Raw genomic sequence first — 56,101 nt, 5'->3', positions numbered from 1 at the left:
CGTCGGTGTCCATGGCTCCCTCAGGGACTTTTGAAAGACCGGATTCCCGTGACTGAACCGACGACCACCTCCTCTTCCGTTTCCTCTTCTTCCGCCCCCGTGCTGCGCCGGGTGGCGATTGCCGGCGCGTCCGGCCGCATGGGCCACATGCTGATCGAGGCCGTGCGCAACGCGCCCGACTGCCGGCTGGCCGGCGCGCTCGACATCGCGGGCAGCGACGCCATCGGCGCCGATGCCGCGGCCTTCCTGGGCTTCACCAGCGGCGTGCCCATCGTGGCGGACCTGCGCACCGGCCTGCAGGACGCGCAGGTGCTCATCGACTTCACCCGCCCCGAAGGCACGATGGCGCACCTCGCCGTATGCCGCGAACTGGGCGTGCAGGCCGTGATCGGCACCACCGGCTTCAGCGATGCGCAGAAGGCCGAGATCGCCGAGATCGCCAAGGACATCGCCATCATGATGGCGCCCAACATGAGCGTAGGCGTCAACGTCACGCTCAAGCTGCTCGACATGGCTGCCCGCGCGATGTCGACCGGCTACGACATCGAGATCGTCGAGGCCCATCACCGCTTCAAGGTCGATGCTCCCTCAGGCACCGCGCTCAAGATGGGCGAGGTGATCGCCGACGCGTTGGGCCGCGACCTCAAGGACTGCGCCGTGTACGGCCGCGAAGGCATCACGGGCGAGCGCGACCCGTCGACCATCGGCTTCGCCACGATCCGCGGCGGTGACATCGTGGGCGACCACACCGTGCTGTTCGCGGGCATCGGCGAGCGCATCGAGATCTCCCACAAGTCGTCCAGCCGCGTGACCTACGCGCAGGGCGCGCTGCGTGCGGTGCGCTTCCTGAGCGGCCAGCGCAACGGCTTGTTCGACATGTTCGACGTGCTGGGTCTGCGCTAAGCAGGCGCACCACAACCAAGGACGCGAATGAGCGTGCTCGAACTGCTGACCCACGGTGACGGCGTCAGCCGTTCGGTGGCCGCGCTGCTGCTCGCAATGTCGATCGCGAGCTGGGTCGTGATCCTCTGGAAGGCCTGGCTGCTGCGTGGCGGCACGCGCGACGTGCTGCGCAGCATCGCGGCGTTCTGGCAGTCGGCCACCCTGGTCGAGGCCGAGCAGAAGCTCCAGGCCTTCGACCGCGCCGAACTCGTGCGGCCCGCCGTGGCCGCGCTGCGCCATGCCGCCACCGAGGCCCCCGGCGGCACGCTGGGCGCCACGGTCGATCGCAACCAGCGCCTCACGCGCGTGCTGCGCGATGCGCTGCACGGCGCGCTGCGGCGCCTGCAGGCCGGACAGATCCTGCTGGCCACGGTCGGTGCCACCGCGCCCTTCGTCGGGCTGCTCGGCACGGTCTGGGGCATCTACGGCGCGCTGGCGGGCATCGCGGGCCAGACCGGCGGCTTCACCATCGACAAGGTGGCCGGGCCGGTCGGCGAGGCGCTTGTCATGACGGCCTTCGGCCTCGCGGTCGCCATTCCGGCGGTGCTGGCCTACAACGTGTTCGGCCGCGTCGTGGGCCGCGTCGAGGCCGAGCTCGAGGGCTTCGCGCACGACCTGCTCGGCAGCTTCGGCGAAGCGCCGGCGCCCGCCGCACCGCCGCCCGCACGGCCGATGCCCGTCTAGGGCTGCCGCGCGCCGTCGTTTTCCTTTTCACCATGGCATTCGGACGCACTTCCCTCGGCAGCAGCGCCAGCGGCGGCGGGCGGGCCATGGGCGCGGGCGGGCAGCGCCCGCTGTCGGACATCAACGTCACGCCGCTGGTCGACGTGATGCTGGTGCTGCTGGTGATCTTCATCATCACGGCGCCGCTGATGGCCAGCTCGATCAAGCTCGACCTGCCGCAGACCGACGCCGGCCAGCCCAACGACACGCCCAAGTTCGTGAGCCTGTCGGTCGACGCGTCCGGCAAGGTGTTTCTCAACGACCAGCCTGTGACCGACGAAGAGCTGACCGCCCGGCTCGAGAAGGCCGCCGCCGACAGCAAGGACACCGAGGTGCAGCTGCGCGCCGACCAGACCGTGCCCTACGGCAAGGTCGTCGCACTCATGGGCATCGCCAACAAGGCCGGGCTCAGCCGCATCGGCTTCGTCACAGAGGCCGAAGCGGCCGCCAAACCGGGGCGTTGAGGCCTTCCTTTCGGAGCGCACTCGGCTCCGGCCATGCCCGCGCCGCTTTCTTTCGCAAGATGACCACAGACGATTCCGCTTCCTCTTTTTCCGCTTCGCCCATCGGGCTCGCCGTGCTGGAGCGCCGCCTCGCCCAGGACCTCGGCTACCTGGGCTGGCCGGCCAAGTCCTGGATGCCGCCACGCGAAGTCGACGGCGAAACCGTGCTCGACGTGGCCATCGTCGGCGGCGGCCAGGCCGGCCTGGCCGCGGCTGCCGCCCTGGCGCAGCAAGGCATCCGCGCCGTGATCTTCGACCGCGCACCCGCCGGACGCGAAGGCCCCTGGGCCACCACCGCGCGCATGGAGACCCTGCGCTCGCCCAAGGAGCTGACCGGCCCCGCGCTGGGCCTGCCGTCACTGACCTTCCGCGCCTGGTTCGAGGCGCAGTTCGGCACCGAGGCCTGGGCCGCGCTGGACAAGATTCCGCGCCTGCAGTGGATGGACTACCTCGTCTGGTACCGCCGCGTGATGGACGTGGACGTGCGCAACGACACCACCGTGACGGCGCTCGATCCGCTGCCCGACGGAACCGCCGTGCGCCTCGACCTGCGCACGCCTGCGGGCGAACGCCGCGTGCTGGCGCGCCGCGTGGTACTGGCCACCGGCCGCGACGGCCTCGGCGGCCCGGCCGTGCCGGCGTTCGTCGACGGCCTGCCGCGCGCGAAATGGGCGCATTCCTCCGACGACATGGACTACGGGCGGCTCCAGGGCCTGCGCGTGGGCGTCGTCGGCGCGGGCTCCTCGGCCATGGACAGCGCCGCCACCGCGCTCGAAGCCGGCGCGCACAGCGTCGAGCTGCTGATCCGCCGGCCCGACCTGCCGCGCGTCAACAAGGGCAAGGGGGCAGGCGTGCCGGGGCTCACGCAGGGGCACTACGACCTCCCAGACGAGCTGAAATGGCGCATCCGCCACTACATCAACGTGCTGAACGTGCCGCCGCCGCACGGCAGCACGCTGCGGGTGTCGCGGCACGCCAATGCCTTCTTCAACTTCGGCTGCCCCATTCTGGCCGTCGAGCCGCAGGGCGAGGCGCTGCGCGTGGCCACACCCAAGGGCGAGTTCGTGTTCGACTTCCTGATCGTGTCGACCGGCTTCCAGGTCGACTGGGCCGTCCGCCCCGAATTCGCGGGCATCGCCGCCCACATCCGCACCTGGAAAGACCGTTTCACCCCCGCGCCTGGCGACGAAGACCGCGAACTGGCCGATTCGCCTGACCTCGGGCCGGCCTTCGAATTCCAGGAAAACGCGCCCGGCGCCTGCCCGGGCCTGGGGCGCATTCACTGCTTCTGCTACCCGGCGGCGCTGTCGCACGGCACGGTCTCGGGCGACATTCCGGCCATCAGCGACGGCGCGCGGCGCCTGGCGGCGGGGCTGGCCAGCCTGTTCTACCGGGAAGATGCGGCCCATCACTGGGCCAACCTGGAGGCCTACAGCGAGCCGGAACTGTTCGGCGACGAGTGGGTACCCGCACCGCCGCCGCACGAAAGGGGCTGATTCCGGCACGGTACCTGGGGACGTTGCGCTCCGGCGCGATAATCCGCCTTCCCGGCCGCCGTCGAGCCGGGCCCTGCCGAGATGTCATGAACCCCAGCTACAAACCCAGCGACGTCGAGTCCGCTGCCCAGGCGCAATGGCGCGCCGCCGATGTCTACCGCGTCACCGAGGACGCGGGTCGCAAGAAGTACTACGCCTGTTCGATGCTGCCGTACCCCAGCGGCAAGCTGCACATGGGCCACGTGCGCAACTACACGATCAACGACATGCTCACGCGCTACCTGCGCATGAGCGGCTATAACGTGCTGATGCCCATGGGCTGGGACGCCTTCGGCCTGCCGGCCGAGAACGCGGCGCTGAAGAACGGCGTGCCGCCGGCCAAGTGGACCTACGAGAACATCGCCTACATGAAGGGCCAGCTCCAGGCCATGGGCCTGGCGATCGACTGGAGCCGCGAGATCGCCACCTGCGATCCGAGCTACTACAAGTGGAACCAGTGGCTGTTCCTGAAGATGCTTGAAAAGGGCATCGCCTACCGCAAGACCCAGGTCGTGAACTGGGACCCGGTCGACCAGACCGTGCTGGCCAACGAGCAGGTGATCGACGGCAAGGGCTGGCGCACCGGCGCCACGGTCGAGCGCCGCGAGATCCCCGGCTACTACCTGAAGATCAGCGACTACGCCGAAGAGTTGCTCGAGCACACCCAGCACAAGCTGCCGGGCTGGCCCGAGCGCGTCAAGCTGATGCAGGAAAACTGGATCGGCAAGAGCGAGGGCGTGCGCTTCGCCTTCACGCACGACATCCAGGACGCGAGCGGCAAGCTCATTCAGGACGGCCGCATGTACGTGTTCACCACGCGTGCCGACACCATCATGGGCGTCACCTTCTGCGCCGTCGCGCCCGAGCACCCGCTGGCCGCGCATGCCGCCACGCTCGATCCCAAGGTCGCGGCCTTCATCGAGGAGTGCAAGAACGGCGGCACCACCGAAGCCGAACTCGCCACGCAGGAAAAGAAGGGCGTGCCCACGGGCCTGAGCGTCAAGCACCCGATCACCGAAGAACTGGTGCCGGTGTGGGTGGGCAACTACGTGCTCATCGGCTACGGCGACGGCGCCGTGATGGGCGTGCCCGCGCACGACGAACGCGACTTCGCCTTCGCCAACAAGTACGGCATCGAGATCATCCAGGTCGTGCTGGTCGACGACGAACCGCACTTCGACTATCACAAGTGGCAGGACTGGTACGGCGACAAGCAGCGCGGCGTGACCATCAACTCCGACAACTTCAGCGGCATGTCCTACAAGGAGGCCGTGGCCGCCGTGGCGCATGCGCTGGGCCAGAAGGGCCTGGGCGAACTGCAGACCACCTGGCGCCTGCGCGACTGGGGCGTGAGCCGCCAGCGCTACTGGGGCACGCCGATCCCGATCATCCATTGCGAAGAACACGGCGCGGTGCCGGTCCCCGAGAAGGACCTGCCCGTGGTGCTGCCGACCGACTGCGTGCCGGACGGCTCGGGCAACCCGCTGAACAAGCACGAAGGCTTCCACGCCGGCGTGACCTGTCCGGTGTGCGGCAAGACCGCGCGGCGCGAGACCGACACGATGGACACCTTCGTCGATTCGTCGTGGTACTTCATGCGCTATTGCGACCCGGCCAACGACGACGCGATGGTGGCCGGCGGCGCCGACTACTGGATGCCGATGGACCAGTACATCGGCGGCATCGAGCACGCCATTCTTCACCTGCTGTACGCACGCTTCTGGACCAAAGTCATGCGCGACCTGGGCCTGGTGAAGGCCGACGAGCCCTTTGCCAAGCTGCTCACGCAGGGCATGGTGCTCAACCACATCTTCTACAAGCGCAACGAGAAGGGCGGCAAGGACTACTTCCCGCCGCTCGAAGTCACGGCAGTGCTCGACGCGCAGGGCCGCATCACCGGCGGCACGCTGGCCGACGGCACGAAGGTCGAGTACGGCGGCGTCGGCAAGATGGGCAAGAGCGAGCGCAACGGCGTCGACCCGCAGGACCTGATCGAGAAGTACGGCGCCGACACCGCACGCCTGTACACCATGTTCACCGCGCCGCCCGAAGCTACGCTGGAGTGGAACGACGCGGCCGTCGAAGGCAGCTACCGCTTCCTGCGCCGCGTGTGGAACTACGGCGTGGCCCAGGCCGACGTGGCGCCGGTGGCGATCGCCGGCCAGAGCTTCGGTAAGGCCGCCCAGGCGCTGCGGCGCGAGGTGCACACCGTGCTGCGCCAGGTCGACTACGACTACCAGCGCATGCAATACAACACGGTGGTGTCGGGCGCGATGAAGCTGCTCAACGCGCTCGAAGGCTTCAAGCCCGACGGCAGCGCGGGCGACGCGGCCGCCGCGCGCGAGGGCTTCGGCATCCTGCTGCGCTGCCTGTACCCGGCCACGCCGCACATCGCGCACCAGCTCTGGCAGCAACTCGGCTACGACAAGGACCTGGGCGACCTGCTCGATGCGCCCTGGCCCGTGGTCGACGCGGCGGCGCTGGTGCAGGACGAAGTCGAGCTCATGCTGCAGGTCAACGGCAAGCTGCGCGGCAAGCTGCTGGTGCCGGCCGGCGCGTCCAAGGACGAGATCGAGCGGTTGGCGCTCGCCTGCGACGACTTCGTCGCCTTCGCCGAAGGCGCGGCGCCCAAGCGCGTGATCGTGGTGCCCGGGCGCCTGGTCAACGTGGTCATCTGACCCAGACACTGCAGAACGACGGAAACGACAGACGCATGAACATTCGCAATGCCTCGCAGCCGCGCCGCGGCTTTCTCCTGGGCCTCGGTGCCGCGGGGGCTTCGCTGGCCCTGTCCGGCTGCGGCTTCGCGCTGCGCAAGGCGCCGACCTTCGCGTTCAAGACGCTGTCGCTCGAAGGCAATACGCCGCTCATCAACCAGCTGCGGCGCGAGCTGCGCGCGGCCGGCAACGTGACGCTGGTGCCCAAGGACCAGGCCAGCACGGCCGACGCCGTGCTCGTCGTGCTGGGCGAGGACCGCGACCGCTTCGTGATCTCCACCAACTCCGCCGGTCTGCTGCGCGAACTGCAGCTGCGCCTGCGCATCCGCTTCAGCCTGCGCACGCCGGGCGGCAAGGAATTGCTGGCCGCGTCCGAGGTCTCGCAGACGCGCGACCTGAGCTTCAATGAAACCAATGCGCTGGCCAAGGAAGGCGAGGCCGAACTGCTGTTCCGCGACATGCAGGCCGACATCGCGCAGCAGTTGATGCGCCGGCTGGCGGCGGTGCAGTCGCTGTAAGCGTCGTATCCGTTCGCGATTCCGTTCATTTCATGCAACTTGCCAGTGCCCAGCTCGGTGCCCACCTGCAAAAGGGCCTGAAGCCGCTCTACACGATCCACGGCGACGAGCCGCTGCTCGCGCAGGAGGCCGCCGACGCCATCCGCGCCGCCGCGCGTGCGCAGGGCCACACCGAGCGCAGCTCGTACACTGTGGCCGGCGCGCACTTCGACTGGAGTGCGGTGCTCGCGGCCGGGGGCTCGCTCTCGCTGTTCGCCGACAAGCAGATCGTCGAGATCCGCATTCCCTCGGGCAAGCCCGGCAAGGACGGCAGCGTCGCGCTGCAGCAGCTGGCCGAATCGGCGGCCGGCAACGAAGGCACGCTCACCATCGTCATGCTGCCGCGCCTGGACAAGGCCACGCGCACCGGCGCCTGGTTCTCGGCGCTGGAGAACAACGGCGTGAGCATCCAGGTCGATCCCATCGAGCGCGGCGCGCTGCCGCAATGGATCGCCCAGCGCCTCGGGTTGCAGAACCAGCGCGTGATGCCCGGCGACGAAGGCCAGCGCACGCTGCAGTTCTTTGCCGACCGCGTGGAGGGCAACCTGCTCGCCGCGCACCAGGAAATCCAGAAGCTCGCGCTGCTGCACCCCGCCGGCGAACTGAGCTGGGAGCAGGTCGAGGGCGCCGTCAACAACGTGGCGCGCTATGACGTGTTCAAGCTCTCCGAGGCCGTGCTGGCCGGCAACCCGCAGCGCGTGGCGCGCATGCTCGACGGCCTGCAGGCCGAGGGCGAGGCCGAGGTGCTGGTGCACTACACGATCGCCGAGGACATCCGCGCCCTCAAGCGCGTGAAGGACGCGATGGCTGCCGGCCGTCCGCTGCCGATGGCGCTGCGCGAGAACCGCATCTGGGGCCCGCGCGAGCGCGCCTTCGAACGCGTGCTGCCGCGCCTGGATGACCGCATGCTGACCCGGCTGCTGCGCGCGGCCCATCTGGTCGACGGCATCTGCAAGGGCCTGAAGCAGCCCGACTGGCCGGCCAGCGGCTGGCAGGCACTGCAGCGGCTGGCGCTGATGCTGTGCCGCGCGTGCAGCACAGCTTCCGCCGCACCGCGCCGGGCCTGATCCGTCACCCAAAGGCCCGCGTCAGCCGGGCCGAAGGTCCGCGTGGGAAAATGTTGGCATGAACGCGTTCAACGTCAACGAACACATGCAGACCCTGGGTCTGCAAGCCAAAACCGCCGCATTCCTCATGGCCCGTGCGGATGCAGCTACCAAAAACAGAGCGCTGAAGGCGCTGGCCCGTCGCCTGCGCGAAGCCGGCCCCACGCTGGCCGTCGCCAACGAGAAAGACCTGGCGCGTGCCACCGCCGCCGGCCTGTCGGCCCCGATGGTCGACCGGCTCAAGCTCACGCCCAAGGTCCTGGAGACCGTGGCCGAGGGCTGTGAGCAGCTGGCCGGTATGGCCGACGTGATCGGCGAGATCATCGGCATGAAGCAGCAGCCCAGCGGCATCCGCGTGGGCCAGATGCGCGTGCCGATCGGCGTCTTCGGCATGATCTACGAGAGCCGCCCCAACGTGACCATCGAGGCCGCGAGCCTGGCCATCAAGTCGGGCAACGCGGCCATCCTGCGCGGTGGCTCGGAAGCGATCGAGTCGAACAAGGCGCTGGCGCTGCTGGTGTCCGAGGCGCTGGCCGAAGCCGGCCTGCCGGTCGAGGCGGTGCAGTTGGTGCAGACCACCGACCGCGAAGCCGTGGGCCAGCTCATCGCCATGCCCGAGTTCGTCGACGTGATCATTCCGCGCGGCGGCAAGGGCCTGATCGAGCGCATCAGCCGCGACGCCAAGGTGCCCGTCATCAAGCACCTGGACGGCAACTGCCACGTGTACGTGGACGACACGGCCGAGTTCGACATGGCGCTGCGCATCGTCGACAACGCCAAGACCCAGAAGTACAGCCCCTGCAACGCCGCCGAAGGCCTGCTGGTGGCGGCTTCGGTGGCCGATCACTTCCTGCCCGAAATCGCCGCCATCTTCGCGGCCAAGGGCGTGGAAATGCGCTGCGACCCGGCCGCCGCCGCGATCCTGCGCGCCAGCGAGGCGCACCATCCGCAGGCGAAGGTGCTCGATGCCGTCGAGTCCGACTGGTCCGAGGAATACCTGGCCGCCGTCATCAGCATCAAGGTGGTGGCGGGGGTCGATGAGGCCATTGCGCACATCAACCGCTATTCGAGCCACCATACCGACGCGATCGTCACGCGCGACCACATCAACGCCCAGCGCTTCCTGCGCGAGGTCGATTCGGCCAGCGTGATGGTGAATGCGAGCACACGCTTCGCGGATGGCTTCGAGTACGGACTGGGCGCCGAAATCGGCATCAGCACCGACAAGTTCCACGCACGCGGCCCGGTCGGCATCGAAGGCCTGACCTCGCTCAAGTACGTGGTGCTCGGGCAGGGCGAAACCCGCAGCTGACGCTGGCGGCACCGTGGCGGGTGCCGCGCCATCTGCCGTGTCGCTTCGCCGAGGGCGAAGGCAGGCAGGTCCTGCACGACGGTGGGCGAAAACAGGGCCGTTGAAGGAATCGCAGTGTTTCCGCTTGTCATCCGCGCGGGCAGCCCCAAATCCTACAATCCCGCTCAGCTTTTCCCGTACAAGTCCAAGAAGGCCGCCGCATGGTTCCGCATCTCGTCACCGCCCTGACCGGCCCGATCAACGAACTGGAGCAGCGGGTGCTCGACTCGATGCCCGCCATCGAGCGCTGGTTCCGCCTCGAGTGGATGGAGCACACGCCGCCGTTCTACAGCGCCGTCGACATCCGCAATGCCGGCTTCAAGCTGGCCCCGGTCGATACCAACCTGTTCCCCGGTGGCTGGAACAACCTCACCAAGGAAATGCTGCCGCTGGCGGTGCAGGCCGCGCAGGCGGCCATCGAGAAGATCTGCCCGGAGGCGCGCAACCTGCTCGTCATTCCTGAAAATCACTCGAAAAACACCTTTTATCTCGCCAACGTCGCGCAACTTGTGCGCATCTTCCATATGGCGGGCCTCAATGTGCGCATCGGGTCGATCGATCCGGCCATCAAGTCGCCCAAGAAGATCGAACTGCCCAACGGGGAGACCGTGACGCTCGAGCCGGTAGTGCGTTCCAAGCGTCGCCTGGGTCTGAAGAACTTCGATCCCTGCACAATTCTCCTGAACAACGAGCTTTCTGCAGGAACGCCCGGCATCCTCGAAGACCTGCACGAGCAGTACCTGCTGCCGCCGCTGCATGCGGGCTGGTCGGTGCGCCGCAAGAGCAACCACCTGCACAGCTACGAAGAGCTGTGCAAGCGCTTCGGCAAGCTGCTGGGCATCGACCCCTGGCTGATCAACCCGATCTACGCGCGCGCCGAAGGCGTCGACGTGGCCGAGGGCCGCGGCATCGACGTGCTGACCAGCCATGTGGACGCGGTGCTGACCAAGGTGCGCCGCAAGTACAAGGAATACGGCATCAACGAGAAGCCCTTCGTGGTCGTCAAGGGCGGCCACAGCGGCAGCGGCAGTCCCGGCGTGGTGACCGTGCGCGATGCCAAGGAGGTCGAGGCGCTGATCGGCAAGTCGCGCACCGCCACCTCGTCGCCGGCCAGGACCAGCACCGGCCGCGACCTGCGCGAGCCCACCGAGCTGATCGTCCAGGAAGGCGTGCTGACCAACGAGCGCGTGCACAACGGCGTGGCCGAGCCGGTGGTCTACATGATGGACCGCTACGTGGTGGGCGGCTTCTACCGCGTGCACGCCGAGCGCGCCGCCGACGAGAACCTGAAGCAGCCGGGCGCCAGCTACGTGCCGCTGGCCTTCTCGGAAAGCGCGCAGCTGCCGCAGCCGGGCGCCAAGCCCGGCGCCAGCGCGCCCAACCGCTTTTACATGTATGGCGTGGTGGGCCGCCTGGCCATGGTCGCGGCCAGCTACGAGATGGAAGCGACCGACCCGGACGCCGAAATCTACGAATGAGCGACAGGGCCGGCTTGCGGCCCGGGCGGGCAACGGCAAAATAGCGGCCCCACAGCAACGGAACCAAAAGGGCGGAGGGATGCGCGGCGCGGCCGCGGCACCCCGGCGTGACTGACGCGTCGATCATTGCGAGCCAACCTTTTCCATCGACTTCGTGTCAGCCCCCAAAACCATCTCTGCCGGCCTGATCGTCGGCGCCATCGGCGTCGTCTACGGCGACATCGGCACCAGCGTCCTCTATGCGGTCAAGGAAGTCTTCGGTCACGGCCATGTGCCGTTCACCGTCGAGAACGTCTACGGCATCCTGTCGATGTTCTTCTGGACCCTCACGGTCATCGTGTCGATCAAGTACGTCGTGCTCGTGCTGCGCGCCGACAACGAAGGCGAGGGCGGCCTGGTCGCGATGCTCGCGCTGGCCTCCCAGGCCGTGGCCGACAAGCCGAGGCTGCGCCAGCTGCTGCTGATCGTCGGCATCTTCGGCACTTCGCTGTTCTACGGCGACGGCGTGATCACGCCGGCCATTTCGGTGCTGTCGGCGGTCGAGGGCCTGGAGGTGGTGTCGCCGCACTTCAAGCACTACGTGATCCCGATCACGCTGGTCGTGCTGTTCTGCCTGTTCGCGGTGCAAAAGCGCGGCACGGCGGGCATCGGCAAGTTCTTCGGCCCGATCACGCTGGCGTGGTTCGCGGCGATCGCCGTGCTGGGCGTGTGGCAGGTGTTGCACCACCCCGAGATCATCAAGGCGCTGAACCCCTGGTATGCGCTGAAGTTCATCTGGGACAACCCGGGCACCAGCTTCATCCTGCTGGGCGCCATGGTGCTGTGCGTGACCGGCGCCGAGGCGCTGTACGCCGACCTGGGCCACTTCGGCAAGAAGCCGATCCGCATCGCGTGGTTCTCGGTCGTCATGCCGGCGCTCACGCTCAACTACCTGGGCCAGGGCGCACTGCTGCTGGAGAACCCCGAGGCCGTGAAGAACCCATTCTTCATGATGGCGCCCGAATGGGCCCTCATTCCGCTGGTGCTGCTGGCCACGCTGTCCACGGTGATCGCCTCGCAGGCGCTCATCACCGGCGCCTTCAGCGTCACGCGCCAGGTGATCCAGCTGGGCTACCTGCCGCGCCTGAACATCGAGCACACGAGCGTGCGCACCGCGGGCCAGATCTACATCCCGCTGGTCAACTGGGGCCTGTTCGTCGCCATCGTGATGGCGGTCGTGATGTTCCGCACCTCCAGCAGCCTGGCCGCGGCCTACGGCATCGCCGTGACCACCGACATGCTGATCACCACGATCCTGACCTTCTTCGTGATCCGCTACGCCTGGAAGCTGCCGCTGCTGCTGTGCATCGGAGCGACCGCGATCTTCTTCGTGGTCGACTTCCTGTTCTTCGCGTCCAACCTGCTCAAGCTGTTCGAAGGCGGCTGGTTCCCGCTGCTGATCGGCGGCGCTGTGTTCACGCTGATGGTCACCTGGAAGGAAGGCCGCCGCCTCATGGGCGAGGCGCAGCACGCCGATGCGATCGACCTGAAGTCCTTCCTCGATTCGGTGTTCATGAGCCCGCCCGCGCGCGTCGACGGCACGGCCGTGTTCCTCACCGCCGAGCCGGGCGTGGTGCCCAACGCGCTGCTGCACAACCTCAAGCACAACAAGGTGCTGCACGAGCAGAACATGTTCGTCACCGTGCGCAACCACGAGGTGCCCTGGATCCCGATGGACAAGCGTATCGAGATCGATGCGCTGGGCAACCACTGCTGGCAGGTGATCGTGCACTACGGCTTCAAGAACGACATCGACCTGCCGCGCGCGCTCGACAATGCCCGCATGCGCGGCTGCCAGCTCGAGCCGATGACGACCAGCTACTTCCTCTCGCGCGACGTCGTGATCCCCACGCTGGGCAGCGGCATGGCGCCCTGGCGCGAGAAGCTGTTCGCGCAGATGCACCACAACGCGAGCGGTGCGGCGGCCTTCCTGGGCCTGCCGAACAACGCGGTGGTCGAACTGGGTTCGAAGATCGAGATCTAGGCGCCCGGCGCCGAATCGCATGCCCCGGCAAAATCGCGGCATGCGATTTTTCAAGGACCTGAGCCTTTCGGCCTTCACCGCCGGCTTCGTCGCCGTGCTCGTGGGCTTCACGAGCTCGGTGGCCATCGTGTTCCAGGCCGCACAGGCTTTCGGCGCCACACCGGAGATGGCGGCCTCGTGGATGTGGGCGCTGGGCATCGGCATGGGACTGGCCTCGGCGCTGCCCTCGCTGTGGTGGCGCAAGCCCGTCATGATTGCCTGGAGCACCCCCGGTGCGGCGGTGCTGGCCGTGGCTGGCGCGGGCTACGGCATGGGCGAGGCGGTGGGCGCTTTCATCGTCTGCGCGGTGTTGATCGTGATCGCAGGCGCCACCGGCTGGTTCGAGCGCGTGATGAACAGGATTCCGATGGCCATCGCCTCGGCGCTGCTGGCCGGCGTGCTCGCGCGCTTCGGCCTCTCGGCCTTCACGGCGGCGCAGACCGCGCTGCCGCTGGTGCTGCTGATGCTTGGCACCTACCTCGTGGGCAAGCGCCTGCTGCCGCGTTACGCGGTGCCGCTCACGCTGGTGGTGGCCATCGCCTTCGCGGCCGCGCGCGGCGAGCTGGCGTGGTCCTCGGTGCATTTCTCGCTCACCTGGCCGGTGTTCACGGCGCCGGTCTTCACCTGGCAGGCGATCGTGAGCCTGGCGCTGCCGCTGTTCGTCGTGACCATGGCATCGCAGAACCTGCCCGGCGTGGCGGCGATCCGCGCCAGTGGCTACAGCGATCTGCCGGTCAGCAAGCTCATCACCATCAGCGGCGTTGCCACGCTGGTGCTCGCGCCCTTCGGTGCGTTCGCGCTCAACCTGAGTGCCATCACCGCCGCCATGTGCATGGGCCGGGAGGCGCACGAAGACCCGGCGCGGCGCTACACGGCGGCCGTGAGTTGCGGTGCCATCTATGTGGTGATCGGCCTGTTCGGCGCGGCCGTCACGGGGCTGCTCACGGCCTTCCCCAAGGAGCTGGTCGCGGCCATCGCCGGGCTGGCGCTGCTGGGCACCATCGGCGGCGGGCTCGCAGCAGCGGTCAAGGACGAGGCGCACCGCGAGGCCGCGCTCATCACCTTCTTGGTCACGCTCTCGGGCGTGACGATTGCCGGGATCGGTTCCGCCTTCTGGGGCGTGGTGGCCGGTGCCGTGGCGCTGGCCGTGCAGCAGATCGGCCGTCGGCAAAAAGCCCCGGCCGACAAGGACATCGCCGCTTCCGGCAACATGCCGCCAGAAACTCCCTCCACAGCCGCCGTTCCCGGCGCCGGAAAGAACGCCTGATGAAAAACATCCTCTTCGTCGCCGACCCGCTCGATCACTTCAAGATCTACAAGGACACGACCTTCTCGATGATGCGCGAGGCCCAGCGCCGCGGGCATCGCATCGCCGCCTGCCTGCCGCAGGACATCCAGTGGACCTCGGGCGGCCGCGTCTCGGCCGTGGTGCAGCAGATCACGCTGACCGGCGATGCGAAGGACTGGTATCGCGTCGACATCCTCGAGTCGAAGGCGCTGGCCGACTTCGACGCCGTGCTGATGCGCAAGGACCCGCCCTTCGACGCCGAGTACATCTACTCGACGCACCTGCTGCAGCAGGCCGAGCGCGAGGGCGCGAAGGTGGTCAACTCGCCGCGCGCGCTGCGCGACCATCCCGAGAAGCTCGCGATCATGGAGTTTCCGCAGTTCGTCACGCCCACGCTGGTCACGCGCAGCGCGCAGGCCGTGCGCGACTTCCACGCGGAGCACGGCGACATCATCCTCAAGCCGCTCGACGGCATGGGTGGCATGGGCATCTTCCGCGTGAAGCAGGATGCGCTGAACCTCGGCTCCATCGTCGAGACGCTCAACAAGGACGGCGCCGAAACCATCATGGTGCAGCGCTTCGTGCCCGAGGTGACGCAGGGCGACAAGCGCATCCTGATCATCGCGGGCGAGCCCGCACCTTTCGTGCTGGCGCGCATTCCGCAGGGCACCGAGGTGCGCGGCAACCTCGCGGCCGGCGGCAAGGGCGTGGCCCAGCCGCTCACGGCGCGCAACCGCGAGATCGCCGAAGCCATCGGCAAGGTGCTGGCGCCGCGCGGCCTGCTGCTGATCGGCCTGGACGTGATCGGCGACTCGGTCACCGAGATCAACGTGACCAGCCCGACCTGCTTCCAGGAGATCACCGAACAGACCGGCTTCGATGTGCCGAAGATGTTCGTCGATGCGCTCGAGGCGCATCTGTCGAAGGCCGCAGCCTGATCAGAAGTCGACCGATGCCGACACCGTGACGGTGCGCGGCGCGCCGAGCACCAGGTAGCCGTTGTTCGGGTAGCCGCCCACCGAGGCCCAGTAGTTGCGGTTGGTGAGGTTGTCGATGCGCGCACGCACCGTCACCAGCTTGCCGGCCACCTCGGTGAGGTAGCGCGCGCCGATGTCGAAGCGCGTCCAGCCGGGCACGCGCAGCGTGTTGGCGGCGTCGGCGTAGCTCGGGCCGGTGGACACCGCGCGGGCGTCGAGCGACAGGCCACGCACGCCCGGCACGTCCCATTCCAGGCCGAGCGTGCCTTGCGTCTTCGCGATGCCGATGACGCGGCGGCCGTCGGTCGAGGCGTCGCCCGTGGCGCGTTGCTTGGCATCGAGGAAGGTGATGCCGCCCATCACGCGCAGGCCCTTGGTCGCTTCGCCGAAGGCGGTCAGCTCCAGGCCCTGGTGACGGTCCTTGCCCTCGGCCACGTAGTAGCCGGCGCTGTTGATGAGGGCGCGCGGCTTGTCGGTCGTGAAGAAGGCCAGGCCGCCGCCGATGCGGCCGCCGTCGTACTTGATGCCGATTTCCTTCTGCTTCGACACATAGGGCGAGAGCTGCGTGCCCGCGTTGCGCACGGCGCCGCTGGTCGACACCGTGGGTGCGGTGTCGCCCTTGCTCAGGCCTTCGATGTAGTTCGCGTACAGCGACACCTGCGGCTGCAGCTTGAACACGAAGCCGACCATCGGGCTGGTGCGGCTCTTCTCGTACGTGGTCGGCTTGCCGCTGTCGTAGGCGAAGTCGGTGCTCTCCAGCTTCTGGCGCCGCACGCCGAGCGTGAGCTGCGCGCGGTCGTCCATGAACGACAGCGTGTCGCCGATCGCCAGGCTGCTCAGGCGCGTCTGCGTGAGCAGCGCGGGGTTGTCCATGTCGTTGCCGCGGAACGCGCTCGCCGTGTAGGCGGGAATCGGGTAGCCGATGGGCGCGTAGAGGTTGCTCTTGAGGTTGTTGAAGAAGTCCCACTTGTAGGCGTTCTTCTCCTTGAGCTGGTAGTACGAGTACGAGGCCACCACCGTGTGGTTCACCGGGCCGGTCGTGAACTTGCCGCGCACGCCGGCTTCGGCGGTGCGCGTGTTGTCCTGGCGCTGGTTCTCGAAGCGCGACATGTTGCCCGCGCCGAGGTTGTTGGTCACCGTGAGGCCGGCCAGCGAATTGCCTTCGTGGCTCTTGCGCGCGCCGCCGGCGATCCAGGCGGTGACGTTGTCGGTGATGTCGTACTCGCCGCGCACCGAGCCGAAGGTGTCGCGCTCGTTCGAGTAGGTCCAGGGCTGCGCGTAGTTGAGCTGGTTGTCCGGCGCCGACGGCACGCGCGTCACGCCCGCGCCGAGCGTGACGTTCGGGCGCGTGCGCGAGAGCCGGTGTTCCTGGTGGCCGATGTCCGCCGAGATGCGCGCGTTGCGGCTGCGCCAGTCGAAGCCGACCGAGGCCACGTCGAGCTTGACCTGCTCCGCGTTCACGCCGGTGCCGCCGTCGCGGTGTGCTGCGTTCAGGCGGATGCCGACGCTCTGGTCGGGGCCGAAGCGGCGTGCGATGTCGGTCGACACATAGCTCTGCGAGCCGCTGGCCGTGCCCAGGCTGACCTGCGTGAGCGGCTCGTTCGGCGCGCGCTTGGGCAACAGGTTGATGTTGCCGCCGATGCCTCCGCCCGTGGGCGTCGCGCCGTTGAGGAAGGCGCTCGCGCCGCGCAGCACCTCGACGCGCTCGAACAGCTCCGACGAGATGTACTGGCGCGGCAGCAGGCCGTACAGGCCGTTGTAGGCGATGTCGTCCGAATTCACCACGAAGCCGCGGATGAAGTACGACTCCTGGAAGTTGCCGAAGCCGCGCGCCACGCGCACCGACGGGTCGTTCTGCAGCACGTCGGCCACGCTCCTGGCCTGCTGGTTCTGGATCAGTTCGTGCGTGTAGCTGGTGCTGGAGAAGGGCGAATCCATCATGTCCTGGTTGCCCAGGATGCCCACGCGACCACCGCGCGCCACCTGCCCGCCCGCGAAGGGCTTGGTCAGGCCTTCGGCGGAGGCGTCGGCACTGGCCTCGACGGTCACGGTGCTCAGCGTGCCGCTGGACGCCGGCTCGGCCGGCGGGGTCTGGGCCAGGGCCGTCAGAGCGTGAAGGGCCAGCAGCGAGGCGGCCACGGTCGGGCGAAGGAAGAAGCGAGGAGCGGGCATGAAAGATCGACCGTTTGCAAATGAGAACAGTTATTGTTCATTGTTTGCACTCACTCATCGATACTTTCTTGCGCTGTTGCAAAAAAGTGTCAGTCAAAAGGCTGAATCTTCAGCCCCTGCACGGCCCAGAACGGGTTCAGCGCGGCATCCGTTGCCCGTCCACGAACACATGCAGTTCGCCGGAGGCGAAGGGTGTCCAGGTCTCGTTGGTGGTGAGCGGCGCGGTCACCACCACGGCCACGCGGTCGGTGGGCGTGGTGTGCTGGGCGAAGTCGATCGCCAGGTCCTCGTCCGAGAGCTGCGCCGTCACGAACGGGTGGCGGCGTTCCACGTACCAGAGGTTGGTCGAGGCATGCGCCCACAGCGCCTGGCCGTTGGACAGCATGAAGTTGAAGGTGCCGTGGCCCGCGAGTTGCGGCGCCAGTTCGCGCAGCGTGAGCGTGAGCTCCTCCACGCTGGGCACGCCCGCGTGCGACTTGGCCAGCTCCTGCATGATCCAGCAGAAGGCGTGCTCGCTGTCGGTGTTGCCCACCGGGTGGAAGTTGCCGTGCAGGCGCGGGCGGAAGTCCTTCAGGTCGCCGTTGTGGGCGAACACCCAGTAGCGGCCCCACAGCTCGCGCACGAAGGGGTGGCAGTTCTGCAGGTTGATCTCGCCCTGCGTCGCCTTGCGGATGTGAGCGATGACGTTGCGGCTTTGAATGGGGTAGCGCCGGATCAGCTCCGCCACCGGCGACTCGCAGGCCGGCTGGTGGTCGACGAAGTGGCGCAGCCCGCGGTCTTCGAAGAACGCGATGCCCCAGCCGTCGGCATGGTGGTCGGTGCGGCCACCGCGCTGCGCGAACCCCGTGAAGCTGAAGGTCACGTCGGTCGGCGTGTTGCAGTTCATCCCTAGCAATTGGCACATGGCTGTGATTAGACCGCGATTCAGGATTTCGAGGAGGAGGAGGCGATGGCAGTGGCTGCGGCAGGCAGTCGCAGCCAGCCCAGCACGCGTTCGGTGCCCAGGTTCACGCGCCCTTCGGCCAGCGACAGCGGCAGGCGCTCGCGCGAGGTGCCGAAAGGCCCGGGGTTCTGCTGCACGATCTCGACCGCGTCGGCGTCCACCCGCGACACGATCGCCACGTGGCCGTAGGGATTGAAGAGCCACGGCGCGAACACGACGATGTCGCCCACGGCGGGCGCACTCGCGCCGCCATTGCGGTGCTGGACCAGGTTACGTGCCGTGTTCAGCGCGCCGTCCGCCACGGCCGCGTCGAAGAAGGCCTTGGCGTGCCCGCGCGCCTCGGGCATGCGGTGCTGGTGCCGCTCGTAGTAGTAGCGCTTGACGAACTCCACGCACTGCCAGCGCAGGCCGATGTTGTAGCCGTCGGGCGCGAGGCTGCGGCCGTCGACGTGGTTGATGGCGCCGTTGTAGTACACCGGCACGCCCTCGAACTGGTCGATCACCTCGCCGGGCGCGTGCGTCGGGTTGACGTTGAACCGGCTCGCGCCCCACAGGCCGAGCAGGGCGAGGAGAACGAGCGAGGCGAGGACGACGACGGCGCGGCGGGTCATGAAGCGGGGCATGGACTCTGAAGCAGGAGGCGCGGCCCCACACGGGCCGTCGCCGACGAGCTTAGTCCATGAAAGACGCGTCTCGGCTCAGAGCCCGTGCAACACCGCCATCTCGTCGATCAGTTCACGCTGGAACGCATCGAAGCGTGCCGAGGGCTGCTGCAGCCCGAAGAACTCGCTGAAAGGGTCTTCCACTTCGGTGCGGTGGCCCGACAGTTCTTCCACCACCGCCAGCCCGCAGAAGGGCACGCAGGCTTCCGAGTAGCCGCCTTCGTGCACCACCACCACGCGCCCGTCGCAGTGCTTCGCGGCCAGTGCGTTGACCTGCCGCATCATCTGGCGGAACGACTCGGGGTGCAGCTGCATGCGTGCCAGCGGATCGACGCCGTTGGCGTCCAGCCCGCTGGCCACCACGATCAGCTCGGGCTGGTAGCGGTCGATCACCGGCGTCACGATGCGCTCGAAGGCGTGCATGTACGCCACGTGCCCGCCACCGGGCTGCAGCGGGATGTTGACGTTGAAGCCCCGCCCCGCGCCCGTGCCGCGGTCTTCGGCGCCGCTGTAGCCGGGCGGGAAGCAGTGCTCCTGGTGCAGTGAGAGCGTGAGCACGTCGGCGCGGTCGTAGAAGATTTCCTGCGTGCCGTTGCCGTGGTGCACGTCCCAGTCGATCACCGCCACGCGGCCCAGGCCGTGGCGCGCCTTCATGGTCTCGATGGCCACCGCGATATTGTTGAACAGGCAGAAGCCCATGCTGTGCTCGCGCAGGCAGTGATGGCCCGGCGGGCGCGTGAGCGCGAAGGCGTTGCGGTGACGGCCCTGCAGCACGCTGTCCATCGCGGCGATGGCCAGGCCGGTCGAGAGCTTCGCGATCTCGTAGCTGCCCGGCCCGAAGGGCGCGACCTCGCCCAGGTCGCCGCCGCCGGCGTCGCTGGCGGCCTTGAACTTCTGCAGGTAGCTGGCGGGGTGCACGCGCTGCAGGTCTTCCTCGCTGGCCATCGGTGCGCTCAGCACATCGAGCTGCGCGCTCAGGCCCGACACGTCCATCAGCGACTTGATGCGGCGCTTGGAGTCGGGCGACTCGGCCATGCCGCTGCCCGCCATGGGCTGCACCCAGCCGCCCACCGGCAGGAACAGGGCATGCAGTCCGCCGGGCACATGCCAGAAGGTGCGTTCGTCGTGAAAGAAGGCGGTGGTCTTCATGCGGTGCGTCCTTGCGTGGAGGGAGGAAGGGGAGAAGGATGTGCGGTTTCGTCGCGTGGCGGCGGATGGCGCTGCACGCTCAGGCCGCGCCAGCCCCAGCGTTCGCGCGCCAGGCCCCACAGCCCGCGCGGTGCCAGCAGCATGACAGCGATCGCGATGCAGCCCATCGCGATCAGGTACCAGCCGCCCGACATCGCGAACCAGGTGTTGAACAGCTCGCGCAGCGCGAAGTAGATGACGGTGCCGATCAGCGGCCCCTCGATGGTGCCGATGCCGCCGATGATCACGATGAACATCGCCGTCACCACCCAGTTGATGTCGAAGGCCGAGTCGGGCGAGACGAACATCGTGCCCATGAAGTGCGCCGCGCCGGCCAGCCCGAAGCCGAAGCCCGACAGCACGAAGGCGATGAAGCGATTGCGCCACACGTTCACGCCGATGCTGGTGGCGGCCAGCTCGTTGTCGCGCACCGCCATCAGCCCCAGGCCGAAGGGCGAGCGCATCAGCAGGTACACGCCCGCCACTGCAGCCAGGCCGATGACGCCCGAGATCCAGAACGTGTTCTGCTGGAAGTGCTCGGCCTCCACCAGCCGCACCGCCTGCAGCGGCACGCCCGACTCGCCGCCGAACAGCGGGAACTTGGCGACCAGGAGCCGCACGATTTCGGCCAGCACCCACATGCCGATCGAGAAGTAGGCGTCGCGCAGGCGGAACATCAGCGGCGCCACCACGGCGGCCAGCAGCGCGCCGCCCAGGCCCGCCACCGGCACCATCCAGTAGGGCGAGATGCCCAGCCGGTCGGACGCCACGAACAGCAGGTAGGCGCCGATGCCGGCAAAGGCCTGGTGGCCCATCGACACCAGCCCGGTGTAGCCGGCCAGCAGGTTCCACATCTGGGCCATGGCCAGCGTGATCAGCACTTCGCTGAGCAGGCGCAGCAGGCCGCCGTCGGCCACGGTAGGCGCGAAGGCGATGGCAAGGGCCGCAGCGGCGAAGCCGAGCCAGGGGGCGAGGTGCGAAGGGCGCATCGAAGTCATCTCGGGGGCTTCAGGTCCGCGAACCCGCGATGCCGTTGGGGCGCACCATCAGGACCGCGAAGAACAGCAGGTGGGCGTACAGCGCGCCCGCGTTGGAATCGAGCCGCTGGCCCACGAGCTGCGCCACGCCCAGCGCGATGCCGCCCACCAGCGCCCAGCGGAACGAGCCCAGGCCGCCGATGATCACGACCTCGAACGCGCCCAGCAGCCGCTCCACGCCCGAGAACGGCGTGAACGAGGTGCGCAGCGCCAGCAGCAGGCCGGCCACCGAGGCGAAGGCCAGCGCCAGCCCCATCACCACCGCATACACATGGCGCGGGCGCACGCCCATCGTGCGCACGATCTCGCGGTGGTCCGATGTGGCGCGCACCACCAGGCCGAAGCGCGAGTGCTGCATCACCCATTGCAGCGCGCCGAAGGCCACCACCGCGAACACCAGCACCAGCACCGGGTACCAGCCGATGCGCAGCCCGCCGATCTCGAAGCCGGCCGTGGCCAGCGCGCCGCCGTCGAGCGCGCGCGGGTCGGCGCCGAACAGCTCGACCATCAGGTTGCGCAGCACCACCGCGATGCCGAAGGTGACCAGCACCGGCGTGAGCGGATCGTCGGTGGCCACCGCGCGGTTCAGCAGCAGCCGCTGCAGCAGGTAGCCCACGCCGAAGGCCGCCAGCGCCACCGGGGCGATGAAGAGCAGCGGCGACACGCCGGGAAACTGCGTCGCCAGGAAGACCGCGAAGTACGCCGCGAGCACCACGAACTCGCCGTGCGCGAGGTTGACCATGCGCATCACGCCGAAGACCAGCGCCAGCCCGAGGCCGAAGAGCGCATAGAGGCCGCCGAGCAGCACGCCGTTGATGAGGGTTTCGAGCCAGGCCATGGGGTGGTGTGTTCAGTGTCCGAAGTAGGCGTTGGCGATCTGCTGTGCGCTGAAGTCGCTCGCGTGGCCCGCCAGCGTGACGCGCCCCTTGAGCAGGCAGTACACGCGCTGCGCGATGCGGCAGGCGCGCGTCACGTCCTGCTCCACCACCAGCAGCGCCGTGCCTTGCGCGCGGATGTCGCCGAAGGCGCGGTAGATCTGTTCGATCACCACCGGCGCCAGGCCCAGCGAGATCTCGTCGCACAGCATCAGGCGCGGGTTGGCCATCAGCGCGCGGCCGATGCTCACCATCTGCTGCTGCCCGCCCGACAGCTGCGTGGCCGGCCGGTGGCGGAACTCGCGCAGGATCGGGAAGAGCGCATACACCGTGGCCAGCGTCCAGTGGCCCGTGCGGCCGCACAGCGCGCCCATGCGCAGGTTCTCTTCCACGGTGAGCGAAGGGAACAGCATCCGCCCCTCGGGCACCAGCGCGATGCCCTGGCGCGCGATGCGTTCGGCGGGTTCGGTCTCGATGGCGCGGCCATCGAAACGGATGACGCCGCGGCTGCGCGTGCCCAGCCCGGCGATGGCGCGGATCAGCGTCGACTTGCCCGCGCCGTTCGCGCCGATGAGCGCGGTGGCTTCGCCTTCCGCCACGTCGAGCGACAGGTCGAACAGCGCCTGCAGGTCGCCGTAGTGGCTGCACAGGTCGCGCACTTCAAGCAGCGGCATGGGCGTCCTCCTGCAATGCGTCTTCATCGCCCACGCCCATGTAGACCTCGCGCACCTCGCGGCTGGCCATGGCGGCGGCGGGTGCGTCTTCCAGCAGCTTGCGGCCGAAGTTCAGCACCATGATGCGGTCGGCCACGGCCATCAGCGCCTGCGCGATGTGCTCGATCCAGATCATCGCCACGTCCTGCTTCAGCTCGAGCACCAGCGCGACCAGCACCTGCACCTCGGCTTCGGTCAGGCCGCCGGCGATCTCGTCGAGCAGCAGCAGGTGCGGGCGTGCCGCCAGGCCCTTGGCCAGCTCCAGCCGCTTGCGGTCCAGCAGCGGCAGGCGGCCCGCCGGCACATCGGCGCGGTCGGCCAGGCCGGTGCGTTCCAGCACGGCCCAGGCCTGGCGCTCGGCCTGCGCACGCGGCAGCCGCGCGGCGAAGGTGGCGGCGGCCAGTGCGTTCTCGTAGGCGCTCAGGTGCGCGAAGGGCTGCGGGATCTGGAAGGCGCGCGCCACGCCCAGCCGCGCACGCGCATCGGCGCGCAGGCCGACCAGCTCGCGGCCTTCGAGCCGGATGCTGCCGGCGTCGGGCACGGCCACGCCGGTGATCAGGTTGAACAGCGAGCTCTTGCCCGCGCCGTTCGGCCCGACGACGCCCAGGCACTGGCCGCGCGCCAGCGAGAGCGACACCTGGTCGGCCACGACGATCTCGCCGTAGCGCTTGCACAGGCCATCGATGACGAGGCAGTCGGTCATGCGGCCTTCAGTTGCGACAGCAGCTTGAGCTCGTCTTCCACCGGAATCTGTTTCGCGGTGCTGTTGTGCGTGATGACCAGCTCGTACGGGAACTTGCTGCCCGCCTTGGTCTTGCGCCACTGGCCCGCCACCATCGGCGTGACGGCCACGCTCTTGATCGGGCTGCCCTTGAAGTCGATGCGCCCCACCACCGAGTCCAGTTGGAGGTTGGCCAGCGCGTCGCGCACGGCCTTCTTGTCCTTCGGGTTCGTCGCGTTCTTCAGCGCGGCGATGCCGACCTCGAACAGCGCATGCCCGTAGCCGATGGGTTGCGTCCACTGCTTGCCGGTGGTGGCTTCCCAGTCGGCGGCCAGGGCCTTGGCGCTCTGGTCCGTCAGCGACGACTTGAACGGGAAGTTGGGCGTCCACCAGACCTCGGTCGACATGCCGTTGCCCGCCGCGCCCAGCGATTCCACCGCGCTCGGGAACAGGAACGACGCGGCCATCGTCACCACCTCGGGCCGGTAGCCGGCCTGCTGCGCCTGCTTCCAGAAGGTGGCGAAGTGGTTCGCGTAGGCAAAGCCCGAGACGATGTTCGCGCGCGCCGCCTTGAAGCTGGAGACCTGGTTGCTGAAGTCGTCGGTCGCGATCTTGAAGAAGCCGCCGTTGGTCTCCTTGTAGCCGCGCTGCTTCGCGCCACCCGGGATGCCCGTGGCCGGATCGGCGAAGGCGTGGCCCGGGCCGTTGTCGATGTACAGCGTGCCCAGCGTGCGCTCCACCTTCAGCGGCTCCCACATGCCGAAGAAGTTCTTCAGCACGTCGTCGGCGCCCCAGAAGAAATGAAACGAGAACGGAAAGCCCTTCTGCGGCGTGGAGCCGCGCCCGAAGGTGATGGCCTGCCACGGGCCCATGGTCGACACCATCGGCACGCCGTTGACGTCGCACAGCTGGCCGGCGGCCAGGGCGGCGTCGCTGTCCTGCACCAGCAGCAGGTCGACCTTCTCGCGCAGCAGCAGCTCGCTGGACATGGTGGCGCCGCGGTTGGCGTCGGACTGGGTGTCGCGCACCACGATCTCGACCTTGTAGTTGGTGCCGGCGATGGTCAGGCCGTCCTTCAGCGTGGCGCGCACGCGCTCCAGGCTCCACGGGTCGGCCTCGCCGAAGTTGGCGCGCACGCCCGACAGCGTGGTGAGGTAGCCGATCTTGATGGTCCTGGACTGCGCATGCGCCAGCGCGGGCACGCCGGCCAGCGCGGCCGCGCCGCCGCCGATGACGAGTTGGCGGCGCGTGAGCGCGCCGCAGGCGGCATGAAACAGGTCGGTGGAGGTGGCGGCGGGCATGGAGGTTCTCCTTGGCGGATGAAGGATGGACAGGTCCGCATCCTCTCTCTGCGCGCCGCCGCGGCGTTATCGAAAACTGGCAAAACGCGGGCCCGTGCCCGCGGATGTCATTCGGGCCGCAGGTTGACCGACTTGGCGATGGCGCGGTAGCGCTCCGTATCGGCCTGGTAGCCGCGGCGCAGCTCGGCCAGCGACTGTTCGGGCGCCACCTTGCTGCCGCCGAGTTCGATGGCGCGGCGCAGCTCGGGCTTCTTCATCATCTCGTTGAAGGCCACGTGCAGCCGCTGCTGTGCCTCCTCGGGCACGCGCTGCGACACCTGCGCGCCCGCCCACAGGCTGTAGACGAAGTCGTCGAGCCCCTTGCTGGCGCGGATCAGCGGAATCGCGCCGAAGCGCTCGTGCGGCGTGGCGGCGGCAAGGCCCAGCGCCTTGACCTTGCCGGCGTCCAGCAGGTCGGGCACGTTGCCGGCCAGCGGCGCGAACACCAGGTCGATCTGGCCGCCGAGCAGGTCGTTGATGATCGGCGCGAAGCCCTTGTAGGGCACGTGCAGCATCTTCGTGCCGGTCTGCTGCATGAAGCGCTCGCCCAGCAGGTGGTACAGCGAGCCGGGGCCGATGCTGCCGTAGCTCAGTTCCTTGGTGCCGGGGCGGCGCAGCAGCGCGATCAGCTCGTCGACGCTGCCCGCGCCCAGGTCCTTGCGCGCCAGCAGCACCATCGAGGTGACGGCCATCACGCCGATGGGCCGGAAGTCCTCGGCCTTGTAGCGTGCGCTGCTGAGCGTGAGCGGCGTGAGCATCAGTTCCATCGGTGAACCCATCAGCAGCACCGAGCCGTCGGCCGGCCCGCTGGCTGCCTTCATCACGCCGAGCGAGCCGCTGGCGCCGGGCACGTTGTCGACGATGGCGGGCTGGCCCAGCAGGCGCGACAGCTCGGGCGCGGCCAGCCGCGCGTTGATGTCGGAGCCGCCGCCCGCGGGGTAGGGCACGATCAGGTTCAGGGTCTTGCCCCCCAGGCCCTGTGCCAGGGCGGGCAGGGCGATGGGGGACAGGCCGGCGGCCAGGCCGGCAGCAATCAGCGAACGTCTGCGCATGGGTTCTCTCCTCGGGTTGTGTGAGATGTGTCGGAGTACGGAAACAGGGGGCTTGCTGCGATCGCTACTGCTGAAGCAGCAACGGCGACTGCACGTTCGCGAAGGGCACGGCCTGGTGCCAGCCGTGCGCCATGCGCAGCACGTCGAGGTCGGCGCCGGGGCGGCCGATGAGCTGCAGGCCCATCGGCAAGCCGCGCGTGCCGTCGGCCTGCGAGAAGCCGGCCGGAATCGCCATCGCGGGCAGGCCGGCGAGCGACGGGCCGATGGTGACTTCCATCCAGCGGTGGTAGGTGTCCATGGCGCGGCCGCCGACTTCGCGCGGCCAGTGCACGTCGGCCGGCAGCGGAAACACCTGCGCGGCCGGCAGCACCAGGAAGTCGAAGCGTTCGAAGAGCTGCAGCAGTGCGGCATGCCACTGCGTGCGCGTGACGGCAGCCTCGTGCAGCGCGGCGGCGCTCAGGCGCTCGCCCTGTTCGATCTCCCAGCAGGCTTCGGGCTTGAGCTGGGCGCGCGTGGCCGGGTCGGCATGCAGCCCGCGCAACGCACCGGCGACGATGAAGCCGCGCAGGCGCAGCCAGGCGGTCCACAGTGCATGGAAGTCGAAGGCGGGCACGGCAGGCGCGACGCTGCAGCCCAGCGTGTCGAAATGCCGCAGCGCCGATTCGCACAGCGCCATCACGCCCGGGTCCATCGGCAGATGGCCGCCGAGATCGCCGAGCCAGGCGATGCGCTTGCCGCGCAGTTCCGCATCGAGCGGTTGCGCGAAGGCCTCGCCGTCGCCGGCCAGGCTCAGCGGCGAACGCGCGTCGTAGCCGGCCTGCACCGACAGCAGCCAGGCCACGTCCTCGGGCGTGCGACCCATCGGTCCTTCGCAGCCCAGCTGCTGGAAAAACAGCTCCGGCCCCGGCCCGGTGGGCACGCGGCCCAGCGAGGGGCGCAGGCCGTAGACATGGTTCCACGCCGCCGGGTTGCGCAGCGAACCCATCATGTCGCTGCCGTCGGCCACCGGCAGCATGTGCAGCGCGAGCGCCACCGCGGCGCCGCCGCTGCTGCCGCCGGCGGCGTGGTCGGGGTTCCAGGCGTTGCGCGTGGTGCCGAACACCGTGTTGTAGGTGTGCGAGCCCAGGCCGAACTCCGGCGTGTTGCTGCGCCCCACGAAGATCGCACCGGCGCGGCGCAGCCGCTCGACCATGATCGCGTCGTGCGGCGTGACCTGCTTGGCGAACACCGGGCTGCCCATGGTGGTCGGCAGGCCGGCGGTGGCCACGAAATCCTTCGGTGCCATGGGGAAGCCGTGCAGCCGGCCCACCGCGTCGCCGCGCGCCAGCTGCGCATCGCAGGCATCGGCCTGGCGCAGCATCTCCTCGGGCGGCTGCAGCGACACCAGCGCGTTGACCTGCGGGTTGAGGCGGTCGATGCGAGCGAGGCAGGTCTGCATCAGTTCGCGGCACGAGAGCTCGCGGCGTTGCAGGGCGGCGGCGAGCGAACGGGCGCCCGGCAAGGGCGAGAAGGGCAGCGGTGGGGCGGACATATGGCGGTCAACGATAGCGACCGCCTCCGCGAGCAGGTATCAAAAAACGGCAAAACTGGCACGCCAAAAACCGAGGGATTCCCCTCGGCCGCGTGCACCGGATCAGTGCCGCGTGAGTGCCGCGCCGCGCAGCGTCTGCGAGGGCAGCTCGCCGAACTGGCGCCGGTAGTCGGTGGCGAACTGGCTCAGGTGCCAGAAGCCCCAGTGGGCGGCGATGTCCTGCACCGAGTGCGACTCGGGCTGCTTGAGTGCGCGGCGCACGCCATTGAGGCGCAGCGCACGCAGATAGCGCGCCGGGCTTAGCCCCAGCGTTTCCTGGAAGCAGTAGTTGAGCTTGCGCTGGCTGGCGCCGATGCGGCTGCACACCTGCAGCATCGACAGCGGCTCGTCGGGCCGCGACATCATCAGCTCGCAGGCGCGGCGCACCACGCGGCGGTGCGCCTCGGTGGAACGCAGCTCGCGCAGGTCGACGTCCTCGGGCAACGCATGGAGCCAGGCCAGCAGCACGTCGTCGCGCAGCTGCATCGTGGCGACGGGGTCGTCGAGCAGCGCTGGCATGGCGTCCAACGCAGCGAAGGCGCCGCGCAAGGTGCCGCGCAGCGACTGCATGGTGGTGTCGTCGAAGTGCAGCACCACGCGCCTCTCGAGCCAGGCCGGCGGCTCGCGGTCGTTCAGGCGTTCGGTGAGCGACTGCAGCAGCGCGTTGTCGACCACGATGCCCGTCAGCTCGAAGCCGGGCGGGCTGCACAGGTCGAGTTCATCGCAGCGCCCGACCATCACCGATTCGGTGTCCAGCCGCTGGCCCGAGAAGCGCGCTTCGCCATCTTGCCGGCAGGTGAGCGCGAAGCCGCAGCAGTCGGGATTCATCTCGCCATGCTGGCGCAGCGCGCGGTTGGTGGTCTCGCGCACCAGCCGCAGGCCGGGCAGTTGCACGTGGTCGAGAAAGCCGGCGAAGCTGCCGCCCGAGAGCATGTCGCACGCCAGGTGCCAGCCGTTCTGGCCGCTGGCGTAGGCGTCGATGTCGTGCGTGGACAGGGTCCAGCGCGTCGCAGCGGCGGGGGCGGAAACGGGAAGAGCGGAGGCGGTCTGGCAGTTCATGGCGGTCCGGCGAGGCGGCGGCAAGGGCGTGAAGACCCGTGCCGGAAGCAATCTCCAGATCAGATTGTTTCGTTGACAACGATCTTAAAGTGACAGGGCAAACCCCTAAGCCACCTGATCGCGCGCTATTCGAGTTCGCCGCTGGGCTCGAAGCCCGTGGTGCTGTCGAACAGCTTCTGCACGATGGTCTGCAGCACCTGGCGCTCGTCCGCCGTGAGCTGCGAGAAGAGGCGCTGCGCCGTGTCGTGCGCCAGCGGCACCATGTCGCGGTACAGCGCCAAGCCTTCTTCTTCCAGCGACACGATGACCTTGCGGCGGTCGTCGGCCGAGGGGTGCATGTTGGCCAGGCCCAGGTCCACCAGTCGGTGCTGTGCGCGGCTCACGCGGGCCTTGTCCATGCTCGTCTTCTGTGCAATTTCGAGCGCCGACAGCGCACCGTATTTGCCCAGCACCACCACGATGCGCCACTCCGGAATCTGCAGCGAGAAGCGGCTGGCGATCGACTGGCCCACCGTCTGGCTCACGCGGTTGGCGACCACCGAGAGTTGAAAGGGCAGGAAGGTCTCGAGGTCGAAGGCCGGGGCGCTCGCGGCGTTGCTGCGTGCCTTGGGGCTGGCCTTGGCGCTCGGTCGGGAAGGGGTGCGTGAACGGGGCACGGTGAGGTCGTGGCGTGTGGACGTCGTGAAAGAAGATCGGCGCGGACAGTATAGGAAGGCCTTGGCGCATCACGCACGATGCCGCGCGACGTCGCGCGAGGTTTGCCAGTTTTCGATAACGCGGCAAGGGGCTCGCTCCCTATCGTGCAGGGCATGGACTACCCTGAACTCGCACTGCACATCGCCGGCCAATGGCGCACGCAGACCGCCGGCGGCCGCCGCGCGGTCGTCAATCCCGCCACTGAAGAAGTCATCGCACAGCTGCCGCTGGCCGGCCGCGACGAACTCGCCGAAGCGGCCGAGTCCGCGCGCCGCGGCTTCGTGCAGTGGCGCGGCAAGAGCGCGCTGGAGCGCTGCAACATCCTGCGCACCGCCGCGCAGACCATCCGCGCGCAGGCGAAGACCATTGCGCAGGTGCTCACGCTCGAACAGGGCAAGCCGCTGGCCGAGTCGCTGCGCGAGGTCACGCTGTCGGCGGACATCGTCGACTTCCAGGCCGAGGAGGCCAAGCGCTTGTACGGGCGCCTCGTGCCGCCGCGCGTCGAAGGCATCCTTTCGCAGTCGGTGATGCGCCAGCCGGTCGGCCCGGTGGCGGCCTTCACACCGTGGAACTTTCCCGCCAACCTGCCGGCGCGCAAGCTCGCGAGTGCGCTGGCGGCGGGGTGCAGCGTCGTCATCAAGCCGGCGGAAGAAACGCCGGGCACCTGCATGCTGCTGGTGCGCGCCTTTCTCGACGCGGGCGTGCCGCCCGACGCGCTGAACATGGTGTGCGGCGATCCGGCCGAGGTGTCGTCGTTTCTCATCGACCATCCGGCGATCGCCAAGGTGTCGTTCACCGGCTCGGTGGCGGTGGGCAAGTTGCTGGGCGAGCAGGCGGCGCGGCACGTGAAGCGCTTTACTGGTGAGCTGGGCGGCCATGCACCGGTGATCGTCTGTGACGACGCCGACTTTCCCTTCGCGCTCAAGCAATCGCTGGCCGCCAAGTTCCGCAACGCGGGCCAGGTGTGCGCCTCGCCGATCCGCTTCTACGTGCCGCGCCGTCGCTTCGGCGAATGGAGCGAGGCCTTCGTGCAGGCCGCGCGCGCGCTGCGCCTGGGTGATGGTTCTGACCCTGCCACGCAGATGGGCCCGCTCGCGCACGCGCGCCGCATCGAGGACATGCAGCGCTTCGTCGACGACGCCGTGGAGCGCGGCGCGCAGCTGCTGTGCGGCGGCCATCGCGTGCAGCGCCCCGGCTACTTCTTCGAGCCCACCGTGATCGCGAACGCACCGGCCGACAGCCGCGTGATGCGACAGGAGCCCTTCGGCCCCATCGCGGTGCTGCAGCCGTACGACACGCTCGACGAGGCCATCGCACAGGCCAACGCCTTGCCCTACGGCCTGGGCGCCTACGCCTTCACGCGCGACCTGCAGACCGCGCACCGCCTGGGCGATGCGCTGGAGGCCGGCATGGTCGGCATCAATCATTTCGGCGTCTCGCAGCCCGAGATGCCCTTCGGCGGCTGGAAGGAAAGCGGCATCGGCCAGGAGATGGGCGCCGAGGGACTGCTGCACTACACCGAGGTCAAGACCCTCACCGTCGGCGTGCCGTCCTGAGCACACCCATCGAACACTTCCGGAGACCTGCATGACAACGAACGATGCCGCCGCGCTGGCGGCGCTCAAGCAAGACAACGCCCAGTACCTGTGGCACCCCATGGCGCATCCGCAGGCGATGCAAAAGAGCAAGCCCGACATCATTGCGCGCGGCCAGGGCTGCTGGATCTGGGATGTCGACGGCCACAAGATGCTCGACGGTGTCGGTGGCCTGTGGGCCGCGAACCTGGGCCACAGCAACAAGCCGGTGCGCGACGCCATCGTCGCGCAGCTGGACGAGCTGCCCTTCTACAACGTGTTCCGCGGCACCACGCACCCGCGTGCCATCGAGCTGTCGGCGCGCCTGGTCAAGACCATGGAGCCCGACGACGTGGCGGCGGTGTTCTTCAGCAACGGCGGCTCCGACGCGGTCGAAGGCGCGCTCAAGCTCGCGCGCCAGTACTGGAAGCTCAAGGGCCAGGCCGACCGCCACAAGTTCATCGCGCTGCGCCAGGGTTACCACGGCGTGCACTTCGGCGGCATGAGTGTCAACGGCAACCTGAACTTCCGCCGTGCCTACGAGCCGTTGCTGCCGGGCTGCTTCCATGTCGACACGCCGTGGCTCTACCGCAATCCCTACACGCAGGACCCGGAAGAGCTGGGCGAGATCTGCGCCACGCTGCTGGAGCGCGAGATCCAGTTCCAGGGGCCCGACACCGTGGCCGCCTTCATCGCCGAGCCGATCCAGGGCGCGGGCGGCGTGATCGTGCCGCCGCCCAACTACTGGCCGCGCGTGCGCGAGATTTGCGACAAGTACGGCGTGCTGCTCATCGCCGACGAGGTCGTCACCGGCTTCGGCCGTGGCGGCGCGATGTTCGGCACGCGGCTGTGGAACGTGAAGGCCGACCTGTGGTGCCTGGCCAAAGGTATCTCGTCGGGCTACGTGCCGCTGGGCGCGACCGCCATCGGCAACAAGGTGGCCGAGGTCTTCCTCAACGATCCGACGGGCCAGGCCGCGGTGGGCCACGGCTACACCTACAGCGCGCACCCGGTGGCGGCCGCCGCCGCACTCGCCACGCTGGACCAGATCGAGGCGCTGGACGTGCCCGGCAACGCGGCGCGCGTGGGCGCGCATTTCCAGGCGCGCGTGCGGCCCTTCGTCGACAAGTTCAGCTTCGTCGGCGACGTGCGCGGAATGGGCCTCATGCTGGGCATCGAGATGGTGGCCGACAAGGCCACGCGCACCACGCTGCCGCGCGGCAACCCGATCGCCGCGAAGGTGGCGCAGGCGGCCTACCGGCGCGGGCTGATGGTGCGCATCTCGGGGCCGAACCTGATCCTCTCGCCGCCGCTGGTCATCACGCGCGAGGAGGTGGACTTCATGGTCGACGCGCTCGAAGGCGCGTTCTCCGACGTGGAAGCGACGCTGTGAGTTCGTCACCCACGATCCTGCTGATCGGCACCGCCGACACCAAGAGCGCCGAGCTGCTGTTCATGCGCGAGTGCATCGAGGCCGGTGGCGGCCGTGTCGTCGTGATGGACGTGGGCGTGCTCGACGGCGCGCCCTTCACGCCCGACATTCCCAACACCGAGGTGGCCGCGGCGGCCGGCAAGACCGTCGCCGAAGTGGCGGCCAGCGGCGACGAGAACAGCGCCATGACGCTGATGGCACGCGGCGCCGCGAAGCTGGCCGCGCGCTGGCAGGCCGAGGGCCGCATCGACGGCCTGCTCGCGCTGGGCGGCACCATGGGCACCGACCTGGCGCTCGACGTGGCGCAGGCGCTGCCGCTGGGCGTGCCGAAGGTGCTGGTGTCGACCATCGCCTACTCGCACCTGCTGCCGCCCGAGCGCATTCCGCCCGACCTCATCATGGTGCTGTGGGCCGGCGGGCTCTACGGCCTCAACAGCCTGTGCCGCTCGGCCCTGAGCCAGGCGGCCGGCGCGGTGCTCGGCGCCTGCCGCCAGGCCCGCGCGCCGGCCTTCGAGAAGCCGCTGGTGGGCATGACCTCGCTGGGCTCCAGCGCGCTCACCTACATGAAGACGCTCAAGCCCGCGCTCGAAGCGCGTGGCTACGAAGTCGCCGTGTTCCACACCACCGGCATGGGCGGACGCGCCTTCGAGGCGTTGGCCGCCGAAGGGCGCTTTTGCGCGGTGATGGACTTCAGCCTGCAGGAGCTGGCCAACCAGCTCGGCGGCTCGTGCGTGACGGCCGGGCCCGACCGCCTGCTCGGCGCCGGCCGCGCGGGCACGCCGCAGATCGTCGCGCCCGGTGCCATCGACATGCTCGACTACCCCGCCTGGCAGTCCACGCCCGACGGCCTGGAAGGCCGGCCCGCGCACATCCACAACCGGCTGCTGGCGTCCGCGCTGAGCGCGCCGTCCTTCCGCCGCGGTGTGGCCGCCGAGATCGCGCGCCGCCTCGCACGCGCCGAGGGCGCCGCCTGCCTGCTGATGCCGCTGCAGGGCATCGAAGGCTGGGACCGCCCCGGCGAGCCGCTGCACGATCCCGAAGGCCTCGCGGCCTTCACCGAGGCGCTGCGCGGCAGCGTCGAACCCGCCACGCGGCTGGTCGAGCTGGACGCGCACATCAACGACGGCGCCTTCTGCGACGCCGCACTGCAGGTGTTCGACGCCTGGGTGGCCGACGGCACCGTGCCCGCAGGGAGACCCGCATGACCCACGACACGCAAGCCCTCGTGCTCGACTTCGGCGGCGTCATCAGCCGCACCTTGTTCGAGACCCATGCGCTCACCGAAGAGGCGCTGTCGCTGCCACGCGGCACGCTGACCTGGCGCGGCCCCTTCGACCTCGCGAGCGACCCGCTGTGGCGCGACATGCAGGCCGACAAGCTCTCGGAGCGCGACTACTGGATGGCGCGCACGCGCGAGGTCGGCGCGCTCGTCGGCGAGCGCTGGGAAAAGATGGAGACGTTCGTGCAGCGCGCGCGCGGCGCCGACCCCGAAGCCGCCATCCGCCCCGAGGCGCTCGCGGCCATCGAGGCGGCACGGCGCGCCGGCTGCCGCCTCGCCATCCTGTCGAACGAGCTCGACCTGTTCTACGGCGCCGACTTCCGCAAGCGCCTGCCCTTCATGAGCGCCTTCGACGTGGTGGTGGACGCCACGCACACCGGCATCCTCAAACCCGATGCGCGCGCCTACCAGCAGTGCCTGGACCAGCTCGGCCTGCCGGCCGACGCCTGCGTGTTCGTCGACGACCAGCTGCGCAACATCGCCGGCGCGCAACGCGTGGGCCTGCGCACCGTGCACTTCGACGTGATGCATCCGGGCGCGAGCTATGCGCAGGCCCTCTCGATGCTGGGCGTTTCTTCTTCTCTTTCTTCCTGACCGAGTTCCCGATGACCCCGACCTTCGAACCCACCGTGCCGCGCGAGCGCGTGCAGGCCCTGATGCAGGCCGAACAGGAGCGCTACGCGCGCACCCATGCGCGCAGCGGCGAACGCTTCGCGCAGGGCCAGCAGGCCTGGCTCTACGGTGCGCCTTCGCACTGGATGCGCCGCTGGATCGGCGGCTGGCCGCTGTACGTGCAGGACGCGCAGCTGCCCTACGGCGCGCGCTTCGTCGACGTGGACGGCAACGGCTATGCCGACTTCTGCCTGGGCGACACCGGCGGCATGTGCGGCCACGGCCACCCGGCCGTGGTCGAGGCGCTGACGCGGCAGGCGCGCGTGGGCAGCTCGCTGATGCTGCCCACCGACGACGCGGCCTGGGTCGGCGAAGAACTGTCGCGCCGCTTCGGCCTGCCGTACTGGAACCTCACGACCTCGGCCTCGGATGCCAACCGCGCCTGCATCCGCCTGGCGCGCATGGTCACCGGCCGGCCGCGCGTGCTGGTGTTCTCGGGCTGCTACCACGGCTCGGTGGAAGAGGCGCATGTGGAGCTGCGCGACGGCGCCATCGCGATGCGCAACGACATCCACCCCAACGGCTTTCCGCACGACCGGCTTTCGGCCGTGGTCGAGTTCAACGACGTGCCCGCGCTGGAGCGCGCGCTGCGCGCGGGCGACGTGGCCTGCGTGCTGGCCGAGCCGGCCATGACCAACTACGGAATGATCGCGCCCGCGCCGGGCTTTCACGACGCGCTGCGCCGCCTCACGCGCGAGACCGGCACGCTGCTCGTCATCGACGAGACGCACACCATCTCCAGCGGCCCCGGCGGCTACACGCGCGAGCATGGGCTCGAGCCCGACATGTTCGTGATCGGCAAGGCCATCGCCGGCGGCATTCCCGCCGCCGCCTTCGGCCTCAGCGCCGAGACCGCCGAGCGTGTCTGGCAGGTGCTGCCCAAGCTGCATCCGACCAAGCGCCAGTCGGCGCACGCCGGTTTCGGTGGCACGCTGGCCGGCAACGCGCTCACCGTGGCCGTGATGCGCGCGGTGCTCTCGCAGGTGCTCACGCCCGAAGCCTTCGATCGCATGCTGGTGCTCGCGCGGCGCCTGGCCGAAGGCGTCAACGCCCGCATCGCCGCCGCAGGATTGCCCTGGCACGCGACGCAGGTCGGCGCGCGCGTGGAAACGCTGTTCTGCGCCGACGCGCCGCGCAACGCGAGCGACGTGCGCCGCACGCGCGACGGCGAACTCGAAGCGCTGCTGCACCTGTACATGATGAACCGCGGCGTGCTCATCACGCCCTTCCACAACATGATGCTGTGCTGCCCCGGCACCACCGAACGCGAGGTCGACGAGCACAACGCGGCCTTCGCCGAGTTCGTGCGGGAGTGCAAGGGATGAGCACGCCGGACCTCTTCGGCCTGCAGGGCAAGGTGGCGCTGGTCACCGGCGGCGGGCGCGGCATCGGCGCAGCGATCGCGCAGGTGTTCGCGGAGGCAGGCGCTTCGGTGCTCATCGCCAACCGCACCGGCAGCGCGGGCGAAGCCGTGGCGGCAGACCTTTGTGCACGCGGTTTCGCGGCGCAGGCACTGGCCTGCGACATCGGCCGGCGCGACGAGGCCGAGCGTGCGGTGGCCGAGGCGGTGCGCGTGTTCGGCGCGCTCGACATCGTGGTCCACAACGCGGCCGTCAACCCGTGGGCCGCGATCGACGCGATGACCGACGAGCAGCTCGAACACACGCTGGCCGTGAACCTCAAGGCCTGCTTCTGGCTCACGCAGGCGGCAGTGCCGCACCTGCGCGCGCGCGGCGGCGGGCGGCTGCTGGTCACCTCGTCGGTGACGGGTCCGCGCGTGGCCATGCCGGGCAGCGCGCACTACGCGGCCAGCAAGGCGGGCGTGAACGGCTTCATCCGCACGGCGGCGCTGGAGTACGCGCGCGAAGGCATCACCGTCAACGGCGTGGAGCCGGGCTACATCGCCAAGCAGGGCGGCTCGCTGCTGTCCGATCCGGCGAAGGCCGCGCGCATCGCGCGCCACATCCCGGCCGGCGAGCTGGGCCGGCCCGAGGACATCGCGCTCGCGATGCGCTTCCTGGCGAGCCCGGCGGCACGCTACATCACGGGGCAGACGATCGTGGTCGATGGCGGTTCGACGCTGCCTGAGAGCCCGTTCTTCGCGGAGCAGAAATGACCGCGCGCCTGCAGGGCAAGGCCTGCCTGATCGTCGGCGCGGCGAGCGGCATCGGCGCCGCCGTGGCCGCGCGCTTCGCAGCCGAGGGCGCGCGCGTCGCGGTCGCCGGCTGGCCGCGTCCGCGACCGGTGGCCGACGGCCCGGCCTTCGACTGCGACGTGACCGACGACACTGCCGTGCGCACCACCGTCACGGCAGTGCAGGCCGCCTTCGGCCGCATCGACGTGCTGGTGAACTGCGCCGGCATCGTGCGTACCGACGACGCGGCCGACATCGACGACGGCGACTGGCAGCGGCTGCACGAGGTCAACCTCGGCGGCACCATGCGCTGCCAGCGCGCGGTGCTGCCGCTGATGGTGGCGCAGGGCGGCGGCGCCATCGTCAACATCGCCTCGGTCGCGGCTTTCAACGCCGGCGCGGGCATGGCGAGCTACGCGGCCAGCAAGGCCGGCGTGGTCGCGCTCACGCGCTCGGCCGCGCAGGCCTACGGCCCGCAGGGTGTGCGCGTGAACGCGCTGTGCCCCGGCTGGGTCGACACGCCCATGAGCCGCCAGGAGATGCGCGACCTGGCCGCCGAACGCGGCATCGACGAAGACGCCGCGCGCGCCCAGACCGTGGCGCGCATCGCGCTGGGCCGCATGGCCACGCCCGAGGAAATGGCCGCCGTCTGTCTGTTCCTGGCCAGCGACGACGCCTCGTTCGTGACCGGCGCGGCGCTGGTGGCCGACGGCGGGGCGCGGGTGCCGGCCGCTGCGCGCGCCGTGTAAGCGCCGAGAGACGCAACGCCCTTGCGGGCGTATGCTGGCGCGCCGCGGAGGGTTTTCAAGATGCTTCCCATCGTCGTTGCGCTCATGGCGACCGTCGTCCTGCTGGTCTGGATGGGGTTCTTCATGATGGGCTCGCTGCCCTTGCTCGTGCTCTCGCACGACACCCCGCTGGATTCGCGCTTCATCCGGGGGCTGTTCAACGTCTACTACGTGGCCGTGGTGCTGACGGCCGGCGCGGCGGCGCTCAGCTATGCGTGGTGCGGCAGGCCTTTCTTCGCGGTCGGCATGGGGTTCATTGCCGGGCTGGCATTCGCGCTGCGCCGCTGGCTCATCATTCCGCGCATGGACGTGCTGCGCCAGACGATCCCCGCGACCGTCACGTCGATCGCCCGGTTCCGCAAGCTGCACATCGCCGGGATGGTGCTCAACGTGATGCAACTGGGCACGGTGGCCTGGGCGTTGACGCGGCTGGGGTTGTGAGCAGACCCGGCCCTCGCGACCGGTCTACCGCAGGAACCGCCCTTCCTTCGTCACCCGCACCATCTCGATGAAGCGCGAGCCCGTGTTGCTGGCGCCGGTGAAGTCGATTTCCATGTTGCCGATGCGCAGCTTCATCGCCTTCAGCGTGGCGTGCAGGCGAGCGCGCGTGAGGTCGCGGCCGGTGCGGCGCAGGGCCTCGATCATCACGAGCGCGTTCACGTAGCCTTCGTAGCTGAGGTAGCCGATGTCGACCTTGGCGCGCTCGGCCAGCTGGCGGTATTCGCGTGCGGTGGCGTCGACCTCGCTCCAGGGATAGGGCACGATCTGCGAGATGGCCAGGCCGCTGGTCCTGTCGCCCACGAGCTTCGCCGTGACGTCGCCCGGCACGATGGACATGCCGTAGAACATCTGGCGTCCGCCGGCGGTCCATGCGCTCTTCATCACCTCGCCGCCGATGCCGCCGCCCAGGTACATGAGCACGGCCTGCGCCTGGCTGTCGGCCAGCGCCTTGCCGGCGGCCTCGTTGGTCGTGCCGTCGCCCTTCACGGGCACGGCCGCCACGGGCTTGAGCTTGAGCGCGTCGAGCGCCGCCTCGACCAGTCGCGCCACTTCGGCGCCGCCGGGGTTGTCCAGGTAGGCCACGGCGATGCGCGAGACGCCGATGGTCGTCAGGTGCTGCACCAGCGCCTGCGCCTCGCGCGCGAAGGTGGCGCGCACGAAGTAGCCGGCGCCGCCGGCCTTCTCGCGCGCCGAGTCCGACACCGCGTAGCCACCCACCATCGGCGCGCCGCTCTGGTTCAGCACCTTGGCCGCGGCGGCCGTGGTGCCCGAGCCCACGCAGCCGAAGAAGGCGAAGGCCCGGTGCTCGGCCAGCAGCTTCTCGTAGTTGGCGACGGCCTTCTCGGGCTTGAGTTCGTCGTCGAGCGAGACCAGCCTGACCTTGCGGCCCGACAGCCCGCCCTGCGCATTGAGCGCGTCGAAGGCCAGCCCGGCGCCGGCCATCACGACCTTGATCGGCGCGCCCAGCGGGCCGCTCAGGATGCCGGTGTGACCGAGGACGATCTCGCCGTCGCTGACGCCGTTCTCGGCGGCCATGGCGGAAGAAGAAAGCAAGGGGGAAAGAGGGCCGAGTCCGGCCGTCGTCGCGGCCGAGGCGGCGAGAAAACGTCTGCGATGCATGGAACCGATTCCGCTTTTAGATACAGCTGATAACAATTGAAAGCGAAACCGTCTTCCCGCGCCGCCGGGGTTTACCCCCTGTGTTGCGCCGTTTCCTCGTCGGGTTTCTCGCGCAGCTGCCAGGCCGCGCAGACGGCCAGCGCGCACAGGCCGGCCAGCATCAGGAACACCTCGTCGAAGGCGGCCAGCCGCGCCGGGGTGCTCACCGCATTGGTGAGCGAGTCGCCGTGCGCCGCCAGGCGCCATTCGAGAATGATGGCGCACAGGCTCACGCCGACCGCACCGCCGAGCATGCGCACGAAGCTGATGGCGCTCGCGCCTTGCGGGATCAGCGGCTTGGCCAGCGGGCGCATCGACCCCAGGTTGAGCGAGGGCAGGATGAAGCCCAGCCCGATGCGCCCGACGATCGCGAACATCACCAGCAGCCACAGCGGGCTGTCCAGCCGCAGCACGGCCATGAGCGCGAACGACACCGCCAGCAGCGCCAGGCCGATGCTCACGAGCAGCCAGGTCGGCTGCTTGTCGGCCAGCCGACCCACGCCCGCGATGGTGAAGGCCAGCACGATGCCGGCCGGCAGCAGCGTCGTGCCCACGTGCGAGGCCGACAGGTGCAGGCCCACCTGCATGTACACCGGCAGCAGGTAGGTCGAGCCGAACAGCGCGGTGCCGTAGATGAAGGCGACCAGGCTGCCCATCGCGAACTGGCGGTAGCGAAAGAGCGCCAGGTTCATGAGCGGCGCGCCGCCCGAGGCCGTGAGCCGGCGCTGCCACCATACGAAGGCGGCAAAGGCCACGAGCGCGCCGGTCAGCAGCAGCGCGGCCTGCAGCGGCGAATCGCCGCGCAGCTCGACCAGCCCGTTCAGCAGGCACAGCGTGCCCACGGTGCCCAGCGCCAGCCCGCGCGCGTCGAGCCCGCTGCCGCGCGTCGCGGCCACGCCGCCGGGCGCGGTCTTGGGCACGAACTTGTAGGCCAGCCAGATCGAGGCCAGGCAGAACGGCACCACCATGAAGAAGATCGAGCGCCAGCCGAACAGGTCGACCAGCACGCCGCCGATGCTCGGCCCGATGGCCGGCGCCAGCACCACGCCCATGCCGAAGATGCCGCTGGCGCGGCCCTGCTCGTGCGGCTCGAAGGCGCGCAGGATGATGATGGCCGGAATGGGCTGCACCACGCCCGCCGCCAGCCCCTCGGCCACGCGCGCCAGCAGCACCAGCGGGTAGAGGTTGGCCACGCCGCCGACGATGCCGCCGGCCAGCAGCAGGAGCATCGTGCCCACGTAGGTGCGCCGGTAGCCGTAGCGCGACAGCAGCCAGGGCGTGGTGAGCATCGACACCGTCATCGCCACCATGAAGCCCGAGCTGACCCATTGCGCGCGCTCCTGGCCCAGCGCGAAGTGGTGGCTCATGTCGGGAATCGCCACGTTGACGATGGTCGAGGACATGATGGACGCCATCGTCCCCACCATGACCGACAGCAGCAGGTACCAGCGGTAGCGCTCGCCGTAGCGGGCGCGCAGGACACCCATGGAGGGCGGGGTGTCGGGTGTTTGTGGGGAGGTCATGGGGCGGCGCAGGGACGGTCGCGGGTCCGTCGTCCTACAAGCATATCGGGTGTTGGCGCGGCCCACGGCACGCGGGCCGGTCGCACAATGCGGCGGCTGTCCCCTGCGCGTCAAGCTTCAGAAGAACGACCCATGACTCCATCGACCCCTGATTCCGTCCCTGAACTGCCCGTGCCGGCCGATGCGGCGGGGTCGGATGTCGCCCCCACGCTCGCCGCCGAACTGGCCGCGCCCACCGTCAGCCGCGCCTACCGCTGCCAGTGCGGACGGCCCGTGTTCCTGCGCAACAGCGAATGCCTGGCCTGCCACACGCCGCTGGGCTATGTGATCGATCGTCTCGGCGTCATGCCGCTGGCGCCGGCCGACGGAGGGGGCGCCTTGCCCGACACCTTCACCGTCTTCGGCGACCCGCACGGCACCACCTACCGCCGCTGCGCCAACCTCATGACGCCGGCCGCCTGCAACTGGATGGTGGCGACACCGCGCGAAGGCGAGACGATTCCCGCCGACACGCAGGGCCTGGCGCCCGGCTATTGCCTGGCCTGCAGCGTCACGCGCACCATTCCCGACCTGTCGGTGGAGGCCAACGGCGAGCTCTGGCGCAAGCTCGAGATGGCCAAGCGCCGGCTGATCTCGCAGCTGCTCGCACTCGGCCTGCCCGTGGTGAGCCGCCATGCCGACCCGGTGCACGGGCTGGCCTTCGACTTCCTCGGCAACATGCCGGGCGCCCCGCACGTGATGACGGGCCACGAGCACGGCGTGATCACCCTCAACGCCGAAGAGGCCGAGGATGCCGTGCGCGAGCGCATCCGCGCCGAGATGCGCGAGCCCTACCGCACGCTGCTGGGCCACTTCCGCCACGAGATCGGCCACTACTACTGGGACCTGCTGGTGCTGCCCACGCCGTGGATCGACGACTTCCGCGCGCTCTTCGGCGACGACCGCGCCGACTACGGCGCCGCGCTGCAGCAGCACTACGAGCAGGGCCCGCCGCCCGACTGGGCGCAGCGCTTCGTCAGCAGCTACGCCAGCATGCATCCTTGGGAAGACTGGGCCGAGACTTGGGCCCACTACCTGCACATGGCCGACACCGCCGACACGGCGATGAGCTTCGGCATCGACGCGAGCAATGTCGAACTCACGAGCGACCTCTTCACCGCCGCCGACCTGTGGCAGCCCGTGCATCCCGACGCCGCGAAGTTTCTCGACTTCATCAACGGCTGGGTGCGACTGACCAGCATGCTCAACGAGCTGTCACGCAGCATGGGCCAACCCGACTACTACCCCTTCGTGCTGCCGCGCGCGGCGGTGGGCAAGCTGCAGTTCATCCACGGTGTGGTCACCGCGCAGCGCGGCGGCACGGCGCCGACGATGGTGACGGCGGGGGATGTGGCGGAGCCTGCGCCTGCACAAGTGCAGTCGCAGGCTCAGGACAACGCTCAGTCCTGAGGCGGCGGCGTTCCTGCGGCGCAGCGCGCGCAGATGCAGGCCTGCCCGCGCAAGGCGGGCGGCAGCGTGTCGAGCGGCGCCAGGGAGAAATCGGCGGCCATGCACCAGCAGGGCGGCTGCGCCTGCCCGGTCTCGCGTTCAACTTCCATCGCGCAGCGGTTCGCTTCGCCGCACAGTGGGCAGCGCGTGGCGTCGAGGACGGTGGGTGCGACTGCAGTGGTCATGCGAGCGCGAAGGCCGGCAGCTTCTTCGGCACCGCCACGTTGCGCAGCGTCGCGTACACCGGCAGGCCATCCTTGTAGGCGGGGTAGTCCTCGCCCGCGATCAGCGGCAGCAGGTAGCGGCGGCACTTCTCGGTGATGCCGTAGCCGTCGTCCGAGATGAAATCGCGCGGCATCGGCTTCTCGACATTCGCGACCGATTCCAGCGGCGCCGCGCCGAGCGTGTACGCATAGGGCACGTCGCTGGTGCGTTCGATGGTCGGCATCACCGCGTTGCGGCCTTCGAGCGCCAGCTCGACCGCGCGCTGGCCCAGCTCGTAGGCCTGCTTCACGTCGGTGGCCGAGGCGATGTGCCGCGCCGCGCGCTGCAGGTAATCGGCCACGGCCCAGTGGAACTTGTGGCCCAGCGCTTCCTTCACCATCTGAGCCACCACCGGCGCCGCGCCGCCGAGCTGCGCATGGCCGAAGGCGTCGCGCGCGCCCTGCTCGGCCAGGAAGGTGCCGTCGGGATGGTGGCAACCTTCGGACACCACCACCGAACAGTAGCCGTGTTGCTGCACCAGCGCATCGACCCGCGCCAGGAAGCGGGCCGCATCGAATTCGATCTCGGGGAACAGCACCACCACCGGAATGCCATGGTCGGCGACCAGCCCGCCGGCTGCGGCGATCCAGCCCGCGTGGCGGCCCATCACCTCGAGCACGAACACCTTGGTGGAGGTGGCGGCCATGGAGCGCACATCGAACGAGGCCTCGAGCGTGGACACCGCCACGTACTTTGCGACCGAGCCGAAGCCGGGGCAGCAGTCGGTCAGCGGCAAGTCGTTGTCGATGGTCTTGGGTACGTGGATGGCCTGCAGCGGGTAGCCCATCGACTGCGAGAGCTGGCTCACCTTGAAGCAGGTGTCGGCCGAGTCGCCGCCGCCGTTGTAGAAGAAATAGCCGATGCCGTGCGCCTTGAACACCTCGATCAGCCGCTCGTACTCGCGCTGATTCTTCTCGAGCGACTTGAGCTTGTAGCGGCACGAGCCGAACGCGCCCGAGGGCGTGCTGCGCAGCGCGGCGATGGCCTCGGCCGGCTCGGTGCTGGTGTCGATGAGGTCCTCGGTGAGCGCGCCGATGATGCCGTTGCGCCCCGCGTAGAGCGTGCCGATGCGGTCCGGGTGCTTGCGTGCCGTTTCGATCACGCCGCAGGCCGAGGCGTTGATGACCGAGGTGACGCCGCCCGACTGGGCGTAGAAGGCATTGAGGGCGTGGGGGGTGGGCATGCGCGGCATTGTCCTGCAGCCCTTCCCATGGCGCCAGTAGTGGCGAATGTGCGAATCAGCGCCCGCCCAGGCCCATCGAGCGCGTGATCACCTCTTTCATGATCTCGTTCGTGCCGCCGTAGATGCGCTGCACGCGCGCGTCGGCATAGGCGCGCGTGATCGGGTACTCCCACATGAAGCCGTAGCCGCCGTGCAGCTGCACGCACTCGTCCATCACCTTGCACTGCAGATCGCTGGTCCAGTACTTGGCCATGCTCGCGGTGGCGGTGTCGAGCTTCTCGACCATCAAGAGCTCGATGCACTTGTCGACGAACACCTGCGCCACCTGCACCTCGGTCTGCAGCTCGGCCAGCGTGTAGCGGGTGTTCTGGTAGTTGCCCACGGGCTGGCCGAACACCTTGCGCTCCTTCACGTAGGCCACGGTCTGGTCGAGCGCGGCCTGCGAAGCTGCCACTGCGCTGATCGCGATCTGCAGCCGCTCCCAGGGCAGCTGCTCCATCAGGCAGATGAAGCCGCGGTTGAGCATGGCGGCGTCGCCCAGCAGCGCGTCGGCGGGCAGGCGCACGTCGTTGAAGAACAGCTCCGAGGTGTCCTGCGCCTTCAGGCCCAGCTTCTTCAGGCGCTTGCCCTTCTCGAAGCCCGGCATGCCGCGCTCGACGAGGAACAGGCTGGTGCCCTTCGCGCCCGCGGCCGGATCGGTCTTGGCCACGACGATCACGAGGTCGGCGTGCCAGCCGTTGGTGATGAAGGTCTTGCTGCCGTTGAGCAGGTAGCTGCCGTCGGCCTGTTGGATGGCGCTGGTCTTCACGGCCTGCAGGTCGCTGCCTGCGCCGGGTTCGCTCATGGCGATGGCGCCGACCATCTCGCCGCTCGCGAGCCTGGGCAGGTAGTGCTGTTTCTGCGCCTCGGTGCCGTAGCGCAGGATGTACGGCGCCACGATCTCGTTGTGCAGGCCGAAGCCGATGCCGGTGAAGCCGCGTGCCCACAGCTCCTCGAACTGGATCACCGAATACAGCAGGTCGGCGCCCGCGCCGCCGTAGGTGTCGGGCAGTGCCATGCACAGGAAGCCGTTCTCGCCGGCCTTGGACCAGACGACGCGGTCCACGTAGCCCTGCTCTTCCCATGCGTCGTGGAAGGGCGCGATCTCCTTGTCCATGAAGCGACGGAAGCTGTCGCGGAAGGCCTCGTGGTCGGCAGTGAAGAGGGTGCGTTCGATGGTCATGGGTCAGCGGGTTTCAAAGACAGGGGGACGCTTCTGCAGGAAGGCGCTCACGCCCTCGCGGAAGCTGGGGCGGTCGATGAGCGCGCGCTGGCGCTCGCTCTCGTAGTGCAGCTGTTCCTTCAGCGTGTGCTGTTCGGAAGCGTCGAAGGCCTCGCGCGCTTCGAGCACCGCATGCGCCGGCAGGCGCGCAAGGCGCTGCGCGATCGCACGGGCGTCGTCCATCAGCTGCTCGTCGTCGGCGCAGGCCCAGATCAGGCCCCACTGCACCGCGCGCCCGGCGCTCAGGCGCTCGTCGAGCAGCGCCATGCCCATCGCGCGCGCACGGCCGGCGCGGCGCGGAATGGCCCAGGTGCAGCCCAGGTCCGGCACGATGCCGAGCTTCGGCAGGAAGGGCAGGTAGAAGTAGGCGCTGCGCGCCGCGATGGTCACGTCGGCCGCGAGCGCCAGGCCCACGCCCGCGCCGGCCGCCGGGCCGTTGACCGCGGCCACCACCGGCACGGGCAGCGTGCGCAGCGTCTCGATGAGCGGGTTGCTGAGCTTCTGCATCCATTCGGCGGTCTGGTCGCCGAGCGTCTGGCCGGGCTCGCCGGGCGGCGCCATCGCGCTCAGATCGGCGCCCACGCAGAAGGCCTTGCCGGCGCCCGTGAGGATCACGGCGCGCACCGTGCGGTCGTCGCGGATGCGTTCGAGCGTGTCGCGCAACTCGACCTGCAGATCTTTGGCGATCGGGTTGAGCTTGTGCGGCAGGTTCAGCGTGAGCGTGGCGATGCCGTCGGCCTGCTCGCACAGCACGGTGGGCTGTTGGGGGGATGGCGGCGCGGTCATGCGCGCGCTCCGTCGAAGGTGTGTGACATGGGCGTGTCCCTTTCAAGGCAAGGAAGGAAAACGGACGCCCAAAGCAAAAAGCCGCCTGTCGTCACGGCGGCGCGCGGCGCTCCCTGCGGGGGCGGTCCATGGCATCGAGGTTCGATGCCATGGCGCCCCAGGTCAAGCCGGGGACAACCCGTGCAGCGACAGTCGCCAAGGCGACCATGGCCGTGCGCGCGATGCGGGGTCCGGCAGTGCGGCGGGCTGTGCGTCCGACACCGAGATGCAGGACGACTCCAGCGCCGACACCAGCACGCGCCGGTGCTCGGTGCCCTCGAAGCGTTCGCCCGGCGCCAGCACGATGTCGCGCGGGTCGCGGTCGAGCGTGATCCACACGGAGCCGCTGCGGCACTCGATGCCCACGCCCGCGCCGTCGGGCACGGCGAAGACGGCGCGGTTCGGCAGGCTCACCTGGAAGCGTGAGGACGACGAGGAGAAGAAAGTGGAAGGAGACCGGTCGGTGCTGCTCATGGGAAGCTCCATTGCATTCGTGATACGAATGAATATAGTGAGCCGAGCCCTCATTTACACGCGGTCATTCGGAACTCGTTGCATGCATCCAGAGAATGCCAAAACCCCCGTCGGCGAGCTGCCGCCACTCGAATTGCTGCGCAGCTTCGAGGCTGCCGCGCGCCGGCTGAGCTTCACGCTGGCGGCGGGCGAGCTGCACCTCACGCAGTCGGCCGTGAGCCGGCAGATCCAGCAGCTCGAAGCCAGCCTGGGCGTGCTGCTGTTCGAGCGCCGCCACCGTGCGCTCGTGCTCACCGAGGCCGGCGGCGTGCTGCAGCGCGCCGTCACCGACAGCCTGGAGCGCCTGCGCGACGCCACCGCGCGCGTGCGCGCCAGCGCCGCGCCGCGGCAGGTGTCGATCACCAGCACGCCGGGCTTCGCGTCGCTGTGGCTCATTCCGAAACTGGCACGCTTCACCGGCACGCATCCGCAGGTCGACGTACGCGTGTCGGCCACGCTCGACGTGCTCGACCTCGACGTGAGCCGCCTCGACCTCGCGGTGCGCTTCGTGCCCATCGGCCGCGGTGTGGGCCCTGCGCTGTTCGAGGAGTCGGTGATTCCGCTGTGCGCGCCGCAGGTCGCCGCATCGCTGCGCGAGCCGGCGGACTTTTCCAGGCTCACGCTGCTGACCAGCGAATACCCGGACCATCGCGAGGCCCCGACCGTCGACTGGGAGCCGTGGCTCAAGGTGATGGGGCTGGAAGACCTGCGCATGAAGAGCACGCTGCGCTTCACGCAATACGCCGATGCGGTGGCCGCCGCGGTGGCGGGGCAGGGCGTGGTGATCGGGCGCCTGCCCTTGCTGCGCGAACTCATGCGCGACGGCCGGCTCGTGGCGCCGCTCGGCGAAGGCGCGGCATCGCACCGCGGCTACTTCATCGAGATGTCCCGGCGCGCCGCGAGCAACCGCGACGCGCAGGACTTCGCGCAATGGCTGCGCGACGAAGCGGAGGCGGCGCAGCGGACCTGAGGACCTGAGGACCTGAGGACCTGATTCAGGGCGCCGCGAGGCACCATCGATCAACCCGGCAGCAGCACCTTGTTGACGACGTGGATCACGCCGTTCGACTGGTAGACATTGGCGATCGTCACCGTGGCCGTGCCGCCCTTGGCGTCCGTCACCATCACGTTGCCGCCGCTCATCGTGGCCGTGAGCGTGCCGCCGCTGGCGGTCTTCAGCACGGCCTTGCCGCCGCCCGCGTTGATCGCGCTCATCAGCGCCGCGCTGTCCATGCGCCCCGGCACCACGTGGTAGGTCAGCACCTTGGTGAGCGTGGCCTTGTTCTCGGGTTTGAGCAGCGTGTCGACCGTGCCGGCCGGCAGCGCCGCGAACGAGGCGTTGGTCGGCGCGAACACCGTGAACGGGCCCGGGCTCTTGAGCGTGCCCACGAGGTCGGCCGCCTTCACCGCCGCGACCAGCGTCGTGTGGTCCTTCGAGTTCACGGCGTTGTCGACGATGTCCTTCGTCGGGTACATCGGCGCACCGCCGACCATGGGCGTCGACGCACTGCTGCCGCTCATGCCCATGCCGCCACCACTGCCGGCACAGGCGCCGAGCAAAGCCGACACACCGAGTGCGATCACGAGTTTTTTCATGGATGTCTCCTGGAAGAAAAGGCTCTGTGGAAACCGCCAACAGCTCGGAGGCGCGATGCGCTTGAGATGTCATACGGCGCGACACGCGAAGCGGATTCATTGCGTGCGGATTCACGCGCGCGGCCGTGTCAGCTTTGCGCCACAACGCACGGCGCAAGGCTTGCGCGCGATGCGGGCCATCGCCAGAATCCGCCCTTCCTTTTTCAGCGACTGTTTTTTCCGACACCGCGCACGGCGACGATCAACCTCCCGGGCGAGACCACTTTTCAATGAACCGTTCACTGAACACCTGACGCACACCGACCGCCCCGGCCGGATGTGCACCTTCGCATCCGCCGCGGCCGAATCGACAAGGGCCCCGCGCGCAACTGCATTCGCCGGGGCCTTTTTGTTTTCTTTCGGAGTGTGTGCACATGAGTGCTCAACGAAAGGCCCGCGACGACGACAAGCGTCTGGGCCGGTTCTACTTTGCGGTGCCCGCGTCGGCCCCGCGCAATCCCGTGGTGGCCGCGATGGCCCACCGCGAATCCAGCCAGGGCGCAGGCCGGCACCTGCGCACCCACCGCGCCGAGCGGCGCGCGCAGAAAGTGGCACTGCAGAAAGCCGCGCGCGACATCGGGCGAAGGAGCGACGATGCGTGACGACATGGACAAGGTGATCGTCGAGCGCCCGCGCGGCGGCCGGCGTGTGCAGGGTGACGGCCGCGTGTGGCGCAACAGCCCCGAGCGCGGCTCGCACCTGGGCATGAAGCGCGGGCTGGGCAGCCCGAAGTGGCTGAGCGAGAACCTGCAGCCGCTCAAGCGCTGGCTGCACAAGCAGGTGCATCGGCCGTGGGACAAGGTGTACGCCGAGCTGTGCAGCGGCATCGACCGCCGCAGCACGGTGCAGGCGCACATCTTCCAGCACATCGGCGATTTCGTGGCGCGCGACACGGTGCTGTGCGACGGCGAGGTGCGCGTGCCGCCGTACCGATGGGGCGACGCCCGCCGCGTGCCGCTGCACGAGGCGCCGGGCGTCGAACTGTTCGTGCATCCGGTCACCGGCATCCTGCTGCCGAACCGGCGATTGCGCCAGGCGCGTGCGGCGCGCGCCTCGAAGCGCTTCAACTGGGCCGAGCAACGCGGCGACACGCCCTATGCGGTCTACCACGTGATCGACGAGACCACGCAGTGGCATCGCGTCGACGGCTGCTGGTTCGAGGTCGTGCTGGCGAAGTTCCCCGAGCGCGCGGACACGGCGCAACCGGAGCCCAAGTGCTACGACGTGCTGCGCCGCTGCGTGGTCACCCGCGGCGGCGCAGCGCAGCGTCCCGCGCCGGGCCTGCCCACGCACTTCGGCATGTACGGTCGCTACGGTGTCTATGCCGCCGCCAAGCGCCAGTTGAGCCGGCGCGAGGTGCGGGCGCGGCTGGGCGACGCGGCGTGAGGCGGTGCGTGTCGGCGATCAGATCGTGGGCCGTGCCGGCCCCTTCGCGCGTGGCAACACCAGGAACGCCAGCGTCCCCGCCGCCAGCATCCCGCTCACCGTGAGGAACACCGCGCGGAACGGCTCGACGTTGTTTGCCACCGCCCATGAAGCGGCCACGCCGGTGGTCCACTGCATGAGCGAGACGCCGAGGAACATCGCCATGTTGAGCAGTGCCATCGCGCGGCCCGTCATGGCCGCCGGGTAGGCGTTCTTGGTGTAGGCGTACTGCAGCACGCCGTAGCCCGACAGCAGGCCGTAGGCGATGGGCAGGCCGATGTCGAGCAGGCGCGAGTGCGTCAGTGCCATCGTGCAGAACATCACCGCGCCGGCGCAGGCGCAGCTCATCATCCAGCGCGTGCGCCGCGCGCCGCCCGGGTCCATGCGGCCGAAGAACGCGGGGCTGAGCATGCCCGCGACCGTCATCACCAGCGCCACGTTGCCGCTGGCCACCAACGAGAGGCCGTGGCGGTCGTGCAGCACGGGGCCGAGCCACAGGCCGCGCAGCGTGATGAAGGCCGCATACGACACGCAGGCAAAGCAGAGCAACCCGAGCGTGTGGGGCATGGCGAACAGCGGCAGCAGCTCGCGCACGGCCGTGCGCAGCGACTGCCGTTCGGTTGGCGCGTCCGCCGCATTGACCGCATCAGCCGCGCGCGCAGGTTCGTGCACGCGCCAGAAGATGACGAGCCACGACAGCACCGCGAAGGTCGCCAGCGTGCCGTAGCCGGCGCGCCATGACGAAGCCTCGATCAGCAGCGCCAGCGGCGTGCCGGTGAACAGGATGCCCAGGCCCGCGAGGCTCATCACCAGGCCCGACATGGCGGTGAAGCGCGAGGCGTCGAAGTGGCGCGCGATGAAGACGGTGCAGGCCAGGAAGGCCGGTGCGCAGCCCACGCCGATCAGCGCCTGCCCGAGCAGCAGCGCGCCGAAGCCCGGCGCCATCGTGCACAGCACGGCGCCCGCGATGGCGAGTGGAAAGGCGGTGAGCACCGTGCGGCGCACGCCGAACATGTCGATCGACACGCCCATCGCGAGCTGCATGACGCCGAAGGTGAAATGGAAGGTGCCGGCCCACATGCCCAGCTCCTGCGGCGTGAGGCCGAAGTGCTGCGTGAGCGGCGTGGCCATCATGGCGCCGACGGTGCGGAAGGCCTGGCTCAGGGCGAAGGCGGTGGCCAGTGCGACGAGCATGGCGGCGGCCGAGGTCGACCAGCGGGTCGGGGGCGGCGAGGCCGCGGGGGTGTTCATCGAAAGAGACGGAGACCGGGGAAATGGAAGCGGCGTCGATGCTACCGGCATGTCGCGCACCATGCAGAACGGCGCCCGAGGGCGCCGTCCGTTGGCTGTCTCCGAGGCGTCAGACCTGGCGAATGCCAGGTCCGCGCCAGGCGGGCATCAAGCCGCGTTTCAGGCCGCGGCCTTGACCTTCAGGCGCCACGCGTGCAGCAACGGCTCGGTGTAGCCGCTGGGCTGCTCGATGCCCTTGAACACGAGGTCCTGCGCGGCCTTGTAGGCGGCCGAGGTGTCGAAGTGGCCGGCCATCGGCTGGTACAGGGCGTCGCCGGCGTTCTGCTCGTCGACCACCTTGGCCATGCGCTGGAAGGCCTCGTCGACCTGCGCCTTGGTCACCACGCCGTGCAGCAGCCAGTTGGCGATGTGCTGGCTGGAGATGCGCAGCGTGGCGCGGTCTTCCATGAGGCCGACGTTGTGGATGTCGGGCACCTTCGAGCAGCCCACGCCCTGGTCGACCCAGCGCACCACGTAACCCAGGATGCCCTGCACGTTGTTGTCGATCTCCTGCTGCTTCTCGGCGTCGGTCCACTTCGCTTCGGCGGCGATCGGCACCTGCAGCAGCGCGTTCAGGATGTTCTCGCGCTCGCCTTCGGCGTCGATCTTTTCCAGCTCCTGCTGCACGGCGGTCACGCTGACCTGGTGGTAGTGCAGCGCGTGCAGCGTGGCGGCCGTGGGCGAGGGCACCCAGGCGGTGTTGGCGCCGGCCTTGGGGTGGGCGATCTTCTGCTCGAGCATCGCGGCCATCAGGTCGGGCATGGCCCACATGCCCTTGCCGATCTGCGCCTTGCCGCGCAGGCCGCAGTTCAGGCCGACGAGCACGTTGTTCTTTTCGTAGGCGCCGATCCAGGCGCTGGACTTCATGTCGCCCTTGCGGATCATCGGGCCGCCCTGCATGGCGGTGTGCATCTCGTCGCCGGTGCGGTCCAGGAAGCCGGTGTTGATGAAGGCCACGCGCGCGGCGGCTTCGGCGATGCAGGCCTGCAGGTTCACGCTGGTGCGGCGCTCTTCGTCCATGATGCCCAGCTTCACGGTGTTGGCGGGCAGGCCCAGCAGCTGCTCGACGCGGCCGAACAGCTCGCTCGCGAAGGCCACTTCGGCCGGGCCGTGCATCTTGGGCTTGACGATGTAGATGCTGCCGGTGCGCGAGTTGCCCTTGCGCTTCACGTCGATCATCGCGATGGTGGTGGTGACCACCGCGTCGAGGATGCCTTCGGGAATTTCCTTGCCGCCTTCGTACAGGATGGCCGGGTTGGTCATCAGGTGGCCCACGTTGCGCAGGAACATGAGTGAGCGGCCGTGCAGCTTCAGCGGCTGGCCGTTGGCGCCGGTGTATTCGCGGTCGGCATTCAGGCCGCGCGTGAAGGTCTTGCCGCCCTTGGCGACTTCTTCGGTCAGCGTGCCTTGCACGATGCCCAGCCAGTTCGAGTACGCGACGACCTTGTCGGCCGCGTCGACCACGGCGACCGAGTCTTCCAGGTCGAGGATGGTCGAGAGCGCGGCTTCGAGCACGAGGTCGCTCACGCCGGCTGCATCGCTCTTGCCGATGGGCGTGGAGCGGTCGATGCGGATGTCCAGGTGGATGCCGTTGTGCTTGAGCAGCACCGACGACGGCGCGGCGGCGTCGCCCTGGTAGCCGATGAATTGCGAGGCGTCGGCCAGGCCGGTGGTGCTGCCTTGCAGCGCGACGACGAGCTGGCCGTCCTTCACGCTGTAGCCGGTCGCGTTCTTGTGCGAGCCGTTGGCCAGGGGCGCGGCCTGGTCGAGCACGTTGCGTGCGAACTCGATGACCTTGGCGCCGCGCACGGGGTTGTAGCCCTTGCCCTTTTCGGCGCCGCCGGTTTCGGGAATGGCGTCGGTGCCGTACAGCGCGTCGTACAGCGAGCCCCAGCGCGCGTTGGCGGCGTTCAGGGCGTAGCGCGCGTTCAGGATCGGCACCACCAGCTGCGGGCCGGCCTGCAGCGCGAGTTCGGAGTCGACGTTGGCCGTGGTGGCCTTCACGCCCTTGGGCTGCGGCAGCAGGTAGCCGATCTTTTCCAGGAAGGCGCGGTAGGCCGGCATGTCGGCGATGGGGCCGGGGTTCTTCTTGTGCCAGGCGTCGAGTTCGCTCTGCAGGCGGTCGCGCTCGGCGAGCAGGGCGACGTTCTTGGGCGCGAGGTCATGGACGATGGCGTCGAAGCCCTTCCAGAACACGTCGCTGGCCACGCCGCTGGCGGGCAGGACCTTCTCTTCGACGAAGCGGTGCAGTTCGGTCGCGACCTGGAGTCGGTGGGCGGTGGTGCGGTCGGTCATGTGTTTTCTCCTTGGGAACGCAATGCAAAAAATGAAAATCGGGAAGGGCGTTGGAAGCGCCCGGTTCAGAAGAAGGCGAGCACGTCGCGCAGGCTGTGGCCGATGCGCTCGGGCTGTGTGCCGAGTTCTTCGAAAGGCAGTTGGTAGCGGTTGATCCAGAGCGTGCGAAAACCGTACCAGGTGGCGCCCAGGGCGTCCCAGCCGTTGCAGCTCACGAAGGCGATCTGCGCCGGCGGCAGGCCGGTGGCCACCGCGCCGAGCTGGTAAGCCTCGGGATGGGTCTTGTATTTGCGGATGCCGTCCACGCTCAGCATGTGGTCGAGCAGGCCGTGAAGGCCGGCGCTGCGCACGGCGGCGTCGAGCATGCCGGGGTCGCCGTTCGAGAGGATGCCGGTGACCACGCCGCGCGCCTTCAACGCCTGCAGCACCTCGCGGCTTTCTTCGAAAGCGCTCAGCGTGCGGTAGGCGTCCATCAGCTGCTGCTCGGCGGCGTCGTCCATGGGCAGGCCCAGCCGCCTGGCGCTGTAGCGCAGGCCGGCGCGCGTGAGTTCGCTGAAAGGGCGGTAGTGCGCGCCGTCGTTGCTGGTGGTCACGAGGCGGGTGTATTCGATCTGCTTGTCGCGCCAGGCCACGGCCAGCGCGGCGCCCTGTCCGGGGAACAGGCGCTCGGCCGCCTGCCCGACGCTGTACACGTCGAACAGGGTGCCGTAAGCGTCAAAGAGAACTGCCCCAGGTGAAGCCATACAGGAACTGTATTCGATACTTTGCAAGCGAGTAAGAGCCGAAAGTGAGATTTATCTGTGACAAAAATGAATGTAATCGGCGAAGGCCCGGGCACAGCGTCAAAGGGTAGGCCCTGAGGCCGGGGCGGTGGCGGCTGTATATATTTAACTTCTTAAATAAACAGCTTCCGCCGCAATGATCCTCCTGGCTTCCAACGAAAACCCGCTCGGCATGCCCGAGTCGGCCCGCCGCGCCGCCGCCGCCGCCCTCGAAGGTGCGGGCAACTACCCCGACAGCAACGGCACGGCGCTCAAGCAGGCGCTGGCCGCCCGGCTCGATGTGCCGCCCGAATGGCTCACGCTGGGCAGCGGCTCGAGCGAGATTCTCGAGCTGGCGGCGCAGGTCAGCCTGAAGCCGGGCGAGAACGTCGTCTATTCGCAGTACGGCTTCATCGTCTACGCGGCGGCCACGGCGCACGCCCACGCGCGCGCCACCGTGGTGCCCTCGCGCGACTTCGGCCATGACCTGGATGCGATGCGCGCCGCCATCGGCGACGACACGAAGCTGGTCTTCGTTGCCAATCCCAACAACCCGACCGGCACCTTCATCGATGCTGCGCCGCTGCGCGACTTTCTGCAATCGGTGCCCGCGCACGTGACGGTGCTGCTCGACGAGGCCTACACCGAATATCTGTCGCCCGCGCAGCGCTACGACAGCATCGAATGGGTGCGCCGCCTGCCGAACCTGATCGTGGCGCGCACCTTCTCCAAGGCCTTCGGCCTGGCGGGGCTGCGCATCGGCTACGGCGTGTCGCAGCCGGCGCTCACGGCGCGCATGAACGCGCATCGCCCGCGTTTCAACGTGACCACGCCTGCCCAGGCCGCGGCGGTGGCGGCGCTGGGTGACACGGCATTCCTCGCGCGCACCTACGAGCTCAACACCGCCGGGCGCGACCAGCTCGCCGCGGGCTTCACCGCGCTGGGCCTGCCGTACATCCCGTCGTCGGGCAACTTCCTGACGGTGCAGGTCGGCGACGCGGCCGCCGTGCACGCGCGCCTGCTGGCCGCCGGCATCGAGGTCTCGCTGCTCGGCCCTTACGGCCTGCCGCAATGGCTGCGCGTGAGCGTCGGCCTGCCGGCGCAGAACGAGGCCCTGCTGGCCGCGCTGCGCTGAGGGTCGCCAGAAAAAACAACCACCACCCCGAGGAGACCGCCCATGCAACGCCGCCAGTTCGCAGCGCAGGCCGCTGCCGTCATCACCGCCACGGCCTTTGCGCCGATGGTGTTCGCGCAGGATCGCCCGGCTCGCATCCTGGTCGGCTTTCCGCCGGGCGGGTCGGTCGACGTGGTCGCGCGGCTGCTGGCCGACAAGATGCGCGTATCGCTCGGGCAGAACGTCATCATCGACAACAAGCCCGGCGCGGCCGGCCGGCTGGCGCTGGCCGAACTCAAGCGCTCGCCGCCCGACGGCAGCGTGCTGGTCTTCTCGCCGAGCGGCGCGATGGTGATCCACCCGTGGCTTTATTCGAACCTCGGCTATGACCCGGCGAAGGACTTCACGCCGATCTCGCTGGGCAGCACCTTCGATTTCGCGGTGACGGCAGGGCCGGGCGCGCCGGCCGGCGACCTGAAGGCCGTGCTGGCCTGGATGAAGGCCAACCCCGGCAAGGCCAACTACGCGACCTCGGGGGCGGGCACGGTGCCGCACTTCGCGGGCCAGTTGCTGGGACAGGCTTCGGGCGTGCCGATGACGCACGTCGCCTACCGCGGCGGCGCGCCGGCCGCGCAGGACCTGATCGGCGGACAGGTGCCGCTGATGGTCGACACCGCCTCGGAAACCATCGAGCACCACCGCGCGGGCAAGGTCCGCATCCTCGCGGTGACGGGCGCCCAGCGCAGCCGCGCGCTGCCCGATGTGCCGACGCTGAAGGAGGCGGGCATCAACGTGACGGCCGATGCCTTCTTCGGTCTTTACGGCCCGCCGGGGATGTCGCCCGAGCTGGTCGCGCGCATCGACAAGGCCGTGGCCGATGCGCTGCGCGCGCCGGATGTGCAGGACAAGATCTACGCGCTGGGGCTGGTGCCGGCGCATGCGGGGCCTGCGGAGCTGGCGACCATTCAGGCGACGCACCTGAAGCGGTGGGAAATGCCGATCAAGAATTCCGGCTTCAAAGCGGAGTCCTGAGGCTCCCGCATTTCTCCCTCCCCTCCCGGGGGAGGGCCGGGGTGGGGGCGCGACGGCCTTCGATCAGGCGCCGCGATGTCGCAAGCGCCGCCTGCCCCCATCCCAACCTTCCCCCGGAAGGGGAAGGAGCAAAACCATCACACCAGCCCGCTGAGTTCCTTCGCCGCCGCAAGCACCGGCCCGACGTAAGCCGCGTCATAGCGGTGCGTCGGCATCGTCAGCGTGACTGCCGCGGCCAGCCGCCCATCCGCATGGAACACCGGCGCCGAGATGCCCGCCAGCTCGGCCGTGCGATCGCCGACCAGCGCGCAATGGCCTTGCGCACGGATCGCGTCGTACAGCGCGCGCTCCTTCGCGCCGCGCGGCAGTTCGTCTGCTGGCCCGAAGGCGATCAGCACGCGCGCGCCCGCGCCCCGGTCGTTGGGCAGCAGGTCGCCCGCGCGCACGTGGTCGCGCACCACATGCGAAGAGTCGACGCGGAACTGGCACAGGCGCACCCAGCTGTCGCCCTGTGTCTGCCGCACGTGGTACGCCGCGCTTTCGCCGGTGGCCGCGGCGAGCGTGCGCAGCACCGGCAGCACGAGGTGGTCGAGCGACTGCGCCGCCGCATACAGCCCGTGCAGCCGCGCGATCTCCAGGCCCAGCGCATAGCGCCCGTCGTCCTGCCGGCGGATGAATCGCGCATGC

At 69.2% G+C, this 56,101-nt stretch carries 50 protein-coding genes and 1 pseudogene (1 of these 51 cut by a window edge); 26 read left to right on the top strand and 25 right to left on the bottom strand.

Translation table 11 applies throughout. The features are described 5' to 3' along the window. Positions 1 to 102: 102 nt before the first annotated feature. From dapB to gshB, 12 genes are all read left to right on the top strand, one after another. Complete coding sequence (gene dapB, locus D3H34_RS13740; protein WP_434057686.1) at positions 103 to 903, top strand: 4-hydroxy-tetrahydrodipicolinate reductase; 801 nt, start codon at positions 103 to 105, stop codon at positions 901 to 903. A 27-nt stretch (positions 904 to 930) separates the two neighbouring features. Then, positions 931 to 1,626, top strand: a complete 696-nt coding sequence (locus D3H34_RS13735) for a MotA/TolQ/ExbB proton channel family protein (RefSeq protein ID WP_119554065.1) — start codon at positions 931 to 933, stop codon at positions 1,624 to 1,626. A gap of 32 nt (positions 1,627 to 1,658) precedes the next feature. After that, complete coding sequence (locus D3H34_RS13730) at positions 1,659 to 2,129, top strand: ExbD/TolR family protein (protein ID WP_119554064.1); 471 nt, start codon at positions 1,659 to 1,661, stop codon at positions 2,127 to 2,129. 59 nt (positions 2,130 to 2,188) lie between these two features. Then, positions 2,189 to 3,664: a flavin-containing monooxygenase gene (locus D3H34_RS13725; RefSeq protein ID WP_119554063.1), complete on the top strand. Its 1,476-nt coding sequence runs from the start codon at positions 2,189 to 2,191 to the stop codon at positions 3,662 to 3,664. Between the two features lie 86 nt (positions 3,665 to 3,750). After that, complete coding sequence (gene leuS, locus D3H34_RS13720; protein WP_119554062.1) at positions 3,751 to 6,381, top strand: leucine--tRNA ligase; 2,631 nt, start codon at positions 3,751 to 3,753, stop codon at positions 6,379 to 6,381. 35 nt (positions 6,382 to 6,416) lie between these two features. Further along, entirely contained in the window at positions 6,417 to 6,938 is a 522-nt protein-coding gene (locus tag D3H34_RS13715; protein ID WP_119554061.1) for an LPS-assembly lipoprotein LptE, read from the top strand. Between the two features lie 32 nt (positions 6,939 to 6,970). Beyond that, positions 6,971 to 8,044 (top strand): DNA polymerase III subunit delta, encoded by a 1,074-nt coding sequence (gene holA / locus D3H34_RS13710; protein WP_119554060.1) that lies wholly within the window; start codon positions 6,971 to 6,973, stop codon positions 8,042 to 8,044. Positions 8,045 to 8,102: 58 nt separating this feature from the next. Beyond that, on the top strand, positions 8,103 to 9,395 hold the full coding sequence (locus tag D3H34_RS13705; protein WP_119554059.1) for a glutamate-5-semialdehyde dehydrogenase: 1,293 nt from the start codon (positions 8,103 to 8,105) through the stop codon (positions 9,393 to 9,395). 200 nt (positions 9,396 to 9,595) lie between these two features. Beyond that, positions 9,596 to 10,912, top strand: a complete 1,317-nt coding sequence (gene gshA / locus D3H34_RS13700) for a glutamate--cysteine ligase (protein WP_119554058.1) — start codon at positions 9,596 to 9,598, stop codon at positions 10,910 to 10,912. A gap of 154 nt (positions 10,913 to 11,066) precedes the next feature. Continuing rightward, positions 11,067 to 12,935 carry a potassium transporter Kup gene (locus tag D3H34_RS13695; RefSeq protein ID WP_119554057.1) on the top strand — a complete coding sequence of 623 codons (1,869 nt, stop codon included), beginning with the start codon at positions 11,067 to 11,069 and terminating at the stop codon, positions 12,933 to 12,935. Positions 12,936 to 12,975: 40 nt separating this feature from the next. Further along, positions 12,976 to 14,241 (top strand): benzoate/H(+) symporter BenE family transporter, encoded by a 1,266-nt coding sequence (locus D3H34_RS13690; protein ID WP_119554056.1) that lies wholly within the window; start codon positions 12,976 to 12,978, stop codon positions 14,239 to 14,241. Continuing rightward, complete coding sequence (gene gshB, locus D3H34_RS13685) at positions 14,241 to 15,200, top strand: glutathione synthase (protein ID WP_119554055.1); 960 nt, start codon at positions 14,241 to 14,243, stop codon at positions 15,198 to 15,200. Before D3H34_RS13690 ends, gshB begins: the two co-directional genes overlap by 1 nt. Here the strand turns inward: gshB and D3H34_RS13680 are convergent, their stop codons facing one another. The 13 genes from D3H34_RS13680 to D3H34_RS13620 form a co-directional block, all read right to left on the bottom strand. Beyond that, positions 15,201 to 17,411 (bottom strand): TonB-dependent receptor, encoded by a 2,211-nt coding sequence (locus tag D3H34_RS13680; RefSeq protein WP_119554054.1) that lies wholly within the window; start codon positions 17,409 to 17,411, stop codon positions 15,201 to 15,203. 136 nt (positions 17,412 to 17,547) lie between these two features. Then, complete coding sequence (locus tag D3H34_RS13675; RefSeq protein ID WP_119554053.1) at positions 17,548 to 18,315, bottom strand: class II glutamine amidotransferase; 768 nt, start codon at positions 18,313 to 18,315, stop codon at positions 17,548 to 17,550. A gap of 20 nt (positions 18,316 to 18,335) precedes the next feature. Then, positions 18,336 to 18,965: a CHAP domain-containing protein gene (locus tag D3H34_RS13670; RefSeq protein WP_205736723.1), complete on the bottom strand. Its 630-nt coding sequence runs from the start codon at positions 18,963 to 18,965 to the stop codon at positions 18,336 to 18,338. An 87-nt stretch (positions 18,966 to 19,052) separates the two neighbouring features. Next, the gene (locus D3H34_RS13665; protein ID WP_119554051.1) at positions 19,053 to 20,165 is read right to left on the bottom strand and encodes a class II histone deacetylase; all 1,113 of its coding nucleotides are present in this window, start codon (positions 20,163 to 20,165) and stop codon (positions 19,053 to 19,055) included. Beyond that, on the bottom strand, positions 20,162 to 21,193 hold the full coding sequence (locus D3H34_RS13660; protein WP_119554094.1) for a branched-chain amino acid ABC transporter permease: 1,032 nt from the start codon (positions 21,191 to 21,193) through the stop codon (positions 20,162 to 20,164). The genes D3H34_RS13665 and D3H34_RS13660 overlap by 4 nt, the downstream gene beginning before the upstream one ends. Before the next feature lie 19 nt (positions 21,194 to 21,212). Beyond that, positions 21,213 to 22,079, bottom strand: coding sequence for a branched-chain amino acid ABC transporter permease (locus D3H34_RS13655; RefSeq protein WP_119554050.1), 867 nt, complete (start codon positions 22,077 to 22,079; stop codon positions 21,213 to 21,215). A 12-nt stretch (positions 22,080 to 22,091) separates the two neighbouring features. Then, the gene (locus tag D3H34_RS13650) at positions 22,092 to 22,790 is read right to left on the bottom strand and encodes an ABC transporter ATP-binding protein (protein WP_119554049.1); all 699 of its coding nucleotides are present in this window, start codon (positions 22,788 to 22,790) and stop codon (positions 22,092 to 22,094) included. Further along, positions 22,777 to 23,532, bottom strand: a complete 756-nt coding sequence (locus tag D3H34_RS13645; RefSeq protein WP_119554048.1) for an ABC transporter ATP-binding protein — start codon at positions 23,530 to 23,532, stop codon at positions 22,777 to 22,779. Before D3H34_RS13645 ends, D3H34_RS13650 begins: the two co-directional genes overlap by 14 nt. Next, positions 23,529 to 24,851, bottom strand: a complete 1,323-nt coding sequence (locus D3H34_RS13640; protein WP_119554047.1) for an ABC transporter substrate-binding protein — start codon at positions 24,849 to 24,851, stop codon at positions 23,529 to 23,531. Before D3H34_RS13640 ends, D3H34_RS13645 begins: the two co-directional genes overlap by 4 nt. 107 nt (positions 24,852 to 24,958) lie before the next feature. Next, positions 24,959 to 25,942 (bottom strand): Bug family tripartite tricarboxylate transporter substrate binding protein, encoded by a 984-nt coding sequence (locus tag D3H34_RS13635; protein ID WP_119554046.1) that lies wholly within the window; start codon positions 25,940 to 25,942, stop codon positions 24,959 to 24,961. A gap of 64 nt (positions 25,943 to 26,006) precedes the next feature. Next, positions 26,007 to 27,473: an amidase gene (locus D3H34_RS13630; RefSeq protein ID WP_119554044.1), complete on the bottom strand. Its 1,467-nt coding sequence runs from the start codon at positions 27,471 to 27,473 to the stop codon at positions 26,007 to 26,009. 102 nt (positions 27,474 to 27,575) lie between these two features. Next, a complete protein-coding gene (locus D3H34_RS13625) occupies positions 27,576 to 28,571 on the bottom strand; it encodes a helix-turn-helix domain-containing protein (protein ID WP_119554043.1) in 996 nt (331 codons plus the stop codon). A 125-nt stretch (positions 28,572 to 28,696) separates the two neighbouring features. Then, positions 28,697 to 29,227, bottom strand: a complete 531-nt coding sequence (locus tag D3H34_RS13620) for a MarR family winged helix-turn-helix transcriptional regulator (RefSeq protein WP_119554041.1) — start codon at positions 29,225 to 29,227, stop codon at positions 28,697 to 28,699. 153 nt (positions 29,228 to 29,380) lie between these two features. Between D3H34_RS13620 and D3H34_RS13615 the strand changes: the two genes are divergently transcribed. From D3H34_RS13615 to D3H34_RS13580, 8 genes are all read left to right on the top strand, one after another. Further along, on the top strand, positions 29,381 to 30,823 hold the full coding sequence (locus D3H34_RS13615; protein WP_119554039.1) for an NAD-dependent succinate-semialdehyde dehydrogenase: 1,443 nt from the start codon (positions 29,381 to 29,383) through the stop codon (positions 30,821 to 30,823). 31 nt (positions 30,824 to 30,854) lie between these two features. Then, positions 30,855 to 32,234 (top strand): aminotransferase class III-fold pyridoxal phosphate-dependent enzyme, encoded by a 1,380-nt coding sequence (locus D3H34_RS13610; protein WP_119554037.1) that lies wholly within the window; start codon positions 30,855 to 30,857, stop codon positions 32,232 to 32,234. After that, positions 32,231 to 33,478: a Tm-1-like ATP-binding domain-containing protein gene (locus tag D3H34_RS13605; protein ID WP_119554035.1), complete on the top strand. Its 1,248-nt coding sequence runs from the start codon at positions 32,231 to 32,233 to the stop codon at positions 33,476 to 33,478. The genes D3H34_RS13610 and D3H34_RS13605 overlap by 4 nt, the downstream gene beginning before the upstream one ends. After that, on the top strand, positions 33,475 to 34,146 hold the full coding sequence (locus D3H34_RS13600; RefSeq protein WP_119554033.1) for an HAD-IA family hydrolase: 672 nt from the start codon (positions 33,475 to 33,477) through the stop codon (positions 34,144 to 34,146). Before D3H34_RS13605 ends, D3H34_RS13600 begins: the two co-directional genes overlap by 4 nt. Positions 34,147 to 34,157: 11 nt before the next feature. Continuing rightward, positions 34,158 to 35,549, top strand: a complete 1,392-nt coding sequence (locus tag D3H34_RS13595) for a transaminase (RefSeq protein WP_119554031.1) — start codon at positions 34,158 to 34,160, stop codon at positions 35,547 to 35,549. Continuing rightward, entirely contained in the window at positions 35,546 to 36,340 is a 795-nt protein-coding gene (locus D3H34_RS13590; protein WP_119554029.1) for an SDR family oxidoreductase, read from the top strand. The genes D3H34_RS13595 and D3H34_RS13590 overlap by 4 nt, the downstream gene beginning before the upstream one ends. Then, a complete protein-coding gene (locus D3H34_RS13585) occupies positions 36,337 to 37,107 on the top strand; it encodes an SDR family NAD(P)-dependent oxidoreductase (RefSeq protein WP_119554027.1) in 771 nt (256 codons plus the stop codon). The genes D3H34_RS13590 and D3H34_RS13585 overlap by 4 nt, the downstream gene beginning before the upstream one ends. Before the next feature lie 84 nt (positions 37,108 to 37,191). Continuing rightward, positions 37,192 to 37,587 carry a hypothetical protein gene (locus tag D3H34_RS13580; RefSeq protein ID WP_286185694.1) on the top strand — a complete coding sequence of 132 codons (396 nt, stop codon included), beginning with the start codon at positions 37,192 to 37,194 and terminating at the stop codon, positions 37,585 to 37,587. Positions 37,588 to 37,611: 24 nt separating this feature from the next. Here the strand turns inward: D3H34_RS13580 and D3H34_RS13575 are convergent, their stop codons facing one another. Next, positions 37,612 to 38,766: an ABC transporter substrate-binding protein gene (locus D3H34_RS13575; RefSeq protein WP_119554023.1), complete on the bottom strand. Its 1,155-nt coding sequence runs from the start codon at positions 38,764 to 38,766 to the stop codon at positions 37,612 to 37,614. A gap of 71 nt (positions 38,767 to 38,837) precedes the next feature. Beyond that, entirely contained in the window at positions 38,838 to 40,328 is a 1,491-nt protein-coding gene (locus D3H34_RS13570) for a DHA2 family efflux MFS transporter permease subunit (RefSeq protein ID WP_119554021.1), read from the bottom strand. Positions 40,329 to 40,460: 132 nt separating this feature from the next. Between D3H34_RS13570 and D3H34_RS13565 the strand changes: the two genes are divergently transcribed. Next, on the top strand, positions 40,461 to 41,777 hold the full coding sequence (locus tag D3H34_RS13565; protein WP_119554020.1) for a zinc-binding metallopeptidase family protein: 1,317 nt from the start codon (positions 40,461 to 40,463) through the stop codon (positions 41,775 to 41,777). Here the strand turns inward: D3H34_RS13565 and D3H34_RS13560 are convergent. From D3H34_RS13560 to D3H34_RS13540, 5 genes are all read right to left on the bottom strand, one after another. Further along, the gene (locus D3H34_RS13560) at positions 41,768 to 42,001 is read right to left on the bottom strand and encodes a cysteine-rich CWC family protein (RefSeq protein WP_119554018.1); all 234 of its coding nucleotides are present in this window, start codon (positions 41,999 to 42,001) and stop codon (positions 41,768 to 41,770) included. The genes D3H34_RS13565 and D3H34_RS13560 overlap by 10 nt on opposite strands. Further along, positions 41,998 to 43,272 (bottom strand): 6-phosphofructokinase, encoded by a 1,275-nt coding sequence (locus D3H34_RS13555; protein ID WP_205736722.1) that lies wholly within the window; start codon positions 43,270 to 43,272, stop codon positions 41,998 to 42,000. The genes D3H34_RS13560 and D3H34_RS13555 overlap by 4 nt, the downstream gene beginning before the upstream one ends. Positions 43,273 to 43,318: 46 nt before the next feature. Beyond that, on the bottom strand, positions 43,319 to 44,485 hold the full coding sequence (locus D3H34_RS13550; RefSeq protein WP_119554014.1) for an acyl-CoA dehydrogenase family protein: 1,167 nt from the start codon (positions 44,483 to 44,485) through the stop codon (positions 43,319 to 43,321). A gap of 3 nt (positions 44,486 to 44,488) precedes the next feature. Further along, complete coding sequence (locus D3H34_RS13545) at positions 44,489 to 45,310, bottom strand: enoyl-CoA hydratase-related protein (protein ID WP_119554012.1); 822 nt, start codon at positions 45,308 to 45,310, stop codon at positions 44,489 to 44,491. A gap of 162 nt (positions 45,311 to 45,472) precedes the next feature. Continuing rightward, positions 45,473 to 45,823 carry a DUF2917 domain-containing protein gene (locus tag D3H34_RS13540; protein ID WP_119554093.1) on the bottom strand — a complete coding sequence of 117 codons (351 nt, stop codon included), beginning with the start codon at positions 45,821 to 45,823 and terminating at the stop codon, positions 45,473 to 45,475. A gap of 82 nt (positions 45,824 to 45,905) precedes the next feature. On the opposite strand from D3H34_RS13540, the gene D3H34_RS13535 reads away from it, so the two are divergent. Continuing rightward, entirely contained in the window at positions 45,906 to 46,832 is a 927-nt protein-coding gene (locus tag D3H34_RS13535) for a LysR substrate-binding domain-containing protein (protein ID WP_119554010.1), read from the top strand. Between the two features lie 50 nt (positions 46,833 to 46,882). Here the strand turns inward: D3H34_RS13535 and D3H34_RS13530 are convergent, their stop codons facing one another. Next, on the bottom strand, positions 46,883 to 47,458 hold the full coding sequence (locus D3H34_RS13530) for a fasciclin domain-containing protein (protein WP_119554008.1): 576 nt from the start codon (positions 47,456 to 47,458) through the stop codon (positions 46,883 to 46,885). 413 nt (positions 47,459 to 47,871) lie between these two features. Between D3H34_RS13530 and D3H34_RS13525 the strand changes: the two genes are divergently transcribed. Then, positions 47,872 to 48,099 carry a hypothetical protein gene (locus D3H34_RS13525; RefSeq protein WP_119554006.1) on the top strand — a complete coding sequence of 76 codons (228 nt, stop codon included), beginning with the start codon at positions 47,872 to 47,874 and terminating at the stop codon, positions 48,097 to 48,099. After that, positions 48,092 to 48,883: a hypothetical protein gene (locus D3H34_RS13520; RefSeq protein ID WP_119554004.1), complete on the top strand. Its 792-nt coding sequence runs from the start codon at positions 48,092 to 48,094 to the stop codon at positions 48,881 to 48,883. The genes D3H34_RS13525 and D3H34_RS13520 overlap by 8 nt, the downstream gene beginning before the upstream one ends. A gap of 18 nt (positions 48,884 to 48,901) precedes the next feature. On the opposite strand, the gene D3H34_RS13515 is transcribed toward D3H34_RS13520, so the two are convergent. From D3H34_RS13515 to D3H34_RS13505, 3 genes are all read right to left on the bottom strand, one after another. After that, entirely contained in the window at positions 48,902 to 50,173 is a 1,272-nt protein-coding gene (locus D3H34_RS13515) for an MFS transporter (protein ID WP_119554003.1), read from the bottom strand. Between the two features lie 159 nt (positions 50,174 to 50,332). Beyond that, positions 50,333 to 52,507 carry a malate synthase G gene (locus D3H34_RS13510; protein WP_119554001.1) on the bottom strand — a complete coding sequence of 725 codons (2,175 nt, stop codon included), beginning with the start codon at positions 52,505 to 52,507 and terminating at the stop codon, positions 50,333 to 50,335. Positions 52,508 to 52,572: 65 nt separating this feature from the next. Further along, a complete protein-coding gene (locus tag D3H34_RS13505) occupies positions 52,573 to 53,250 on the bottom strand; it encodes a haloacid dehalogenase type II (protein WP_119553999.1) in 678 nt (225 codons plus the stop codon). Positions 53,251 to 53,419: 169 nt separating this feature from the next. Between D3H34_RS13505 and hisC the strand changes: the two are divergent. Both hisC and D3H34_RS13495 read left to right on the top strand, forming a co-directional pair. Further along, positions 53,420 to 54,403, top strand: a pseudogene (gene hisC, locus D3H34_RS13500) (histidinol-phosphate transaminase); the annotation flags it as partial. Positions 54,404 to 54,445: 42 nt separating this feature from the next. Beyond that, positions 54,446 to 55,414, top strand: coding sequence for a Bug family tripartite tricarboxylate transporter substrate binding protein (locus tag D3H34_RS13495; protein WP_119553995.1), 969 nt, complete (start codon positions 54,446 to 54,448; stop codon positions 55,412 to 55,414). Positions 55,415 to 55,551: 137 nt separating this feature from the next. Here the strand turns inward: D3H34_RS13495 and D3H34_RS13485 are convergent, their stop codons facing one another. Beyond that, positions 55,552 to 56,101, bottom strand: partial view of an IclR family transcriptional regulator gene (locus tag D3H34_RS13485; protein WP_119553993.1) — the 3' portion only. Its footprint extends 191 nt past the window's final position; only the last 550 of its 741 coding nucleotides appear in the window; the start codon falls outside the window, past its right edge; it ends in the stop codon at positions 55,552 to 55,554.

It is taken from the genome of Acidovorax cavernicola (assembly GCF_003581445.1).
Note: the sequence above shows the minus strand (reverse complement) of the source record. Positions and strands in the feature narration are given on the sequence as shown.

Excerpts from the sequence above, each read along its gene's own strand:
- D3H34_RS13615 (WP_119554039.1), top strand. The coding sequence starts at position 29,381 with ATGGACTACCCTGAACTCGCACTGCACATCGCCGGCCAATGGCGCACG.
- gshA (WP_119554058.1), top strand. The coding sequence starts at position 9,596 with ATGGTTCCGCATCTCGTCACCGCCCTGACCGGCCCGATCAACGAACTG.
- D3H34_RS13645 (WP_119554048.1), bottom strand. The coding sequence starts at position 23,532 with ATGACCGACTGCCTCGTCATCGATGGCCTGTGCAAGCGCTACGGCGAG.
- D3H34_RS13705 (WP_119554059.1), top strand. The coding sequence starts at position 8,103 with ATGAACGCGTTCAACGTCAACGAACACATGCAGACCCTGGGTCTGCAA.
- D3H34_RS13680 (WP_119554054.1), bottom strand. The coding sequence starts at position 17,411 with ATGCCCGCTCCTCGCTTCTTCCTTCGCCCGACCGTGGCCGCCTCGCTG.
- leuS (WP_119554062.1), top strand. The coding sequence starts at position 3,751 with ATGAACCCCAGCTACAAACCCAGCGACGTCGAGTCCGCTGCCCAGGCG.
- D3H34_RS13690 (WP_119554056.1), top strand. The coding sequence starts at position 12,976 with ATGCGATTTTTCAAGGACCTGAGCCTTTCGGCCTTCACCGCCGGCTTC.
- D3H34_RS13565 (WP_119554020.1), top strand. The coding sequence starts at position 40,461 with ATGACTCCATCGACCCCTGATTCCGTCCCTGAACTGCCCGTGCCGGCC.
- D3H34_RS13635 (WP_119554046.1), bottom strand. The coding sequence starts at position 25,942 with ATGCGCAGACGTTCGCTGATTGCTGCCGGCCTGGCCGCCGGCCTGTCC.
- D3H34_RS13715 (WP_119554061.1), top strand. The coding sequence starts at position 6,417 with ATGAACATTCGCAATGCCTCGCAGCCGCGCCGCGGCTTTCTCCTGGGC.
- D3H34_RS13590 (WP_119554029.1), top strand. The coding sequence starts at position 35,546 with ATGAGCACGCCGGACCTCTTCGGCCTGCAGGGCAAGGTGGCGCTGGTC.
- D3H34_RS13545 (WP_119554012.1), bottom strand. The coding sequence starts at position 45,310 with ATGACCGCGCCGCCATCCCCCCAACAGCCCACCGTGCTGTGCGAGCAG.
- D3H34_RS13625 (WP_119554043.1), bottom strand. The coding sequence starts at position 28,571 with ATGAACTGCCAGACCGCCTCCGCTCTTCCCGTTTCCGCCCCCGCCGCT.
- D3H34_RS13580 (WP_286185694.1), top strand. The coding sequence starts at position 37,192 with ATGGCGACCGTCGTCCTGCTGGTCTGGATGGGGTTCTTCATGATGGGC.
- D3H34_RS13660 (WP_119554094.1), bottom strand. The coding sequence starts at position 21,193 with ATGCGCCCTTCGCACCTCGCCCCCTGGCTCGGCTTCGCCGCTGCGGCC.
- D3H34_RS13575 (WP_119554023.1), bottom strand. The coding sequence starts at position 38,766 with ATGCATCGCAGACGTTTTCTCGCCGCCTCGGCCGCGACGACGGCCGGA.
- D3H34_RS13560 (WP_119554018.1), bottom strand. The coding sequence starts at position 42,001 with ATGACCACTGCAGTCGCACCCACCGTCCTCGACGCCACGCGCTGCCCA.
- D3H34_RS13510 (WP_119554001.1), bottom strand. The coding sequence starts at position 52,507 with ATGACCGACCGCACCACCGCCCACCGACTCCAGGTCGCGACCGAACTG.
- D3H34_RS13600 (WP_119554033.1), top strand. The coding sequence starts at position 33,475 with ATGACCCACGACACGCAAGCCCTCGTGCTCGACTTCGGCGGCGTCATC.
- D3H34_RS13640 (WP_119554047.1), bottom strand. The coding sequence starts at position 24,851 with ATGCCCGCCGCCACCTCCACCGACCTGTTTCATGCCGCCTGCGGCGCG.
- D3H34_RS13570 (WP_119554021.1), bottom strand. The coding sequence starts at position 40,328 with ATGACCTCCCCACAAACACCCGACACCCCGCCCTCCATGGGTGTCCTG.
- D3H34_RS13495 (WP_119553995.1), top strand. The coding sequence starts at position 54,446 with ATGCAACGCCGCCAGTTCGCAGCGCAGGCCGCTGCCGTCATCACCGCC.
- D3H34_RS13515 (WP_119554003.1), bottom strand. The coding sequence starts at position 50,173 with ATGAACACCCCCGCGGCCTCGCCGCCCCCGACCCGCTGGTCGACCTCG.
- D3H34_RS13650 (WP_119554049.1), bottom strand. The coding sequence starts at position 22,790 with ATGCCGCTGCTTGAAGTGCGCGACCTGTGCAGCCACTACGGCGACCTG.
- D3H34_RS13665 (WP_119554051.1), bottom strand. The coding sequence starts at position 20,165 with ATGAAGACCACCGCCTTCTTTCACGACGAACGCACCTTCTGGCATGTG.
- D3H34_RS13520 (WP_119554004.1), top strand. The coding sequence starts at position 48,092 with ATGCGTGACGACATGGACAAGGTGATCGTCGAGCGCCCGCGCGGCGGC.
- D3H34_RS13535 (WP_119554010.1), top strand. The coding sequence starts at position 45,906 with ATGCATCCAGAGAATGCCAAAACCCCCGTCGGCGAGCTGCCGCCACTC.
- D3H34_RS13675 (WP_119554053.1), bottom strand. The coding sequence starts at position 18,315 with ATGTGCCAATTGCTAGGGATGAACTGCAACACGCCGACCGACGTGACC.
- D3H34_RS13735 (WP_119554065.1), top strand. The coding sequence starts at position 931 with ATGAGCGTGCTCGAACTGCTGACCCACGGTGACGGCGTCAGCCGTTCG.
- D3H34_RS13670 (WP_205736723.1), bottom strand. The coding sequence starts at position 18,965 with ATGACCCGCCGCGCCGTCGTCGTCCTCGCCTCGCTCGTTCTCCTCGCC.
- D3H34_RS13555 (WP_205736722.1), bottom strand. The coding sequence starts at position 43,272 with ATGCCGCGCATGCCCACCCCCCACGCCCTCAATGCCTTCTACGCCCAG.
- D3H34_RS13630 (WP_119554044.1), bottom strand. The coding sequence starts at position 27,473 with ATGTCCGCCCCACCGCTGCCCTTCTCGCCCTTGCCGGGCGCCCGTTCG.
- D3H34_RS13550 (WP_119554014.1), bottom strand. The coding sequence starts at position 44,485 with ATGACCATCGAACGCACCCTCTTCACTGCCGACCACGAGGCCTTCCGC.
- D3H34_RS13595 (WP_119554031.1), top strand. The coding sequence starts at position 34,158 with ATGACCCCGACCTTCGAACCCACCGTGCCGCGCGAGCGCGTGCAGGCC.
- D3H34_RS13530 (WP_119554008.1), bottom strand. The coding sequence starts at position 47,458 with ATGAAAAAACTCGTGATCGCACTCGGTGTGTCGGCTTTGCTCGGCGCC.
- D3H34_RS13540 (WP_119554093.1), bottom strand. The coding sequence starts at position 45,823 with ATGAGCAGCACCGACCGGTCTCCTTCCACTTTCTTCTCCTCGTCGTCC.
- D3H34_RS13725 (WP_119554063.1), top strand. The coding sequence starts at position 2,189 with ATGACCACAGACGATTCCGCTTCCTCTTTTTCCGCTTCGCCCATCGGG.
- D3H34_RS13505 (WP_119553999.1), bottom strand. The coding sequence starts at position 53,250 with ATGGCTTCACCTGGGGCAGTTCTCTTTGACGCTTACGGCACCCTGTTC.
- D3H34_RS13610 (WP_119554037.1), top strand. The coding sequence starts at position 30,855 with ATGACAACGAACGATGCCGCCGCGCTGGCGGCGCTCAAGCAAGACAAC.
- D3H34_RS13585 (WP_119554027.1), top strand. The coding sequence starts at position 36,337 with ATGACCGCGCGCCTGCAGGGCAAGGCCTGCCTGATCGTCGGCGCGGCG.
- D3H34_RS13730 (WP_119554064.1), top strand. The coding sequence starts at position 1,659 with ATGGCATTCGGACGCACTTCCCTCGGCAGCAGCGCCAGCGGCGGCGGG.
- gshB (WP_119554055.1), top strand. The coding sequence starts at position 14,241 with ATGAAAAACATCCTCTTCGTCGCCGACCCGCTCGATCACTTCAAGATC.
- D3H34_RS13525 (WP_119554006.1), top strand. The coding sequence starts at position 47,872 with ATGAGTGCTCAACGAAAGGCCCGCGACGACGACAAGCGTCTGGGCCGG.
- holA (WP_119554060.1), top strand. The coding sequence starts at position 6,971 with ATGCAACTTGCCAGTGCCCAGCTCGGTGCCCACCTGCAAAAGGGCCTG.
- D3H34_RS13655 (WP_119554050.1), bottom strand. The coding sequence starts at position 22,079 with ATGGCCTGGCTCGAAACCCTCATCAACGGCGTGCTGCTCGGCGGCCTC.